This is a genomic window from Bifidobacterium scaligerum (assembly GCF_002802865.1).
Lineage (GTDB): Bacteria > Actinomycetota > Actinomycetes > Actinomycetales > Bifidobacteriaceae > Bifidobacterium > Bifidobacterium scaligerum.
Map to the genome: position 1 here is coordinate 650,613 of NZ_PGLQ01000001.1, position 57,671 is coordinate 708,283.

At 56.7% G+C, this 57,671-nt stretch carries 49 protein-coding genes, 1 tRNA gene and 1 pseudogene; 24 read left to right on the top strand and 27 right to left on the bottom strand.

The features are described from left to right. Positions 1-2 precede the first annotated feature (2 nt). The 13 genes from CUU80_RS02860 to CUU80_RS02920 all read right to left on the bottom strand — a co-directional run bounded on the left by CUU80_RS02860 (position 3) and on the right by CUU80_RS02920 (position 14,767). Positions 3-75: transfer RNA gene (locus tag CUU80_RS02860), tRNA-Asn, on the bottom strand. Positions 76-233: 158 nt separating this feature from the next. Then, on the bottom strand, positions 234-1,277 hold the full coding sequence (tsaD, locus tag CUU80_RS02865) for a tRNA (adenosine(37)-N6)-threonylcarbamoyltransferase complex transferase subunit TsaD (protein ID WP_100495845.1): 1,044 nt from the start codon (positions 1,275-1,277) through the stop codon (positions 234-236). Continuing rightward, entirely contained in the window at positions 1,274-1,894 is a 621-nt protein-coding gene (gene rimI / locus CUU80_RS02870) for a ribosomal protein S18-alanine N-acetyltransferase (RefSeq protein WP_100495846.1), read from the bottom strand. Before rimI ends, tsaD begins: the two co-directional genes overlap by 4 nt. Further along, on the bottom strand, positions 1,894-2,706 hold the full coding sequence (gene tsaB, locus CUU80_RS02875) for a tRNA (adenosine(37)-N6)-threonylcarbamoyltransferase complex dimerization subunit type 1 TsaB (protein WP_100495958.1): 813 nt from the start codon (positions 2,704-2,706) through the stop codon (positions 1,894-1,896). The genes rimI and tsaB overlap by 1 nt, the downstream gene beginning before the upstream one ends. A gap of 72 nt (positions 2,707-2,778) precedes the next feature. Beyond that, positions 2,779-3,342, bottom strand: a complete 564-nt coding sequence (gene tsaE, locus CUU80_RS02880) for a tRNA (adenosine(37)-N6)-threonylcarbamoyltransferase complex ATPase subunit type 1 TsaE (protein WP_100495847.1) — start codon at positions 3,340-3,342, stop codon at positions 2,779-2,781. A 71-nt stretch (positions 3,343-3,413) separates the two neighbouring features. Further along, the gene (gene holA / locus CUU80_RS02885) at positions 3,414-4,385 is read right to left on the bottom strand and encodes a DNA polymerase III subunit delta (RefSeq protein ID WP_100495848.1); all 972 of its coding nucleotides are present in this window, start codon (positions 4,383-4,385) and stop codon (positions 3,414-3,416) included. A gap of 109 nt (positions 4,386-4,494) precedes the next feature. Then, complete coding sequence (locus CUU80_RS02890) at positions 4,495-5,853, bottom strand: metal-dependent hydrolase family protein (protein WP_100495849.1); 1,359 nt, start codon at positions 5,851-5,853, stop codon at positions 4,495-4,497. Positions 5,854-5,995: 142 nt separating this feature from the next. After that, complete coding sequence (locus tag CUU80_RS02895; RefSeq protein WP_243388605.1) at positions 5,996-7,810, bottom strand: ComEC/Rec2 family competence protein; 1,815 nt, start codon at positions 7,808-7,810, stop codon at positions 5,996-5,998. Positions 7,811-7,816: 6 nt separating this feature from the next. Beyond that, the gene (locus CUU80_RS02900) at positions 7,817-8,446 is read right to left on the bottom strand and encodes a ComEA family DNA-binding protein (protein WP_100495851.1); all 630 of its coding nucleotides are present in this window, start codon (positions 8,444-8,446) and stop codon (positions 7,817-7,819) included. Between the two features lie 389 nt (positions 8,447-8,835). After that, a complete protein-coding gene (gene leuS, locus CUU80_RS02905) occupies positions 8,836-11,799 on the bottom strand; it encodes a leucine--tRNA ligase (protein WP_100495852.1) in 2,964 nt (987 codons plus the stop codon). A 41-nt stretch (positions 11,800-11,840) separates the two neighbouring features. Next, on the bottom strand, positions 11,841-12,758 hold the full coding sequence (locus CUU80_RS02910; RefSeq protein ID WP_100495853.1) for a transporter substrate-binding domain-containing protein: 918 nt from the start codon (positions 12,756-12,758) through the stop codon (positions 11,841-11,843). A 9-nt stretch (positions 12,759-12,767) separates the two neighbouring features. Further along, a complete protein-coding gene (locus CUU80_RS02915; RefSeq protein ID WP_100495854.1) occupies positions 12,768-13,718 on the bottom strand; it encodes a magnesium transporter CorA family protein in 951 nt (316 codons plus the stop codon). Between the two features lie 203 nt (positions 13,719-13,921). Further along, complete coding sequence (locus CUU80_RS02920) at positions 13,922-14,767, bottom strand: histidine phosphatase family protein (protein ID WP_100495855.1); 846 nt, start codon at positions 14,765-14,767, stop codon at positions 13,922-13,924. 241 nt (positions 14,768-15,008) lie between these two features. Here CUU80_RS02920 and CUU80_RS02925 point away from each other — a divergent pair, with 241 nt between their 5' ends. After that, positions 15,009-16,331, top strand: a complete 1,323-nt coding sequence (locus CUU80_RS02925; RefSeq protein ID WP_100495856.1) for a THUMP-like domain-containing protein — start codon at positions 15,009-15,011, stop codon at positions 16,329-16,331. 80 nt (positions 16,332-16,411) lie between these two features. Here the strand turns inward: CUU80_RS02925 and CUU80_RS02930 are convergent, their stop codons facing one another. Further along, complete coding sequence (locus tag CUU80_RS02930) at positions 16,412-16,816, bottom strand: pyridoxamine 5'-phosphate oxidase family protein (protein ID WP_100495857.1); 405 nt, start codon at positions 16,814-16,816, stop codon at positions 16,412-16,414. A gap of 274 nt (positions 16,817-17,090) precedes the next feature. Here CUU80_RS02930 and CUU80_RS02935 point away from each other — a divergent pair, with 274 nt between their 5' ends. The 3 genes from CUU80_RS02935 (at position 17,091) to CUU80_RS02945 (ending at position 19,940) form a co-directional block, all read left to right on the top strand. Continuing rightward, entirely contained in the window at positions 17,091-18,026 is a 936-nt protein-coding gene (locus CUU80_RS02935; RefSeq protein ID WP_100495858.1) for a DMT family transporter, read from the top strand. A gap of 135 nt (positions 18,027-18,161) precedes the next feature. Continuing rightward, the gene (locus tag CUU80_RS02940) at positions 18,162-19,259 is read left to right on the top strand and encodes a hypothetical protein (protein WP_100495959.1); all 1,098 of its coding nucleotides are present in this window, start codon (positions 18,162-18,164) and stop codon (positions 19,257-19,259) included. Between the two features lie 141 nt (positions 19,260-19,400). Beyond that, the gene (locus CUU80_RS02945) at positions 19,401-19,940 is read left to right on the top strand and encodes a peptidylprolyl isomerase (RefSeq protein ID WP_100495859.1); all 540 of its coding nucleotides are present in this window, start codon (positions 19,401-19,403) and stop codon (positions 19,938-19,940) included. A 131-nt stretch (positions 19,941-20,071) separates the two neighbouring features. Here CUU80_RS02945 and CUU80_RS02950 read toward each other — a convergent pair whose 3' ends face one another. The 3 genes from CUU80_RS02950 to CUU80_RS02960 form a co-directional block, all read right to left on the bottom strand. Next, on the bottom strand, positions 20,072-22,396 hold the full coding sequence (locus tag CUU80_RS02950) for a RelA/SpoT family protein (protein WP_100495860.1): 2,325 nt from the start codon (positions 22,394-22,396) through the stop codon (positions 20,072-20,074). Between the two features lie 210 nt (positions 22,397-22,606). After that, positions 22,607-23,083, bottom strand: coding sequence for a dUTP diphosphatase (gene dut / locus CUU80_RS02955; RefSeq protein ID WP_100495861.1), 477 nt, complete (start codon positions 23,081-23,083; stop codon positions 22,607-22,609). Continuing rightward, entirely contained in the window at positions 23,083-23,376 is a 294-nt protein-coding gene (locus tag CUU80_RS02960) for a DUF4193 domain-containing protein (RefSeq protein WP_100495862.1), read from the bottom strand. The genes dut and CUU80_RS02960 overlap by 1 nt, the downstream gene beginning before the upstream one ends. Before the next feature lie 467 nt (positions 23,377-23,843). Between CUU80_RS02960 and CUU80_RS02965 the strand changes: the two genes are divergently transcribed. Both CUU80_RS02965 and sepH read left to right on the top strand, forming a co-directional pair. After that, positions 23,844-26,603: a CAP domain-containing protein gene (locus CUU80_RS02965; RefSeq protein WP_100495863.1), complete on the top strand. Its 2,760-nt coding sequence runs from the start codon at positions 23,844-23,846 to the stop codon at positions 26,601-26,603. A gap of 335 nt (positions 26,604-26,938) precedes the next feature. Then, the gene (sepH, locus tag CUU80_RS02970) at positions 26,939-28,078 is read left to right on the top strand and encodes a septation protein SepH (RefSeq protein ID WP_100495864.1); all 1,140 of its coding nucleotides are present in this window, start codon (positions 26,939-26,941) and stop codon (positions 28,076-28,078) included. A gap of 2 nt (positions 28,079-28,080) precedes the next feature. Here sepH and CUU80_RS02975 read toward each other — a convergent pair whose 3' ends face one another. Next, positions 28,081-29,373 carry an alkaline phosphatase family protein gene (locus CUU80_RS02975; RefSeq protein WP_100495865.1) on the bottom strand — a complete coding sequence of 431 codons (1,293 nt, stop codon included), beginning with the start codon at positions 29,371-29,373 and terminating at the stop codon, positions 28,081-28,083. A 237-nt stretch (positions 29,374-29,610) separates the two neighbouring features. Here CUU80_RS02975 and CUU80_RS02980 point away from each other — a divergent pair, with 237 nt between their 5' ends. From CUU80_RS02980 to CUU80_RS03005, 6 genes are all read left to right on the top strand, one after another. Continuing rightward, entirely contained in the window at positions 29,611-32,322 is a 2,712-nt protein-coding gene (locus tag CUU80_RS02980; protein WP_100495866.1) for a DNA gyrase/topoisomerase IV subunit A, read from the top strand. 121 nt (positions 32,323-32,443) lie between these two features. After that, the gene (locus CUU80_RS02985) at positions 32,444-33,070 is read left to right on the top strand and encodes a hypothetical protein (RefSeq protein ID WP_100495867.1); all 627 of its coding nucleotides are present in this window, start codon (positions 32,444-32,446) and stop codon (positions 33,068-33,070) included. After that, complete coding sequence (locus CUU80_RS02990; protein ID WP_100495868.1) at positions 33,057-33,368, top strand: transcriptional regulator; 312 nt, start codon at positions 33,057-33,059, stop codon at positions 33,366-33,368. Before CUU80_RS02985 ends, CUU80_RS02990 begins: the two co-directional genes overlap by 14 nt. A gap of 122 nt (positions 33,369-33,490) precedes the next feature. Then, positions 33,491-34,759, top strand: a complete 1,269-nt coding sequence (locus CUU80_RS10940) for an ATP-binding cassette domain-containing protein (RefSeq protein WP_243388606.1) — start codon at positions 33,491-33,493, stop codon at positions 34,757-34,759. 19 nt (positions 34,760-34,778) lie between these two features. Beyond that, positions 34,779-35,468, top strand: coding sequence for a hypothetical protein (locus tag CUU80_RS03000; protein WP_100495869.1), 690 nt, complete (start codon positions 34,779-34,781; stop codon positions 35,466-35,468). Positions 35,469-35,586: 118 nt separating this feature from the next. Continuing rightward, a complete protein-coding gene (locus CUU80_RS03005; RefSeq protein WP_100495870.1) occupies positions 35,587-36,504 on the top strand; it encodes a response regulator transcription factor in 918 nt (305 codons plus the stop codon). Between the two features lie 93 nt (positions 36,505-36,597). Here CUU80_RS03005 and CUU80_RS03010 read toward each other — a convergent pair whose 3' ends face one another. The 3 genes from CUU80_RS03010 to CUU80_RS03020 all read right to left on the bottom strand — a co-directional run bounded on the left by CUU80_RS03010 (position 36,598) and on the right by CUU80_RS03020 (position 40,051). Next, complete coding sequence (locus CUU80_RS03010) at positions 36,598-37,725, bottom strand: zinc-dependent alcohol dehydrogenase (RefSeq protein ID WP_100495871.1); 1,128 nt, start codon at positions 37,723-37,725, stop codon at positions 36,598-36,600. A gap of 144 nt (positions 37,726-37,869) precedes the next feature. Then, positions 37,870-39,168 carry an ATP-binding protein gene (locus tag CUU80_RS03015; protein ID WP_165775799.1) on the bottom strand — a complete coding sequence of 433 codons (1,299 nt, stop codon included), beginning with the start codon at positions 39,166-39,168 and terminating at the stop codon, positions 37,870-37,872. Positions 39,169-39,436: 268 nt separating this feature from the next. Further along, positions 39,437-40,051, bottom strand: coding sequence for a sugar O-acetyltransferase (locus CUU80_RS03020; protein ID WP_100495873.1), 615 nt, complete (start codon positions 40,049-40,051; stop codon positions 39,437-39,439). A gap of 278 nt (positions 40,052-40,329) precedes the next feature. Here CUU80_RS03020 and CUU80_RS03025 point away from each other — a divergent pair, with 278 nt between their 5' ends. Then, a complete protein-coding gene (locus tag CUU80_RS03025; RefSeq protein WP_165775759.1) occupies positions 40,330-40,638 on the top strand; it encodes a hypothetical protein in 309 nt (102 codons plus the stop codon). Positions 40,639-40,710: 72 nt separating this feature from the next. Further along, a pseudogene (locus tag CUU80_RS03030) lies at positions 40,711-40,905 on the top strand (IS3 family transposase); the annotation flags it as partial. A gap of 109 nt (positions 40,906-41,014) precedes the next feature. On the opposite strand, the gene CUU80_RS03035 reads toward CUU80_RS03030, so the two are convergent. Together CUU80_RS03035 and CUU80_RS03040 are read right to left on the bottom strand one after the other, a co-directional pair. Continuing rightward, positions 41,015-42,034 carry a lipocalin-like domain-containing protein gene (locus CUU80_RS03035; protein ID WP_100495874.1) on the bottom strand — a complete coding sequence of 340 codons (1,020 nt, stop codon included), beginning with the start codon at positions 42,032-42,034 and terminating at the stop codon, positions 41,015-41,017. A gap of 48 nt (positions 42,035-42,082) precedes the next feature. Continuing rightward, the gene (locus CUU80_RS03040; protein WP_165775800.1) at positions 42,083-43,495 is read right to left on the bottom strand and encodes a DHA2 family efflux MFS transporter permease subunit; all 1,413 of its coding nucleotides are present in this window, start codon (positions 43,493-43,495) and stop codon (positions 42,083-42,085) included. Between the two features lie 184 nt (positions 43,496-43,679). Here CUU80_RS03040 and CUU80_RS03045 point away from each other — a divergent pair, with 184 nt between their 5' ends. From CUU80_RS03045 to CUU80_RS03070, 5 genes are all read left to right on the top strand, one after another. Further along, a complete protein-coding gene (locus CUU80_RS03045; protein ID WP_100495876.1) occupies positions 43,680-44,225 on the top strand; it encodes a TetR/AcrR family transcriptional regulator in 546 nt (181 codons plus the stop codon). 67 nt (positions 44,226-44,292) lie between these two features. After that, positions 44,293-45,540 carry a CynX/NimT family MFS transporter gene (locus tag CUU80_RS03050; protein WP_100495877.1) on the top strand — a complete coding sequence of 416 codons (1,248 nt, stop codon included), beginning with the start codon at positions 44,293-44,295 and terminating at the stop codon, positions 45,538-45,540. Continuing rightward, entirely contained in the window at positions 45,537-46,424 is an 888-nt protein-coding gene (locus tag CUU80_RS03055; RefSeq protein WP_100495878.1) for an ABC transporter ATP-binding protein, read from the top strand. Before CUU80_RS03050 ends, CUU80_RS03055 begins: the two co-directional genes overlap by 4 nt. A gap of 915 nt (positions 46,425-47,339) precedes the next feature. Beyond that, entirely contained in the window at positions 47,340-47,792 is a 453-nt protein-coding gene (locus CUU80_RS03065; protein ID WP_100495880.1) for a hypothetical protein, read from the top strand. Between the two features lie 120 nt (positions 47,793-47,912). Then, on the top strand, positions 47,913-48,263 hold the full coding sequence (locus tag CUU80_RS03070; RefSeq protein ID WP_133119390.1) for a hypothetical protein: 351 nt from the start codon (positions 47,913-47,915) through the stop codon (positions 48,261-48,263). A 164-nt stretch (positions 48,264-48,427) separates the two neighbouring features. Here CUU80_RS03070 and CUU80_RS03075 read toward each other — a convergent pair whose 3' ends face one another. Further along, the gene (locus CUU80_RS03075) at positions 48,428-49,489 is read right to left on the bottom strand and encodes a DUF2442 domain-containing protein (RefSeq protein WP_207760068.1); all 1,062 of its coding nucleotides are present in this window, start codon (positions 49,487-49,489) and stop codon (positions 48,428-48,430) included. Between the two features lie 18 nt (positions 49,490-49,507). After that, entirely contained in the window at positions 49,508-50,170 is a 663-nt protein-coding gene (locus CUU80_RS03080; protein ID WP_100495882.1) for a hypothetical protein, read from the bottom strand. 274 nt (positions 50,171-50,444) lie between these two features. Here CUU80_RS03080 and CUU80_RS03085 point away from each other — a divergent pair, with 274 nt between their 5' ends. The 5 genes from CUU80_RS03085 to CUU80_RS03105 all read left to right on the top strand — a co-directional run bounded on the left by CUU80_RS03085 (position 50,445) and on the right by CUU80_RS03105 (position 55,324). Continuing rightward, complete coding sequence (locus CUU80_RS03085) at positions 50,445-52,700, top strand: HsdM family class I SAM-dependent methyltransferase (protein WP_100495883.1); 2,256 nt, start codon at positions 50,445-50,447, stop codon at positions 52,698-52,700. Continuing rightward, the gene (locus CUU80_RS03090) at positions 52,697-53,056 is read left to right on the top strand and encodes a hypothetical protein (RefSeq protein WP_100495884.1); all 360 of its coding nucleotides are present in this window, start codon (positions 52,697-52,699) and stop codon (positions 53,054-53,056) included. Before CUU80_RS03085 ends, CUU80_RS03090 begins: the two co-directional genes overlap by 4 nt. Next, a complete protein-coding gene (locus CUU80_RS03095) occupies positions 53,053-53,724 on the top strand; it encodes a type II toxin-antitoxin system VapC family toxin (RefSeq protein ID WP_100495885.1) in 672 nt (223 codons plus the stop codon). The genes CUU80_RS03090 and CUU80_RS03095 overlap by 4 nt, the downstream gene beginning before the upstream one ends. Continuing rightward, positions 53,721-54,029 carry a pyrophosphohydrolase domain-containing protein gene (locus CUU80_RS03100; RefSeq protein ID WP_100495886.1) on the top strand — a complete coding sequence of 103 codons (309 nt, stop codon included), beginning with the start codon at positions 53,721-53,723 and terminating at the stop codon, positions 54,027-54,029. Before CUU80_RS03095 ends, CUU80_RS03100 begins: the two co-directional genes overlap by 4 nt. Positions 54,030-54,184: 155 nt before the next feature. Then, complete coding sequence (locus CUU80_RS03105; protein WP_100495887.1) at positions 54,185-55,324, top strand: 4-hydroxybutyrate dehydrogenase; 1,140 nt, start codon at positions 54,185-54,187, stop codon at positions 55,322-55,324. A gap of 142 nt (positions 55,325-55,466) precedes the next feature. On the opposite strand, the gene CUU80_RS03110 is transcribed toward CUU80_RS03105, so the two are convergent. Beyond that, positions 55,467-56,594 carry a branched-chain amino acid aminotransferase gene (locus tag CUU80_RS03110; RefSeq protein ID WP_100495888.1) on the bottom strand — a complete coding sequence of 376 codons (1,128 nt, stop codon included), beginning with the start codon at positions 56,592-56,594 and terminating at the stop codon, positions 55,467-55,469. A gap of 351 nt (positions 56,595-56,945) precedes the next feature. Further along, the gene (locus CUU80_RS03115) at positions 56,946-57,569 is read right to left on the bottom strand and encodes a 50S ribosomal protein L25/general stress protein Ctc (RefSeq protein ID WP_100495889.1); all 624 of its coding nucleotides are present in this window, start codon (positions 57,567-57,569) and stop codon (positions 56,946-56,948) included. Positions 57,570-57,671 lie beyond the last annotated feature (102 nt).

Below are 57,671 nucleotides of genomic sequence, written 5' to 3' on the forward strand. Positions count from 1 at the left end.
AGCTCCTGCGACTGGGCTTGAACCAGTGACCGTCCGATTAACAGTCGGATGCTCTGCCAACTGAGCTACGCAGGAATATTTCCTCATGCGCAAGATTCCTCTCGCGCACAAGTCATATATATTACCTATCTCGCAGGAAAAAGCAAATTACGTGTATTCAGGGCATGTCGCGCGAAATTACGCGGTATGGCACGCTTACAACCGGCACCGCCGCAATCCCGCAAAGAACCTCCCTACATACTCACCTTGGTCAGAGGCATAGCCGAATCGATGGCGAAATCGGGAGCGCTGGGTGCCACGCCGACCTCCACGAGGTTCACGCCGAGCATGGCCACCATGGCACCATTGTCCGTGCAGAGTTTGATTTGTGGAATGCGCACCTCCACGCCGTACTTCTCACCATATTCCAAGAGCTTGGCCCTGAGTTGCGAATTGGCGGAGAAGCCACCACCCACGATAAGCGTGTTGGAATCGTATTGTTCGCAGCCGCGCATGGCCTTGCGGGCGAGCACGGTTGCCACGGAGTCGGCCAAGGAGGCACATACATCGTTTACAGGGATTTCGCGACCAGCAGCCTGTTCGCTTTCCACCCAGCGCGCCACGGCGGTCTTGACGCCGGAGAAGCTGAAGTCGTAGGGGTGGGCGGCACCGGCCTTACCCTGAGTCAGGCCTTGGGGCACGCGGATGGCATGCGAATCACCGTGTTGTGCATGGCGATCAATATGAGGGCCACCCGGATAGGGAAAACCGAGCAAACGTGCAACCTTATCGAAACACTCCCCCGCAGCATCATCCAATGTGGTGCCCACTACGTCAATCTTGCGGGGCATATCTTCCACATGCAACAATGACGTATGGCCGCCGGAAACAATCAAAGCCAGTGTGTCTGGCGGGAAAGCGCCGAACTGCAATTGCGTAACCGCGATATGCCCGATTACATGGTTGATACCGTACAGGGGCTTGCCGGATGCCCATGCGAGGGCCTTGGCACCGGAGACGCCCACAGCGAGGCAGCCGGCGAGTCCGGGGCCGGCGGAGACGGCGATGGCATCCACGTCGGCAAGAGTCATATTCGCATCGGCGAGCGCTTTGGAGACGCATGGTACGAATGCCTCGGCATGAGCGCGAGAAGCGATTTCAGGGATCACGCCACCGTATCGCGCGTGTTCCTCCATGGAGGAGGCTACGACGTTGGAGAGTAGCGTACGCCCCTGCACAATTGCCGCCGCGGTTTCATCACAGGTGGATTCGATTCCCAGTACGATTGGTTCGCTCATGATTCCTTACCGTTCTGTTCTGTATGTTCGGCTGTATGTTCGGTCTTGTGCTCGTCTGCACTGTCGTTGTCCGGCCCGGTCTTGTCCGCAACGTCATCCGCGCCAATGTCTGCTCGTTGAAAGCCGATGATGCGTGGTTCAAGATCCAATGCCATAACGTAGGCATCGATACCTTCAGGCTGGTAATAGCGTTTGCGCACGCCGATTCGTTCGAATCCGAGCCCTCGGTACAAAGCGATGGCCGGTTCATTGATTACGCTGACTTCCAGTAGCATGCGTCGTGCGCCTTGGATCTTGGCTCGTTCGATGAGGGTTTCCATCAATGCCCGGGCAATCCCTTGGCGTTGATGGACGCGCCCGACTCCTACATCCATGATTTCGGCATCTTCGCCGTCGTACCAGTAACCGGCGAATCCGCGTATAGAGCCAATGCCAGCGTCAATGGCATCATCAACGCCATCGCCAATAACGTCGAACACGTACGTTCTGTCCGGCCCAGTAAGTTCCTCACGTACAGACGTCTCGCTCCACGCATGGTTGCCGAAAAGTTCGACCTCCAGCGCTCGCATGGCGGCAACGGCTTCCTCGCGGTCGAATTTGTTTACATCGACGATCATCAGGCGTTACGCTCCACACCATCATGACCAAGCACATGCTTAAGCGGGGCCGGCACTTCGGCGTCCGGACGGCGCAGATACAACGGTTCGATCAGAGTGTCCGGCGATTTCTTGTGATTGAGTTCCGCTTCGGCGGCGAAAATGCTGAGTCCCTGTTTCCCCTGGTCAAGCACGGAATCGTCGATGATGTCGCCGACCGATTCGATGCCGCCTAGCTCGGCCGCGTATTTTTGGGCACCGTGACCAATTACGTCGACCACCACGTCGCCTTCGACGGTCGCACGATATGCGCGCACTGCCTGATTGACTCGTTCGACGATGAAGGCCGGGTAGTCAATGTCCATGCCGATCAGCGGCTTGGCGACGTCCGTCTCGTCTGTGCCCTTGTCTGCGACTGGGCTCGGGCAAAGTTCGAAGTACAACTGCTTGCGTCGAGCGTCATTGATGGCGAGCGTGAGCACATGGAAGGTTTGGGGGCTCTCAAGTGCGTCCGCCTTACCACGGCGGATAAGGTTCCACTGCGCCTGCGGTTCAAGCACGTTCTGGCCAAGCAGCTTCGCACCGGTGGCGAACGCCAACGCCTTGGCTGCCACGATACCGGCGCGCAAGCCGGTGAACGGCGCAGGGCCGACGCCCACCACGATCTCATCCAAGTCGGAGGGCTTGAGACCGGCATCGGTCATAGCACGGGCGATGTTGCCTTGCAGCTTTTCCACATGGGTACGCGAATCGGTTTCCACAATGGGTTCATGCCCGGTCACGCCGACCGTGGAACCGAATGAGGTGTCAATCACCAGCGTATGCGTCACCATGCAATCCTCCTGCGTCACATCGGCCATCGGCCGCGAAAAACCCTTACGAGTCTACAACCAACTCTCTAGGAATCAGAGTGCGAACGAATCCCAGCGTTCTCCCACCGGCACGAATGTCACGCTACGTTCGCCATCACCGGTGAGTTCGCCGCTCGCATCCATAATTTGAGCGTCCTTCAGCGGGCGGTCGATGTGAATCTCCAACCGTTCCGGGGCCAATGCTGCAGCCATCTGCTCGCCCCATTCCATGAGTACCACGGTGTGTTCGCCGGGATCCTCCAGTTCCTCGTCCAGTCCTAGCGACTCTAGTTCATCCAACAGCCGACCGACTGCGTCCTGTCCAGGCGCATAGGACACACCACCGAGACGGTAGGCGTCCACGTGCACCAAATGCACGGGGGTGCCGTCTGCGAATCGTCCATCAAGTTCACGAGCAATGGTGAAGGTGGGCGACACGATAGGTTCAGTAATATCAAGTCCTGCACCAAATCCCTGTGCGAACGTAGTCTTGCCCGCGCCGAGCGGCCCGGAGAGCAGCAGCACGTCGCCTCCTCGAACCCGTTGCGCCACCTGACGGCCCAGCTCCTGCATGTTCTCTCCGGTCAGTACCGGCACCGTGATGTTCTTCGCGCCCATTGTCTCTTCTCTCTTTCCCGTTCTTTTCCGTCTTCTTCACATCAAGGATGGCGACGTCTTTCACGTCACCACTAACGACCTTTACGACCGATGTCTTCAATGCACCGTTCCAGCGCATACATCGGATCTCCGCCGTTCGATTTGCTTTGTTCATCCGCCCATGCCAGCATCCGTATGCAATGTGCGAGTCCTGCAGAAGTCCATCCCCCAAGTTGACGCATAGCATTTTTCAGCACCCATGGATTCGTCTTCGCCTCAGCCTGCGAAATGGCTCCTGACCTCACTGCGGACGCCTTGGCTATCGTCCTGAGTTTCATGGCGAGCGCACCAATCAACGCTATTGGATCAGTGCCTTGTTCCACGGCGGCGCGCATCATCACGATGGCTTCGGCGGTGTGTCCTTCTACGGCTTTGTCCGCCACGGCAAAACCGGTGACCTGCGGGTTGGCCGTCAGATACTGGTTTACTCGCTCCAAACCGATCGGATTGTCGTCGAAGTCAAAGCACAGCTGCTCACACATTGCAGCCAGTTCTCCGGTTTTGCCTCCGAGTACGGAAACGAGCTGCTGCGCCGCCATCGGTTCGATGCGACGTCCGCGTTGTTCGAACTGCGCGATGGCAAAGTTGAGCTGCGCATCCGGTTTCTTCAGATCGGGAACGTCTTCCTTGTGAGCGCCGGCCTTGACCAACTGGTCAAGTATGCGCTTGCCTTTTGCGCCACCCTCGTGTTGACAGATCACCACACTGGAGTTGGCTGGATTTTTGATGGCCTCCTTCGTATAGGCCACGACTGCTTCGGCAAGCTTGTCGTCCGCATTCTGCAGGTTGACCAGTTTGACTACAGCCACGTCCGATAGCAAGGATGGGCTTACGGCTTCGTCGAAGGCGTACTGGTCGGCACCGGTGGCGTCCAGTTCGATGAGTTCGGCGTCCGGTCTGGCTTTGAGCGCTTTGGCGCACAGCTCCTTGACGCGTTCATTGTTGAGGTATGCATCTCCCCCGGGCACCACCGTTACCGGTACGTTCGCTGCTGATCTGGCCATGCGTCCATCTCCCCACACAGCTTGGACAAGCTATGTCTGCAATCGCATTGCACGTGGGTGATGACCAAACTGCAAGCAGGAATGCCAGCGTCACATAAGCAACCCTGGGTCAGTCATAGGCTTCATCCAGTAGAGTGTCGATTTCAGGGAAATGCTGGGGGCTGGGCCGCCAGACGGGGTGGCCGGCGGCGACCACCCAAACCGGATGATTCAGTGTGTGCAGGTTCCTGTATGGATCGTCATTGAGTACCACAAAATCAGCGAATTTGCCGACCTTCAACGAACCGGTTATGTCGTCAATGCCGAGCACGCGCGCATTTACTTGCGTGACGGCGTGTATCGCCTCCTGAGGCGTGAATCCAGCGAATCGCACCAACAGTTCCAGCTCACGCCATGTGGCATATTGCGGCACGAAGGTCATGCCTGTGTCGGTTCCGACACCGATGACCAGACCGGCTTCATGAGCTTGTTTGGCACCGGCCACCATGCCTTCCACCACGGCTTTGGAGTTTTCCAGTTGGATATCCGTAATACCGGTTATGTCTTGTTCGATCATCGTAAGCGGCAATCCGGCGGATAATGTCGGCACCAGCGCGCAATAGCCACGCAGAGCATTCGGATTATGACGGAACAACGCAATCAGCTCATCGTCCAGTATGCTGCCATGTTCGATGGTGTCTACGCCGGCGCTCAGCGCACGACGTACGCCTTCCGGACTTTGCGCGTGCGCGGCTACGATGATGCCGTGCGAGTGTGCTTCGTCGCAAATGGCGCGCATCTGTTCCACGCTCATTTGTGGACTGCCGGCCTCGCCTATCTTCTGTGCATCGGTCACGCCGCCGGTTGCCGCAATCTTGATCACGTTCACACCGTGTGCGATATTGGCTGCCGCTGTTGCACGCGCCTCCTGCGGCGTGGCGCTAGTCAAAGCTATCAACGGTGCGCCATGGCCTTCCGGGATCGCCAGCAACGGCCCGGAAGACAGAATACGAGGTCCTGGCATCTCCCCCGCCTTGATGCGATCTCTCAGAGCTGTCACCTCATAGCCCACGTCGCCGAGCGTACGAATCGTGGTGACGCCGGATTCCAGTAACGTCATGGCATTGGTTTTGACCAACGTATCCAGATAAGGCTTGCCGAGCGGCGAATGCACGAACTTGGAAACCATGCGCTGTCCTTGAGGCGTGGCGAGACGCGGATTAAGTGGTTTACCTTGCGCAAACAGGTGTGTATGAAGATTAATCAGGCCTGGCATTACGGTTTTTCCGGTACCGTCAAGATAGTGGTATTCCTCGGGAATGCTGGTTTCGATACTGGGCGCGATTTGTTCGATGCGTCCGTTCGCCCCCACTAGAATGGTCATGTTGTTGCGCACGCTACCGGCCGCGTCTGCCATGACGACATGCACATGCGACAGGGCGAACGGTTCGACGATCGGATTGTACTGATATTTGCGCGAGAACTTCATGACCTGCTCCTTTGACTGGCCGACTGTCACGCTCCACTGTAGCGTCCGATGTGAAAGACTCGCGGCCGTCACGACTCACTCCCGTAAGTTCTGCACGATGCCTTCAACGGGCAGGAGCGATACAAACGCAGGAAGTATCGGCTCAACGACCGTCCGTGTCTGGATTGAGCAGCCGACGCGTCTCCCGCCACCAAAGCATCATGCGAAGACGACGGGTTGAACCGAAATGCCGGCCAGGCAAATCCGCATCAGCATCTTCCTGACCGCACCGCCGGACGACACGAACCGTGAATACAGCGAGCGCCGCGAGGCCGCCTTCCGCCGCCAGCATCAGTACGGCTCCGCTCACTCCGTCCGGCCAAGGCAGCACAGCCCAATCGCTGGCTCCGATCAGCATCGCCACTTGTTCCATGATGAGCGTACCCAACGATGCGATCCATGCGAATAGGCCCGCCAACCATGGTGCACACCATGCGCAGAATAGTGCCATGAGCCCGGTTAAGGTGGCGAAGCCTACGAATGGCGAAACCAGCAGGTTTGCAGGTATGGACAGTAACGGCAACTCGGGTTCCATCAGTATCTGAATAGGCAGTGTGAAAATCTGTGCTCCCATGGTCATTGCCGTCATCTGTGCAATCGGCTTCGGCAGCAGTCGGTGAAACGCGTCACTCAAAGGCTTGGCGAATAGCACAATGCCGATTACCGCGGCCGAGGAAAGCGCGAATCCGTAGCTTCGTGACATGTCGGGGTTGACTATGAGAACGATGATCACCGTCCAGCTGAGGGCGCTTACCGATTGCGAGCGTCGCCCTATGCCATATGCCGCAATACCCAGCAATCCCATGATGAGGGCTCGGGTAACCGAATCACCCGGAAACATCAACAATGCGAGCAACACGTATGAGCATGCCATCAGCATGGCACTGACGCTTCGTGTGAGCAGCAATCTCATACACGTCCTGCGTACCATATCGGCAAGCAGTACGAAATGTCCGCCGGAGACTGCCATGAGATGCATAATGCCGGAGCGTTGGAATCGTTCTTCCAATGTACTGGAGTAAGTCTCATTGATGGCATTCGTGTGACTCGTCGTCGGCATGTTAGACGAGGTTTCATATGCCGGAGCGTCTGCCACGCCTACGTAATCCTGCCCGAGCACACCCATGGTAAGACCGGGGACCAATATTCGGCCTTGATCGGAAAGTCGTTCGGTAGCATGGAAGAACGACTGCTGCATATGTTCTATTGTTGCGCGATACCATGGCGGTTCTTCGACTTGTGCAACCGCCGAGCCGTCTTCCACCAACAGCCATAACGGCATGCGACCGTATTCGGACTCCTGCAAGGTTCCGCTCAAATGGTAGACCGCTCCCCTATGGATTATCGAACAGTGTTGCGCTGGCATATAGACACGCGCTTGGGCGGAAGATCGCTGCATTGTTGGCTTGACCTGTTCACTGCGGGCGGAGGGAATGGCCGTGTCCGTACTGATGCCGTTGAGCCTCACATCCGCTTGGCAAGCGTATTCACGCCGGTCGGAGGCTACCATCGGCGCAATAACGGTGGCTCGTACTTGTGTAAGAGTGCCATGGTTCCTGGCCCATACCGAAGCCGAATCACGCCATGCCACGCTATCCGCCGCAATGGCGGTAATGCCGCCGATACACGCCACAGCAAGACATACCGCCACTGTGCCCATCCAGCGTGTTCTCAATCGCATTGCCATTATCAGCACTACTGACAAGATGATGGCAATCGCCGTCATCACATGTGTCAATGCGGTGGCGGAAGTAGATATCGCATTGTTTATCGCAGTCTTCGCGGTCTCGGGCTGAGCCGCTGTGCTCCACTCGTCGAAAGCAAGATGGGCGGAAAGACTCGCAGACCATAAAGTCAACGCCACCGGCAGAAGCCGCCAGTCACGGCTTCCCTGTTCGCGTAGCATCCAATCCATCATTCCTCCTCAGCGCACTGTTACCTGTCCGCGAATTTTCTCCAGTGTTTTGGATCCGATACCTTTCACATCAAGGAGCTGATCCACGGAGCCGAATCGTCCGATGGCCTTACGATGTTCCAAAATGCGTTCTGCGGTAACCGGACCGATGCCTTTGATAGTCTGCAATTGTTCGGATGTGGCGGTGTTGAGATCGATACGTCCATCCTGCTGTGCCGGGGTTGCATCCTCGTCTAATGTCTGGCCTGTTTGGTCGGCGTCACCGTTTTGCACATCGTCGTGTCGTTCGGCTGCCACCGAATTGTCGTCACCATCATCGTTGTTATCGCTGCTGTCGTTGCCATCATCGTTTTCACCGGAAGCCTGTACCGTATTGCCGTCGGATGACAGAACGGAAAGGTTCATCGCCTGTTGCGCCAGAAGTGTCAGACTTACGCCAAGCGAAGCGACCAGCAGCAGTATCACCACCAGCGCATGATTGATGGCGAATGTGAGCCGCGGCTTATCCCTGTTACGCCGTGCTGTTTCGTCCACAGTATCGGCTGGCCGCACGCCGATCAGTGCGGAAAGCGATTGTCGGCCAGAAAACGCCGATTTCGCATCCTGTTCTGGCCGAATGGATCGTTGTGGATCAATCATCCTTGATGATTGCTTTCGGGAAGGCAATGGTACGCGGTGTGCGCTATGCGCACTGATGCGTATGGAGCCGTCCTCCATCGAATGACGATGAGGTTTTGAGCCGGGCGGAGCGGTCTGGTTCTCGTTTCGATGAGTTTGCATACGACCTGACAGTGCGTCGAGTCGTGCCGCTGCATGCGTCACGCGGACGGATTGAGTCGAACGGCCGCCGGTGAAGAGATGAAAAACGCCCATACACTCCAAATTGAGGGGTGTATGGGCGTTTTGTCTAGCCGGAATGAGGTATGTGGTTCCAGCTTATGAACTTATCCACACTGATGCGTGTCAGTGTTGAGCTGGCCCGTATCAGTCATCTCGATGCCGGAATGCAGCTCAGGTTTGGCCGAAGCTTATTCAGCCGGCACGATGGAAACGATCTTCGGTGCCTTGACGATCACCTTGCGCGGCTCCTTGCCGCCAAGACGTTCGGCTACGGCTTCCAGAGCCATCTTCTCCAATTCGGCCGGGTCAATATCGACTGGTACTTCAAGCTTGGCACGGACCTTGCCCTTGATCTGCACTACGGCGGTCACGGTATCGTGGCCCACGTAGCGCTCGTCGGCCACCGGCCAATCGGCTGCGGACAGGGATTCGTTATGGCCGAGCTTGGACCACATCTCCTCGCAGATATGCGGGGCGATCGGGGCGAGCATGAGGATCAACGGCTCTACAGCGGCACGCGGCACAGCCTTCAGCGAGGTCAGGTGGTTGTTGAGCACGATGAGCTTGGCGATGGCGGTATTCGGGCGCATGCCCTCCATTTCTTCGGTCACCTCGGCGATCGTGTTGTTGAGGAGCTTCAGGGTCTTCTCATCCGGAGCATCCTCGGTCACATGCGCCTCGCCAGTGGTCTCGTCGATCACGTTACGCCACAGACGCTGCAGGAAGCGCATGCCACCCACCACGTTGCGCGTGTTCCACGGACGGGACTCGTCCAGCGGGCCCATGCTCATTTCGTACAGACGGAACGTGTCAGCACCGTAGTTCTCGTACATATAGTCCGGGGTCACAATGTTCTTGAGGGATTTGCCCATCTTGCCGAATTCACGGTTGGCGTGTTCGCCGTTCCAGGTGAACGTCGGCTCGCCGGAGGCATCGGCCGGGCCTTCCACAACCTCATCGGCCGGCACGTACTGGCCGCGATCGTCGGTGTACGCGTAGGCCTGAATCATGCCTTGGTTGAACAGCTTGTGGAACGGCTCGGCAGAGTCCACATAGCCCAGATCGAAGAGGATCTTGTGCCAGAAGCGAGAGTAGAGCAGGTGCAGCACGGCATGCTCCACGCCGCCGATATACAGGTCCACACCACCTTCGTCACCGGAGTACTTGTTGTGGTTCGGACCCATCCAGTAGTCGAATTCATCCTTTTCGACCATGTGGGCCGTGTCGGTCGGATCGATGTAACGCATGTAGTACCAGCAGGAACCGGCCCAGTTCGGCATGGTGTTGGTGTCACGGTAGTAGGTCTTCGGACCGTCGCCCAAGTCGAGCGTGACCTTGACCCAGTCCTCGTTGCGGCTCAGTGGAGCCTCCGGGTTGGATTCGGCGTCCATCGGGTCGAAAGTACGCGGCTCGTAGTCCGGCACATCCGGCAGGTTGATCGGTAGCGCGGAGTCCGGCAGCAGGTGCGGGGTGCCGTCCTCACCGTAGACGATCGGGAAAGGTTCGCCCCAGTAACGCTGACGGGAGAACAGCCAGTCACGCAGACGGTAGGACACGGTGCCCTTGCCGACACCTGCGGATTCAAGCCACGCGTTCACCTTGGCAATGGCATCGTCCACCCGCAGACCGTTGAGGTTCAGAACATCACCTTTGGCCTTGGTGGCATCCACAGCGGAATTGATCACGATGCCGTCATGAGAGACGAACGGTGCCTTGCCCTCATAGTTGTCCAGCGAATCGCCGGATTCCGGCAACGGCTGGACGGTGTAGATGACCGGCAGACCGAACTTGACAGCGAAATCGTAATCACGCTGATCGCCGCCCGGCACGGCCATGATGGCGCCGGTGCCGTAATCCATGAGCACATAGTCGGCGGTGAACAGCGGCAGCTTCACACCAGTGATCGGGTTGATGGCATACAGGCCGGTGAACAAGCCGGTCTTCTCACCGGCTTCATCCACACGATCCTTCGCGGTCTTGGATTCAGCGGCGATACGGTAAGCCTTCATGCCTTCGGCCGGAGTGGCGTAGCCGCCCTTCCAGTCTTCCGGCACGTCAGCCGGCCATTCCGCAGGTACGTACTGGAGCAAATCATGTTCCGGGGAGACCACAGCGAACGTGGTGCCAAACAGGGTGTCGGGACGGGTGGTGTAGATTTCCATGTCCTTGACGCCGTCGGTGGTGGGCACCTCGAAGTGCACGGATGCGCCATGGGACTCACCAATCCAGTTGCGTTGCATGATCTTGACCTTTTCGGGCCAGTTGATGCCGTTCAGATCCTCGATGAGGCGGTGGCCGTACTTAGTGATGCGCATCGACCACTGACGAAGTTCACGCTGGAAGACCGGGAAGTTACCACGCTCGGACTTGCCTTCGGCGGTGACCTCTTCGTTGGCCAACACGGTGCCCAGGCCCGGGCACCAGTTGACCGGGGACTTGGAGATGTAGGCCAGACGGAAGTCGTTCAGGATGTCCTGCTGCTCGGCTTCGGTCAAATCACCCCAAGCCTTGCCATCGTGTTCGTGGCCGGGAATGGCTTTCTCGCCGGATTCGAATTTGGCGACGAGCTCGCTGATCGGGCGTGCGGAGCCCTTGGTACCGGACGGGTTGATGGCCTCATCGTCATACCAAGATTCGTAGATACGCGAGAAGATCCACTGAGTCCAACGCACGTAGCCAGGGTCGATGGTGGCGAAGGTACGGCGGTTGTCAAAGCTCAGGCCCATGCGGTGCAGCTGACGGGACATGTTGGCGATATTCGCCTCGGTGGTCACGCGCGGATGCTGGCCGGTCTGCACGGCGTATTGCTCCGCAGGCAGGCCGAAAGCGTCATAGCCCATGGCGTGCAGCACGTTTTCACCCTTCATACGGTGATAGCGGCTCACCACATCGGAAGCCAGGTAGCCGAGCGGATGGCCGACGTGCAGGCCTTTGCCGGACGGGTAGGGGAACATATCCATGGCGAAATAGGCGGTACGACCTTCGGCGTTGCGACCGTTACCGTCTTTCAGATCACCATTGACGTTGGCCGCCCAGAAGGTGCCATGCTCGTCCCAGTACTGCTGCCATTTGTTTTCGATATCCTGCGCCAGTGCGGCGTTGTAGCGGAAGCTGGGCTCTTCGGTTTGCGTGCTCTTCTCGTTGTCACTCATAAACAAGCAAAGTAGCCGCGCAACTGGACACGCTATTGCCGTCACTCGGTGGTCGAGTCAGCATCCGAGACGATGGCCTGAGGATTGTCGCCTGTCGTTGTTTCAAGTCCGGTGTTGTGACGGAGCTCATCCTGTGCCGCCGTCAGACCACCATCGTGAACCATGTTCTGCAACGCTTCGGCTATTTCCTCGGCAAGTTGCGAATCGCCTTTCCCTACCGCGATGCCGTATCGCACAGCACCCCGATCTTCGAGCACCGTCATATACTGCGGCCCGTTAGCCGATCTCAGGCCGGACAGCACAGCAGAATCGGCAACGATGGCATCCGCCGAGCCCACCTGCAATGCCGTGACGCATTGCGCGTAGCTGCTTCGGGGCTGCACAGTCGCTTCGGGATGGTTGGCATGAAACAACGCAACGGTTTCATCGCCCTTTACTGCGCATATAATGCGATCAGAGAGGTCGCGGCCAACAGCTGATAAGTCACCGCTCACATCATCATCGCCCCCGATGAACTTGTCACGGTCATCGACGCGGACCAGCAATCCCACCCCTGTCTGCAGGTATGGTCCCGCGAAGTCGACTTGGCTCATAGACTCATCGGTTACCGGCCAAGATGCCACGACCATGTCCACCTGGCCATCATCCAGCATGGCGAATCGGGTTTCCGGACGTACCTGCTTGAAGATGATCTGCTTGTTCGCATACCCGAGTTTGGCAGCCACATATTTGGCGACCGTCACATCGAAACCTTCGTATTCGCCATCGTGCCATGCGCCGATTGCCGGTTCATCGGCCGCCACGCCAATGGCGATGGTGGGGCCCTCTGGCGCGCCGGACACCGTACTGACCTGCACATGGCCGCAGCCGACGAGCGCCGGAGCATAGACCAGTATCGCCGTCACCGCAGCGGCTAGACGGATACGCAGGCGGCTTGCACGACGAAAACACTTAGGCATCGGCGTGCATCACTTGAACATACGCGAACGGGTGAGGAACCATGTCACAGCCACCGAAAGCGCTATGGAAATAAGGATGATCGCCAAGAATCCCCATGATTTATCGCTCAGAGGCATACCGAGCATGCCTTCCTGGAAATTCATGCCGTACATGGAGAAGATCAGTGTGGGAATCGAAAGCGTGATGGAGATGATGGTGAAGATGCGCATCACGTTGTTCAGGTTGTTGGACACGATCGAAGCGAACGCATCGGTCATGTTCGCAAGAACGCCGCTGTAGATGTTGGCCATCTCAATAGCCTGCTTGTTTTCGGTGATGACGTCATCGAGCAGGTCTTCATCGTCTGGGTATTTCTTGATGCGCTGCAGCGTGGTGAGTTTTTCCATCACGATTTCGTTTGATTTCAGTGATGTGGTGAAATACACCAATGTTTTGGACAGTTCCATGAGCATTACGATCTCACGATTCTGCATCGAGTGGCGCAGCTTCAATTCGAGCTTGTCGCTCTCCCGATCGATGATGCGCAGGTAACGCAAGTACATGGTGGCGTTGCGATAGAGGACCTGCAGGATGAATCGTGAGCGCATATACGTGTTGAATCCACGAATCGTACCTTCCATGAAGGGGTGGAGCACGGGCGTGTCTTGCATGCAGACGGTGATGATGAGGTTTTCAGTCAGGATGATCGACAACGGGATGGTCTCGTACCAGTCGCGCCCACCGCGCTCCTCCACGGTGGGGATATCCACGATGATCATCGTATAATCATCCTCGACGTCCACACGTGAACGTTCCTCGTCATCCAACGGGGCACGCAGATCTGCCAGGTCGATGCCGGTCTGGGAGGCGACGGTGGCGAGCTCCACATCGGTGGGTTCGCTGAGACATAGCCATGCGCCGTTTTCCGGTTTTTCGATCTGCTCCACTTGGCCGTTGATCGAGCTGAAGATTCTCAGCATGATGTTTTCACCCGCCTTTCGCGCTTTCCAGTGTTCTATCGCTGTACGGTCTAAAACCGAAATTAGTCTAGACCCACCGGGCGAACTTATGGCGAAACCGACATCTTCAAACGGCTCGCCCACGTAGTTTTACGGGAATTGCACGGGCGTTCTCACCATGATTTCAAGACCATTTCAAAGCCCATGAAATCCATGGCCACAGATCACCAGACGATAGGTTGCCAATCCGGTATTGACGGACCACGAAGCTCGGCGGGACCGTTCTCCCAGTCTGCATTGTTCGCGATGGGAGGCGCCGTGTTGTATTCCTGCAGTTCGAACAGGGGCTCGTCGACGTCACGGCCATTGACGGTGTGACGCACTTTGAGCCGGCACCAGCAGGCGTTGCGCATGCCTCCGAGTGCGTTCATGCCATCTGGGTTCAAGTCAAGCAGTCTCGTAATAGTGGCGGTAATCCATGAACCATGACCGACCAACATCATCGTTGTGGGCGTCGTGCCCGCATAGCGAGGATCCTCAATCAACTCCCGGACCGCTTTGGCACCACGTTGCCCCACATGGGCCCGACTTTCCACACCGTAACGGGTCTCTCCCCCGGTGTGCTGCTTCCATGAAGCGTAGGCCGCCGCGTCTATGGACTTGATTTCTTCCCGGGTCAATCCTTCCCATTGGCCGAAACTCCGTTCACGCAACCGTTCGTCCAGAATGACGTCAAGGCCAAGCAGATCAGCGAATGCATGCGCTGTCTGCTGCGCACGGAAGAGATCGGAGGAAATGACCACCATGCGACGTGCGGCCGCCGGAGCTTCACGGTATTGGCCAAGATCAGTGCGTTCGGCCGCGCTCGCCGGTGGCTGCGCGATCAGTTCGGGATGCGCGGCGCATGCACTGACTTTCGCCCAATAGAACTGACTGGCGAGCGCATATCCGCTTTGGTCGGCCTGCCATTGGCCGACGATGTCCAGCGGCACGTCGATCTGGCCTTGCAGCCGGTGCGCGAGATTGTATGCCGTGCGCCCGTGACGCAACATCACCACTTCATCGATCATGTGGTCTCCTTACCCGTTATTCTTTCATCTCATCACAACCCTTGGAGACCAAATCGTTTGTATGTGCGCGCGATTGACCACCACCCCGCGAACATACAAACGGTTTTCCCGGTTCGAACCTTTGTATGTGCGCGCGCCCTTCGTTCGTCACGCGAACATACAAACGGTTCCCTCGGCGATCCGGCTGCCGTTCAACGTCGGCGTTGCCGCGTGACGGTCCTGCTCCTCTACAATGGCGTACGTGGAGATTAACGAACAGACGTGGACGTTTATTGCCGAGCATCGCCATGACGATGTGCGTGAGCTGGCATTGCATGCCAAGCCTGATGCTGCCGTTGATGTGCCATTTGCTTTGGAGCAGATTTCCGGATGGCAGCGGGCTTGTGTAAAGCTTCCTAACTGGGCCGCGCGTGATAGGTTGATCTACCCGCCCCAGGTGCCGATGGAGCAGTGCTCCTCCCAGTTCACGGCACGCTACAAAGCACAATTGGCAAGCCGACTGATGGAAGAGATCAGACATGCGCCCATCGGCATGGATGCGCCCGGGACGCCCATTGAGGCCCAAATCACCGGTGCCGAGACAAATCCCGATTGGTCAAATAGTTTTGGCGATCTATCGCCCACCACTCTCGTCGATCTAACCGGCGGTTTCGGTGTGGATTGCTCCTATATGGCACCTGTGTTTGATAACGCCGTTTATGTGGAACGCCAGTCGAACCTATGCGAAATCGCACGGCATAATCTCCCGTTGCTCGGTCTCGGTTCGACGCGGATCGTCAACAAAGATTCCATCGAAGTGTTGAATCGCATCGATTCCGCTTCGATGTTTTTCCTTGATCCGGCCCGCCGCGATAGTCATGGTTCGCGTACGTATGCGATAGCCGACTGCACTCCGGATGTATTGGCATTGAAAAGTCAGCTTCTCGCCAAAGCGCCTTTGGTTATGGTCAAACTCTCCCCTATGTTGGATTGGCATAAGACCGTGGCCGATTTTGCCGGTTCGGTGCATGAGGTGCACATCGTATCCGTCGGCAACGAATGCAAGGATCTGCTACTGGTGCTGAAACGTGGCATTTGCAATAAGCCTCGCGTCGTATGCGTCAATGACGATCAAGCATTGGAGTATCGTGCAATGAACGACGAAACCATTGACGTCGGTAGCCGAGGACAGCATGAACAAGAAACCATCGCCGATGTTCCGAAAGCCAGCTATCTTTATGAGCCTAACGCCTCGATCATGAAAGCAGGATGCTTCGATGTTATCGAACAGCGTTTTCCGGTTTCCATGATTGCGCCAAACAGTCATCTGTTCGTTGGCAGACAACGTGTTGATGATTTCCCCGGCCGATCGTTCGCTATCACCGCAGTGGGAAGTTTGAATAAAAAAGAGTTGAAACATACGATTTCAGGGCTTACTCATGCCAATATCGCCGTGCGCAACTTCCCGATGTCCGTTGCCGCGTTACGAAAAAAGCTGAAACTCAAAGATGGCGGCGACGCCTATCTGTTCGCCACCACCGATGCGTATGGACACCATATCATCATCGCCACGAGAAAGGCCTGAAACCACATAAAAAAAGCCGCTCCGCCAAGTGCGGCGAAGCGGCTTCACAGATTACAGCTGCATGTAGAGCTGCGAAACAATCAATCCTTGACGATGGTCTTACCGGCGTTCGGGCCAGAGGCCAGATTCTGAATCTCGGTGACTTCGAGTACTGGAATCACGGCCGGCTTCTTGGTGCCCTTCTCCTCAGCTACCTTGACCTGCGCCTCGTAGATGTCGTCATCGGTGTGCAAGGTCACAGTGCCACGGAAGCGGTAGCCCTGCTTCTTCTCCAGATTGGCGAAGGCAACGACCAGCGGGGACCCGTTCTTCAGGTTCTCGTAAGTCTGGCCTGCGGTACGCTCGTGGTAGGCGATGTGGGTGTCGTCCAGTACGAACAGGGACATCTTCGGACCGAGATCCAACTCGCCGTCCTGGGAAATGGTGGAGACAAAGCCGAGGTTGTTGGCCACGAATTCCTTGATTTCAGGGGTAATGACTGCCATGGCAAGTCCTTTCTTGACAAATTGATACCTATATAAGATTAGCGAATATGCGCTCCATCCGCCCGCATGTTCGCTGTGAGTAACCTCACCTTATGCTCTTGTCTCCGTTGCTTTGGCCGGCATTATCCGGCATATATCTCATGCATCACCCTTTCACAGCAAAAAACACCACTTCCGCCGATGACAGACACTCGCCACCTCCTTGTCTTCAATTTTGGCCGGCCGTACCCGTAATCTATGTGCGGAACGACAAGGAGCAAGGCCGGGGTGCATTATGGGTATGGTCGAACGTTTCAGTAAGCTGCGCAGCCGCTGGTCCCGTTCATTCCCCCCGAATCTGGCACGTCTTATGCTGCTCGCATGTGCTGCATTGTGGGGAGGGAGCTATCTTCTAGCAAAATTTGCCATGGAGGCGATTGCGCCCCAATGGCTGATGACCCTGCGCATGACCGGTGCCTGCCTATGCATGCTGGCATTGTTTCATAAGCACATCGTGCCGTATCTGACGCCGAAAATCATTATTCCGGCATTGGTGGTGGGACTCACCTACTGGGGCACGATGGTTACGCAAACCATCGGCCTGCAGACTATCGAACCGGGACGCAGCGCGTTCCTGACTGCCGCCTACTGTGTATTGACGCCGTTCGCCACGTGGATCGTCTCGAAAACACGACCTAAGATCATCAATCTGGTGGCGGGCGTGATCTGTTTGATCGGCGTGGGTTTCGTGTCGCTCAAACCCGGCGGGTCCTTGTCGTTGAGCATAGGCGACTGGCTGACCATCGCCACCGCAATCATCTTCTCATTCAATCTGACGTGCCTTGGCGTATATACCAAACGTTTTGATCCGATAGCCGTAACGTTTGTGCAGTTTGCCGTTGCGGGCGTGCTGTTTCTGGTCGGCGCGGTGTTCACCGAGCCGGCACCGAATGCCGGCTGGCTGGCCCCCTCGGTGATCGCCAGCGTACTGTACCTGTTCCTCGGCGCCACGATGAGTGCGCAGATCATGCAGAATATCGGCTTGGCCCATGTACCGGCCTCACAAGCCTCGATCATCATGTGCACGGAAAGTCTGTTTGCCGTGTCCTTCTCCGCCTTGTTCTGGGGCGAACGCATCATATGGAGTTCGTTGGTGGGCTTCGCACTGATTTTCGCAGCTGTGCTCATGTCGGTGATCAGACCGTCCAAGCATTCGTTGCATCGTAACTGAGCGACGGTTGCCGAGTGACCAGGCAACCGACCGTTACTGCCCGGTTGTGAAGATTTTGAAGGTCTCGTGTAAGCATTCCGTTATATTCATCGAGCCTTCAGGAACCTTGGAGCCCAACCGTATAGGTTCGTGGGTGTGAAGAAGTTTTTCCAAGGTCTTTCCCTTTCCTCGATCGTGGCAGGCACCCTTGCGGCTGTCACCTCGTTTCTGCTGGCAGCGCATATCGGCATTGCCGGTTCGGTAATCGGCGCGGCAGCCAGCTACATCATCTCCTCTGTGGCCACGAATATCTACAAGAACGTGATCACTGCCTCTACCGAGAAATTCCAGTCGGTTTCAAATGATGACGAGCATGACAGCAGTGACGATGAGGATGCGAGCCCGACGCCGACGGACCGGCCACGCGAGGAGCATGATTCCGTCAGCTCCGCCGATGCCGGTAACACTCACGAAGAAGGACGACAAGTCACTTCCTCATCAGATACAGCGGAATCCGACGACATTGACGCACGCGCCGCGTTGGCCGTCGAATCGTTGTCTGTACGGAAGCCTCGCGAAATAGTGTCCAATCGAACGCAGGGACACACGTATTCGGTCAACGAGCTCCGCAAGAAACGCAAGCCGCGCAACACGACGCGTACAGCCGTCATTGTGACCCTGGTGTCTGGCTTGCTCGCCGTTGCTCTAACCGCGGGCATCATTATGCTGGTCACCCGCGGCCAGGGCACGGATCACGTCGTACGCGACTGGAGTACTCCGACCGTCACCACGCCAACGCAAACGGATACCGACACGCAAACCGTTACGCCCAATTCCTCCAGCGACGATCTGAACCAGAGCGGCAACAGCGCGTCGCAGGATTCCACATCTGGCAACACCGGGAGCACCGGCTCGGACTCTTCGACATCATCCGACACCAATACTTCCAATGATTCAAGTACATCTACAGGCAACAGCGATTCCAGCGGTACGACGGACACGAACTCAGGCACCAACAGCGGCAGCACGTCAAACAAAACCGAAAGCTCCTCGGGCTCATCGGATTCGTCCTCTGACAGCAGCACGGACTCGGAAACCAACAGTTCCACCTCCGGCGGCACCGGCAGCACCGGCGGTTCAAACTCTTCCGGTTCGTCCAGTTCAACCGGCTCTTCCAATGGTTCGAGTTCAAGCTCCGGGACCTCGTCCAATACCGGTGAGGCAAGCGGCACTGGTGTTACGACCATTCATTAACGGATTAGCGATTTACCGTCATATCTTCTGCCGCATGCCGCGATAGTCAATGGATATCGATATCGTCCTGTGTCCGCTACGACACCGGTTGCCAATCCCGGCGGCCAGCTTTGACATGGGGCAATGAGAGACTGGGACACTATGAGCACTATTACTATGAACACCTCTGAAGGTAGCATCACCATCAACCTGTTCGACGACAAGGCTCCGAACACCGTCGCCAATTTCCTTGGCCTCGCCACCGGAGAGAAAGAGTGGGCGGATCCGTACACCGGCCAGCCTTCCCACGGCAAGTTCTACAACGGCCTGACCTTCCATCGCATCATCAAGGACTTCATGATTCAAGGCGGTTGCCCGCTCGGCACCGGCACCGGCGGTCCGGGCTATGAGTTCGATGATGAGATCGACCCGAGCCTGAAGTTTGATCGCCCGTACCTGCTGGCCATGGCCAATGCCGGTCTGCGTCGCGGGCGTGATGGTCAGATTCACGGCACCAATGGCTCCCAGTTCTTCATCACGACCGTGCCGACCCCGTGGCTGGATGGCCACCACACCATTTTCGGCGAGGTCGCGGATGATGCCTCCAAGAAGGTAGTGGACGCCTTGGAAGCGGTCGCCACCGATCCGATGGATCGTCCGCTTGAACCGGCTGTGATTCTGTCCATCGATGTGGCCGAGTAATCGAAGCTCGATAGAAGAACATATCCGGCCGTCAATCAAAGAAGGAGAGCCGCTTGACTGCATCTATGATTTGCAGTCAAGCGGCTCTCCTGTTGTTTTGTCTATTACCTCTTCTTGCAGAAAGGCAGAGCTTACTTCATCTTGCGCAGACGCGGCTCAGCGGATTCCTTGGCACCGGTGATGCGGTAAACGTCAAAGACTCCTTCGATTTTGCGAACGGCAGCCAGCAATGTATTGAGGTGCTGTGGATCAGCCATTTCGAAGCTGAACTGGCTGGTAGCCACACGATCGGAACCGGTGGCAATCGTACCGGAGATGATGTTCACTCCATGATCGGAAAGCACACGCGTCACGTCGGACAACAGATTGCGGCGATCCAACGCCTCGACCTGAATCTTGACCATGAACAGACCCTTGGTGCTGGTCCACTCGACCTCAACAACACGCTCGGGCTGTTTGCTTTTCAGCTCGATCATGTTCTGGCAGTCGGTGCGATGCACGGACACGCCCTGATTGCGGGTGATGAAGCCGATGATCTTGTCTCCCGGTACCGGCATGCAGCAGCGGGCGAGTTTGATCCACACATCTCCCACGCCTTTGACGGACACGCCAGTCGAGCTACTGGAGGTCTTACGTTCCACCGGTTTGAGCGGCAGAACCTCCTGCTCCACCTCTTCATCCACCTCGTCGGCACCGGCATCCTTGACCAGATGCGAAATGACGTTCTGCGTGGAAACCTGACCGTCGCCGATGGCGGCGAACACCGCATCCGCGTTCGGGAAATTCAGATCGTCGGCCACACCGACCAAAGCTTCGGGAGTGAGCAACGCATTGATGGGCAGATTCCGCTTGCGCATGGCGCGCGTCAGCTCGTCACGACCTTCCTCAATGGCTTCGGTACGACGCTCCTTAGAGAACCACTGGCGAATCTTATTACGAGCTTTCGGGCTTTTCACGAAGCTCAACCAGTCGCGCGAGGGACCGGCGGTGTCCGACTTCGAGGTCAGGATCTCCACTGTGTCGCCATTGTCGAGCATGGTATCCAACGGCACTAATCGACCATTGACACGCGCGCCCATCGTACGATGGCCGACTTCGGTGTGTACGGCATATGCGAAATCCACCGGTGTGGCTCTTGCCGGAAGAGACACGATCTTGCCTTTCGGCGTGAACACGTAGACTTCGGCGGACCCCAAATCCTCTTTCAACGAACCGAGGAATTCATTGGAATCCGGGGTTTCGCTGGTCCAGTCGGCCAGTTGCTGAATCCACTTGAGATTGTCAGCCTCGGAAAGCTCCTGATGACCGGCGTCACGCTTGCGATCAGCCTTGTCGGGAGAAGAGAGCGCACGTCCGGCCTGGCCATTCTCCTTATATTTCCAATGCGCAGCAATGCCGAACTCGGCACGACGATGCATGTCCCACGTACGAATTTGGATTTCGACCGGCTTACCGCCAGGTCCCACCACCGTAGTGTGCAACGACTGGTACATGTTGAGCTTGGGCATGGCGATGTAATCTTTGAATCGGCCCGGCACCGGATTCCATCGCGCATGGACGGCACCAAGTGCCGCATAGCAGTCCTGAATGGAATCGACGATGATGCGCACGCCCACCAAATCGTAGATGTTCGCGAAATCATGACCGCGCACGATCATCTTCTGGTAAATGGAAAAATAGTCCTTCGGACGTCCGGTCACATACGCGCTGATATGTTGCTCGTCGAGATCCTCATTGATTTCGGCCAGAATCTGCTTGAGATACACGTCACGTTGACCGGCACGACGTGCCACCAACACTACAATTTCATTGTAGATTTTCGGATATAGGACTTTGAAGCTCAGCTCTTCCAGCTCGGTTTTAATGGCATTCATACCAAGCCGGTTGGCCAATGGCGCATATACATCGAGGGTTTCACGCGCCTTCTTCTGCGCAGATGAGGTTTTCACATAACGCCAAGTACGAGCGTTGTGCACGCGATCAGCCAGCTTAACCACCAAAGTGCGCACGTCCCGGCTCATGGCCACGACCAGTTTACGGATGGTCTCCGCCTGAGCGGAATCCCCTACTTCCAGCTGACTGAGCTTAGTCACGCCATCGACCAGACCGGCCACCGTGTCCCCGAATTCGGCACGGCACTGCTCAAGCGTGTAATCGGTATCCTCCACCGTATCGTGCAACAAGCCAGCCGCCACTACTACCGGCCCCATACCCAAATCGGCAAGTATCTGAGAGACGGCCAGCGGATGAATGATGTACGGCTCACCTGATTTGCGACGTTGCGTGGAATGTTGAATCACTGCACGACGATAGGCGCGGTCAAGAATGGATAGATCCTCATCGGGGTGATGAACCTGACACACCTTCTTAATTGGCTCCAGTGGATTGAGCGGATCAGCACTGATCTCACAACCCAGCTTACGGGCGGCGTACTGCTCGCCATCAATCTCCGACATACCAGACACCTCCCTCGTCTTGCAAACATTGTAACCGCGATACGCAGTCACTTGAACTCATGCCCGCTTCTTTTCGAACACCGAGCTTATGTCCGACACTCGGCACAATTCATACACGACATACACGATTCCTGAACCGATAACCGACCGCAGATAGCCGATGGTCTGCACCATGCAAGCCATGGTGCAGACCATCGAGAATACAAACAGTCAGGATGCCACGCCGGTCGAGCCGAAGCCGCGTTCGGCACGGTCGGAGCCCGGCAGAATCTCAGCCGGCACGAATCGCGCCTCGACATACCGCTGAATCACAAGCTGAGCAATACGATCGCCCGGATGGAAAACAACAGTATGTTCGGGATCGAGATTAATCAGCGGTACCTTGATCTCGCCACGGTAGCCCGCATCGACGGTTCCCGGCGCGTTGAGCACAGTGACCCCCTGTTTAACCGCCAAACCGGAACGCGGATGAACCAACGCCACATAGCCCGCCGGCAGAGCGATGGCCACACCGGTAGGGACCAAGGCCCGTTCAAACGGTTTCAGCGTCACATCGACAGTGGTGATCAGGTCGGCACCGGCATCACCGGCATGCGCATAATGCAACTGCGCCGGGTGCTCCGGGTCCAAAGACTTGACCAGAACTTCAGTGGATTCGGGCTCGTTGTAGGTTTCGTCGAACGCCATCAGGCGGCGCACTCCTCACACACCGGCTGGCCATCCTCGTCTGTATAGGCGAGCTGGCTACGGTGCTTGACCAAGAAACACTGCGAGCAGACGAACTCGTCACCCTGCATCGGAATGACGGTCACCGAAGAGTCTTCGTTGCTCAGATCTGCACCCGGCAGCTCATAATCCTCGGCAATGGCGTTCTCATCGTCATCGATGTCGCTCGAGGAGTTCTGCGTGGACTTCCCCAGCGCCTGCAGCGATTCCTCGTCCTCGTCCTTGTTGCGGGGGGAATCATAATCCTGAGCCATTATGGTCCTTTCGTCGTATGCCCTCTACGGTCGGCGTCATTGCATTGCGCCGTACTCGCCCATAGGGTACACGATTCGAAAAAAAACGCATTACACCAGCATTGCTCCGTAAGTTCAAAAGACCTAAAATAGGCGGAATTTCAACGTTTTCTAGCGGTACGACGAATTGTATATCGGCGCGTCGCGTCGCGGTATGGAACCTGTGTCAGTGGCTCTTCGAATCATGCCCCTTTATATCTCGATCTGCAATGCACGCCATGGTCATCAAACCGCAATGCTACTCATCTTGATCTTTGCATTTCATATGATGGCTGACTGGCAGTGAGATTTACTGTCTATCTCTAATATTCATAAATACGCCTGTCGTCAATGAAGACGGTTCAACTCAGGGTAGCTCCCGTTTTCGGAAACGACATGCACGATTCCGGTATGAAACCGGCAATCGAGGGTTGAGGGAGGTTCATCTCATGTCATCGAAGAAGAAGACGATGGCCGTCACGGCGGCCGTGCTGGCAGGCGCCACGCTGCTCGCGCCGAACACGGCCATGGCGGCGGATACAGCCACGGACACGGGACAGGCCGCGGCGGACGCGGTCGCGAAGGCCAACGAGTCCGCCGCCCAAGCCAGACGGTCCGCGCTTGAGGCCGCGAACCAGGGCGTGACGGACGCGCAGGCGAACGCCACCCAGGCGGGCGTCCAGTTGGATCAGGCGCAGGCCAGCCTCCAGTCGGCGGAGGCGAATCGCGCCCAGGCGCAGGACACGCTCGACCAGGCGACGGCGGGCCAGCAGACGGCCCAGACGGCCCTCGACCAGGCGGCCGATGACGCGGCGAACGCGGCCGCCGGGATCAGCCAGGCGCAGCAGGACATGACCGCCGCCGCGGAGCGCATCGACAAGGCCACGCAGGTGCTTGAGGACGCGCAGCAGGCGCAGTCTCAGGCGCAGGCGGACCGTGACGCGGCGCAGGCGGCGAAGACCCAATCCGAACAGGCTGTGGCAGACGCGCAGGCGAAGACGGACGCGGCCGCCACGGCCAAGTCCCAGGCGCAGACGGACATCGACAGGGCGGATGCGGACGCACGGGACGCGCAAGCGGACATCGACAAGGCGGACAAGGCGGATCCGGACGCGGCGAAGACCGTGTGGGACCAGGCCCGGGCGGACGCGGACGTGAAGCAGTCGGCGGCGGACGCGGCGAAACAGGACGCGGACGCGGCCGCCCAGGCACTGTCCCAAGCCCAGGATGCGCAATCCGAGGCGCAGACGGCGAAAGAGCAGGCGGACGCGCTGGTGCAGCGTCTTCAGGACGCGCAGGACGCGGATCTGAGTGAACTGCGCGCCGCGTTGCAGGCCGCGAAGCAGGCCTCCCAGTCGGCGGACGCGGCGGTCCGCGCCGCCCAGTCGGCCAAGGATCAGGCCGACGCCGCGAAGACGGCCGGCCAGGCGGACGCGGCGGCGAAGGCCCGGACGGCGGCGGACGCGCAGGCGAAGGCGGACGCGGCGAAACAGGTCGCGAACACGGCCGCCAGCCAATTGGCGAAGGGTTCGCTCGGCTTCTTCGAGTCGAAGGGGGCGAGCGGGGCGGCGAAGACGCTGCAGGACGAGCTCAAGGACCCGGAGAACAGGGACTGGCTGACGCTCAACGGCTCGGGTTCGGCGACCACGTTGGACAACATGCTCGCCGCGTTGGACCTGCTGGATCAGGGCAACCGGATCCGGGCGAGCCTGGGTCTGCCGGAGTGGACGGTGGACGACGAGCAGACCGCTCTCGCCCAATTGGCGTCCGACTACAACCGGTACATGGTCAACGAGATGGGCACGATCGTGCACACGTACTATTCGGGAGGGCAGAACCTGTCCGCGGGCATGCCGAATCCGTGGGCGGGCTGGTACGACCAGGAGAAGGCCGTGTGGGACGCGGCCGTCGCCAGGGATCCGTCGCTCGAACAATACAAGTACAACGGCGGCCTATACTACGTGAACCCGACGCTCTACAATCAGGTCGGCCACTATCTGAACATCATCAACCCGAACATGACCGCGTCCGGTTTCGCGCACACGACCGGCGCGCACAAGGGCGACGGTACGGTCAACGCGCACAACTTCGCGTATTCGTCGGACACGGCCGTGTCCGTCGCCGAATACCGCCGGCAGATCAAGGATTACAGGTCGGGATTGGAGAACGCGCCCGCCGCCTACCAGGCCGCGTTGACGCAGGCGCGCCGGGCGGCGCAGGACGCGCGGACCGCGGCCGACGCGTTGGCGTCCCTCGAACAGACGGCCCAGCGCACGGCCGCCGCGTTGCAGACGGCCCGGCTGGACGCGGCCGCGAAGGCGGAATCATTGCGCCGAGCACAGCAGGCGTACGATGACGCGGTCGCCGCCCTGGACGGGAAGAACACCGCCCTGTCGGATGCGAAGGCGGACGCGGCCGCCAAGCAGACGGCGTTGGACGAGGCGAACACGGCCGTGGCGGACGCCCGACGGACGGCCCAGACCAAGTCGGACGCGTACGAGAGCGCACGATCGGCGGCGGAGTCGGCCCAGGCGAACGCCGGCCAGGCGAAGGCGGCGTACGATCAGGCTGTCGCGGACAAGGCCGGTCTTCAGGCCGCGCAGAACCGTCTGGCCGCCGCCCAATCGGCGAAGACCCAGGCCGAGTCCCGTCTCGCGCAGACGGAACAGGCACGACGCGAGGCGCAATCCGAACTGGATGCGGCCAGGACGGCGGACATGCAGGCGGATGTCACGCTCACGGCCAAGCAGACGGCGTTGGACGAGGCGGATACGGCCGTGGCGGACGCCGAGAACGCGTTGACGGCCGCGGAGTCGGATCTGGCGGACGCGCAGTCCCGTCTGGACTGGTATACGAACGCGCCGCAACGATTGCAGGACGCGGAGAACGCGTTGACGGCTGCGAACACGAGGCTTGCGGCCGCCCGCACCGCGTTGGATGAGGCGGACGCGGCGGTCACGGATGCGCAGGCCCGCTACGATTCGGCGTCTGCGGCGAAGATCCAGGCCGACGCGGCGTTGGCGGCGGCCAAACGCGTGCAGGCCGCCGAACAGGCCAGGAAGGATGCGCAGGATACGTTGACAAGGCGAACCGTGAGCTCGCCGCCAAGCAGGCGCAGGCCGAGCAGGCCCGGCGGGCGCTTGCCGTGGCCGGCGACGCGGTGGCCGACGGGCTGGCCTCGACGGGTTCGGATGCGATGCTTCCGTTGACGGTGATGGCGATCATGGCCGTGGCGGGCGCGGGTTGCGTGTTCGTCCGCTCGCGTCACGCACGCCATGTGGACGGCTGGGACAACACCATCGGCTGAACCATGAACTTGCAGGCATGAACCTGTAAGGAGAAGAGGACCGGCACGGGAATCATCGAGTCTTCGTTGACTCGCGATTCTATGCCGGTCCTCGGTTTGTTCACGGTCGGCCACGGGAAGCCCTGATATCCGAACGGCTTTTGGCGGCGCGATACACAATTTGCAATACTGGTAAAGTTCGACACGTGGGGCATACTGGGAAGAAGTAATGTCCGTGTAGCGGAAAGTGGTGTGCATATGCCTGGGGATCGGCTTGAAAAGGCCCGTTTCGAGCGCGTCAGCAAGGAGGGGGACCTCGTCTTCTCCTTTGGCGGCCATGAACTGGTCATCAGCGTGGACGACACGCTTGAACGAGCGATTCTCGAAGCCAAACAGGTGCGCAGCGAAACACAGGATATTAATCAGGTTCATCAGCAGTCCACACTGCCGATCTCCCAAATCCAAGCGTTGATTCGAGCCGGGGCCTCCCCCGCCAGAGTGGCCGAGAAATACCACATCAGCGAAACATTGGTTCGTCGTTTCTCGGCTGCGGTGGAAACCGAGAAACAATACGCGATCGAACAGTTCCTCACCGTGGCCGCGCCAAAAGACAGCAAAGTGCGCACTATCAGCGAACTGGTGGAACGCACGCTGGCCTCGGCAGGAATCGGCATGGAATCAGTAACATGGAAATCCACTCGTCGAGGTCTTGAACCCTGGCGCATCGTGGCTATCTTCACTTCGGCAGGTCGTGAAATCCATGCGGAGTGGACATGGAATATGCACGATAACGCCGTGATGAGTCTCAATAATGCCGCCCGCATGCTTCTAGGAGAACAGCATGCGGCTTCCGGCAGCGGTGCAGGCAAACCGTCATTGCCCGAATTACCCGGTGATTCTGTGCGTTCGGCGCGCATCGAACGCACAGTATCCGCATGGGCAATGCCTACGCCATCCGCTTCAGCTTCGCGGTCAGGTGATTCACCGGCGATTATATCCACCGGTTCGATGCCGCCAATCGATATCTCTTCCTCTGGATCAATTCCGCCTATTGGGACTACAACATCATCGGCAGCCAGCCTGACTTCATCGTACGGTTCTTCCGCCGTCGCGCCCGACCATGCAGGTGAAACTGCTGCCGCTGCCAACTCCTCCGGTGTCCCCTCAGCAGGATCGGAGAACACCGACCAAGCAGCGGGCGTCCCTGCTGTTGCTCCTTCTGACGCTATCTCTGATAAAACAGTACGCCAAGGTCCCAATGCACAATTGGTCGCCACAGAACAGGATCGGGTGCATGAGGATTCCAAACCAGCTCAGGATACGCCTGCCAAACCGGCCAGACGTAGGTCCGGACGATCGGCGGTTCCCAGCTGGGATGAGATCCTATTTGGCGACTGATTTCACGCCATATCAATCAAACAAGGAATATCCATCTCCAGCATGGTCTGTGAACCATGCACGCTGGGCAGATGCGTGGCCTTGTCGCTCTGCGTACGCGAGTCAACCAATGTAACGGCATCAGCGGCCTGCACTATCACATCACCCAGCATCGGTTTGACGCGGTCGGCCACCGGTCCGAAAAGCCCGTCGGCAATCGCCTGCTCCCGAGTCCTTACCAAGGCGATGTCACCAAGTCTGTGATGCCAACGCGCAGCGATGTCAGATGGATCAGTATCCTGCTCGGCATACAGCATCAATGATCGAGGCTCACCGCCCACCAGTCCCACACCTTGCTGCAATTGCGGCTCTTCGGCGATATCAATGCGCTGGCTCGGATCGGTCTGCACCATGCCATGATCGGCGACGATTACGATCAACGTCCCGGTTGGAGCACTGCGACGCAAAAGAGCAAGCTGCGCGTCGATATGCTCGAACGCGGCCACCCAATGCTCGGAATTCCAGCCATAATTATGCCCCACCTTATCGGCGTCACGAACATACAGGTACGTCAGCCCCGGTTCGCGCGCGGCCCGTGCGGCGGCGAGCACTCTGTCGCGCGGAGTCACGTTGGCTTGATAATCGGTACCACGCAAGGCGGCCTCGGTCAGCGGAGAGCCGGCAAACTTGGGTAGGCCCGAACTTGTGACGCGCACACCGCAAGCAGCCAAAGACTCGAATACGGTCCGTTCCCGTTGCAGTTCATGCGGGTCAATCATCGCAGGTACGGGAATATGAGGATTGGCCGGCTTCGGAGCGAGTGCATCCTTGAACTGAATGAGCTGAATAAGCGTATGGCGTTCCGGTTCGAGCTGTGTGTATCCGGCCATGGCGGTGAGTCCCGGGCAGGTACCAGTACCAAATGCGGCCATGGCCGCCACGGTCGTACTGGGCGCGCAAGTGGAAATAGGTCTTTGATTGACGCGGTCGTTCATCAGGGACCGCAGGTACGGAGCGTGCCCAAGACGCATGGCAAGATTCCAGTAGCCGAGTCCGTCCACCAGCACTATGATCGCGGATTTGACATCCGGAAAACCAAGAGCATCCTGACATGCTTTGGGATCGGCATGGACCTTGGTGGCGATTGGATGTCCGATTGCGCTTGACAGCGCCGGCAACACTGCCGACAGGTGCAATGCCCCTCCACGACCGCCATGCTTACCTGCAGAAGTCCCGTTTGCGCAAACGGCATCTCCATAGGCTGCAGTGGGGACCAAGCGCAGCAGTTCATCCATATCCGGCGTTTCGACAGTCATAGGCTTTATGGTAACCCCATCGCCCCCACAGCGAATGGTTCTCAATAAGAAACGTGTAGGGAAAACTCACAAAACAATCCATTTGCGCAGCATCACAATTCGCTATATTCCACTATTCCGGCCGTTTTTCCTGAGTAATTCGCCAGATAGAATCCTCGCGCCAAACTGATTGAGCATGATTCACGGCGGGGAGTGCAACGGCACTGCTAATATGGGGCAAGTTTGAAAGGGAGTTCCATGGCATCACACCGCAAACCGTCCGTGCAATCCTATGACCCGCGTACCGTCAAGGAGCATATCGTTGAGACGCCGCTCAATGAGGAAATGAGCAAGTCATTCCTTGAGTACGCGTATTCAGTGATTTATGCGCGCGCGTTGCCGGATGCGCGCGACGGCATGAAGCCGGTGCAGCGCCGTATCGTCTATCAGATGGGTCAGATGAATCTGAACCCCGATCGCCCGTATATGAAGTCCGCCCGTGTGGTGGGCGAAGTGATGGGTAAACTGCACCCGCACGGCGATTCCGCGATCTACGAGGCCATGGTGCGCTTGGCTCAGCCGTTCGCAATGCGCCTGCCGCTGGTGGATGGCCACGGTAATTTCGGCTCGCTTGACGACGGCCCGGCAGCCTCCCGTTACACCGAAGCTCGTCTTGCCCCGGCCGCGCTCGGCATGAACGCCGATATCGACGAGGACACGGTTGATTTCACACCGAACTACGACAACAAGCTCAAGGAACCGACCGTTCTTCCGGCGGCGATTCCGAACCTGCTGGTCAATGGTGGCTCGGGTATTGCAGTGGGCATGGCCACGAACCTCGCCACGCATAATCTTGGCGAGGTGGTGAATGCCGCCAAGTTTCTGATGGCTCATCCGGAGGCCACGCTTGAACAGCTGATGCGCTATGTACCGGGCCCGGATTGGCCGACCGGCGGCACGATTCTTGGCCGTGACGGTATCCGTGAAGCCTACGAGACCGGCCGTGGCACGCTGACTACGCGCGCCACCACGCATGTGGAGCATGTGACCGCCCGCAAGCAGGCGATCGTAGTGACCGAGCTGCCGTACATGGTGGGCCCGGAAAAGGTAATCGAGCGTATTTCCGACGGTGTAAAGAACCGCAAGCTGGAAGGCATTTCCGGTGCGTTCGATCTGTCCGACCGCCATAACGGTACCCGTTTGGTGATTGAGATCAAAACCGGTTTCGATCCTCATGCCGTATTGGTGCAGTTGTTCAAACACACGCCGTTGCAGGACAACTTCGCCATGAACAATGTGGCACTGGTGAACGGTCGTCCACATGCGATGGGCTTGAAGGAGATGCTGCAGGTCTGGATTGATCACCGTCGTGTGGTGATCCGCCGCCGGTCCGAATACCGCAAGAAGAAGGCTCAGGAGCGTCTGCACTTGGTCGAGGGCCTACTGTTGGCCATGCTGGACATCGATGAGGTGATTCAGGTGATCCGCACTTCAGATGATGCGGATGCCGCAAAGACCCGTTTGATGGCCGTGTTTGATTTGGATGATGTGCAGGCCCAGTACATCCTGGATTTGCGCTTGCGCCGTCTGACCAAGATGAACCGCATCGAGCTGGAAGCCGAACGCGATGATCTGAAGAAAAGCATCGAGGAGCTCACCCGTATTCTTGCTTCCGCTGAGGCATTGGATCAGGTGGTGACCGACGAGATGGATCAGGCCGTGGCCAAGTGGGGCTCCCCACGCCGCACGGTGCTGCTCGACGTTGATCCGGACGGCACGCTGACCCCGGTGGCCGCACATGGTTCCGGCACGTCCGAGCTCGCCAAATCCGCTCTGGAGGCGGCCAAGTCCGCCGCCACGATCTCCTCCGCCGCAGCCGATGTGGCCGCCGCCACCAAGGCCGCGAAGAAAAGCGGCGAGGAGAATGTTCTAGCCGGCGCATTGAAGATTGAGGATGAGCCGTGTGTGGTGATGATGAGCGCCACCGGCCTGATCGCCCGTACCACGCCGAGCGCATTGGATGTGTACCATGCACGTTCCGCGTCCGATAAGCGCCAGCCGAACGATCAGATCACCACAATTTTCCCGACCTCCACGCAGGCGACGTTTGCGCTGATCACCTCTGCAGGCCGTTTGGTATTGGCCCATGTGGTCGATTTGCCGGCACTGCCCGCTTCCGAAACGTTGACGTTGACCGGTGGCGTACAGGCCGACGAACTGATTGGCATGACCGAATCCACCGATCCGATTCCAGGAGAACACGTGGTCACCGCCATCGCCATGGAACAGCCGAAAAGCAACGATAATGGCGATGCCGATGCTGCAAAGTCCGCACCGCTCCCCTCACTGGCCATTGGCACACGCAACGGCGTAGTCAAGCGCTGGAACCGCGAGGCACCCACCACGATGGACTCCTGGCCTGTCATCGATCTGAAGGAAGGCGACGAAGTGGTGTTCGCTGCCACCGCCGAGGACGACGACCGTCTGGTGTTCATCTCTTCCGATTCCTCGTTGCTGACCTTTGAGGCGAAGAATGTGCGTCCACAGGGCCGCACCGCAGGCGGTATGGCCGGCATCAAGCTGGCTGCCGGCGCGCATGTGATGGCGTTCAACGTGGTGCCGGCCGGCAAGGTGGCATGGACGTACGAGGAAGGCGAAAACGGGTTGAGCTCGGCCTCCGGTGCCGTGGTGCTTACCGTGGCCGGCGACGAGGACGCTTTGCCCGGTACCGAAAACGGTGCCGCCAAGGTAACGCCGCTCGAAATGTATCCGACCAAGGGCCGCGCCACGGGCGGCGTACGCTCGCAACGCTTCTTAAAGGGTCAGAACACGCTGATTCTGGCATGGGTGGGCCTCTACCCGCTCAATGCGGCCACATCATCCGGAACCGCGGTGGAGCTGCCAAAGCCGGATATGCGTCGCGATGGCTCCGGCGTGGATCTCGCCGCCCCCATCGCCTTCATCGGCTGAGTGTCGGCACTCCCCCCAACACGCACAAACCTCTTTCCACTATGGAAAGTGATACTATTTTCCACAACGGAAAGAGGTTTGGCTATTCGGCTATACAGCAATCCGCGCGAAGGGGGCCGTCATGGCAAATACGCAGCAGAAGCAACAGACACAACAACTGTCTGAACACAAACCGGTCAACGGCCAGCAGCAGGCACTTGCTGCATTCGACGCCTTGCAGACGCTCGACGCCGATCGCGCGAAAATCGCAACCGGCTATGCAGCTCTCCGCACATCCAACATCGTGTGGATAGCCATCGTATTCGGACTGCTCACATTCACGTATTGGTTGATCCCTCAGGCATGGTTCAACCGGTTCAGCCTACCGTGGAATCCCATATGGCTTGTGGCTGCTCTGTTTGCGATAAGCTTGCTGCTTCTCGCTGCAGCCATCATGCTCAATAGCCGACGTCAAGGCATCGCTCCGCAATGGCTGGCACCGAAACCGGCGATACAGAGCCGCCGCTATACGATTGCGGTCGCCGTGCATTTCTTCGTTAATTTCATTCCACCGATTTTGGCGCTTGCCGTAGGATTCACCACCACCGCATGGTGGTCAGCCGTGGCAGTCACATTGGTTGGCGCGGTTATCAATGGCGCCATGGAAGCGTGGGAATGTGACGAAATCGTCCGCGCATTACAGCAGCGCACCGCTCCAGATCCATCCGCCTTTGACTCTTTAGCGGAGGCGCATCATGACATCGGATAATCCGCAGCCGATATTCAACGAAGTCATCCACGCTCCAATTCGATTGCGCATCTGCGGTCTGCTCGACACGTATGGCACCATGCGATTCGATGTGCTGCGCGATACGCTCGAAATCAGCGACGCCACGTGTTCCAAAAACCTCAAAACACTGGCCGAGCATGATTACATTCAGCTTGATAAGAAAGCCGGCGAAGGCGGTAAAGCCTACAAAGTCACCTGGGTCAAGCTCACTCGTGAGGGTAAGCAGGCGTTTCAATCCCATGTAGCCGCTCTGCGACAAATCGTCGCCGGGCAGTAGCAGTTCCTGACCTTCCTGAGCCAGCGCAAGCCATCCCCAAAACCGCTACCATGCGCATGGCCTGGCGCAAGCTTACCCAAAAACATCCACGCGCCACCCAGCACACTTAATCCGAGGCATCTATGCAAGCCATCTTCTACAAGGATTTCCAACAGCTCCGTCATAACACCGCGATGTTGGCCATCGCCATCACCGCCATTGCCATGCCAATGCTCTGCATCGCTGTGATTCCCATAATCGGCATGAATGGCAATACAGCGAACGCCCTGTACCAGTTCGCCATCATCACATTGGGCATATGCCTGGCACCTACGCTTTCCATCGATGCCATCCGCAGCGACCTCGCCAATGGCACCATTCTCACCGTGCGAGCCTGCAGCCGTCCGCTGCGCCAATATGTCATCGCGCAACTGGTGTGGGCGCTCATCCCCATCACCATTGCGAGCGCAATACTCACCGCATTCGCCTATGCCGTTGCTCCGACGCTGCGCTCGGCAATTCTTACTCCGCAAGGTATCGCAACAGCATGCGCGCCAACGCTCATCGCATTCGCGCTCTATCTCTGGTCCATTTGCATCAAAGGAAAGGCTTTACTCATGACCAGCTCCACCCTCGCACCTAACAACGACACTATCGGCACCGATCAAGTGCCGACCATCCGTATCACGGATATGACGTTCGGCTATAAACGCAGCAAACCAGTGCTGGAGCATATCAATCTCGACGTGCCGGTCGGCCAATCGCTGGGCATTCTGGGATACAACGGCGTGGGCAAAACCACCCTGTTCGGCATCATCACCGGCTTGCTGTGCCCGCAGCACGGTTCCGCGGCAATCAACAGCAATGTATTCCATTCGATGCGCGAAGTGTTTCAACTGAGCGATTCCGGCAACCTCTCTCCTACGATGACCATCCGCGAAAATCTCAAGTTCCGTTCGATGCTTTACGCCGCACACGAGAACCCGCATCCTCTCGACATGCAGCATCTCAACGAACTGCCGATGGTACAGGCGTTTGAATTGGGCGAGCATCTCGACAAGAAGGTCAAGGATCTTTCCAGCGGCCTGAGGAAACGCGCAGGCATCGTGGCTGGCATGCTGTTCAGCCCGAAGCTGATTCTGCTGGATGAGCCAACCAATGCCGTGGACCCGATCACCCGGCAGTTGCTGGTCGATTTGATGAAACAACTTAAGGCGAAGGGACGCACGATACTGACCATCACGCATGATTTGGAATACTGCTGGGAGGTTACCGACCGCATCATCATCCTCGATAACAAGCACCTCGTCAAAGATTGCGATATCAGCGATTTCCCAACCATCGACGCATTCAAACAGGCCGCCACACTTGGCCGCGAACGTAGCAATGTGAACTTTGGCATCAGTAAATAGTCATCAAAGGAGTCTTTTTATGAAAGCAATGCTTTGGAAAGATTGGATTCTTCTACGCAGGAACCCGTTATATTTGGCATTCGGCATCGGTCTTTGGCTGTTCATTCCGGTGATGCTCGCTATGCTCTCCGTGAGCGCTCCTGCGGACCCCACCACTATAGATGGATTATCCATGGTGCAGACGTTCGCACCATGGTATGGGTTCCTGGGCAGCGAATTGGCGATATGCACGCTGATGGCCAATCCCAATACGATGGATATGTCGGCTTCGGTGGAAGTTGACGGCACTCTGGAGTCTTGGCGTGCCTCCGGCCGTTCGATGCTGCAGTATTGCATAGCCAAAAGTCTGTTGCCCATTCTTATCGCCGAAGTCATGTCGATGAGCATTTTCGGTTATCTGGCGTGGGGCGGATTGGTTCACTGGAATAACAATGCAATCCTCGAAATCGTGTGCATTATTCTTACCCCAGCTGTGATTGCTTTCGCCGGCGAGCAGATCCTGCTTGCCTCGCATGCGGCCTCAGTTGGCTCATTCTCGGTAATCTCACTGGTTTCCTCCGCGCCAATGCTGGTATTCATAATCGTCATGCTGATGACGTCCGCCACTTGGGCACTGATCGCACTGGTTGCATTCGGCATCCTTGCCATCGCGCTCAGCATTATCTCCGCACACCGCCGTTACCCTACGACGTTGCGGCCCATTCTGTAATCACACTCCTGTGACCAGCCACATTGCGGCCTAGACTAGGCGAAGGGTTCTGGATAGTACCGACATCCGGAACCTCTGCCATACCTCGGCCTACACTGGGCGACATAGGAGGTGCCTTATGAAGTTACTGGTCGCCGCTTCGAATGAGCCACTCGCCCGCGCCATTCGCGGCACGTTGCTGGGCGCGCAGCATGAGGTCGACCAGACCGGCACCCGGGAAGCGACATTGCACGCGATTATCGCAGCACAGCAAGGACAGGTTGTAGCCAAGGATGAAGTCGATGCCAAAGCATCGGGCGACAATCAAACTCAGACTGCACAAACTGGCGCTCCGGCACAAACCACTGCCTTAACGCAGTCCCAAACCGCAAATGATGCCGATGCAGCACCCGTAATCCCTTATGATGCGATTGTGCTCGACGAGGATCTGGTCGAACCGCCGCACAATGTTTTTGTTGCGGAGTTGCGTAATACTGACCCCTCATTGAAGATTCTGTTGCTTGCCACCACCCCGTTGAGCCGCGCGACCGGCGAGGGTAATCGTTGGCGAGCACTGCCGCATGAATACGCGCCCATCGAGCCGAATCAATCAGCTGAACCAGCGGCATCATTCGAATCCAATGAGTCCGGCGAAACCAGCGAAACCAAAGCACAGGCAAACGCCAACCAACCGGATGCCGTACTGCGCAAGCCGTTCTCCGATACCGAGCTGCTGTCATATATCAGCGCGCTCGCCGCCGACTCTCCCACTATGATCATCCGCGGCAATCTCACGTTGGACACCACCCATCGCCGGGCCTACTATGCGTCTACACATAGTCCAATCACACTCTCCCGCTTGGAATACAGTCTGCTGGAGGCATTGGTCAAAGCCGATGGCAAGTTCGTGAACACCAAGGAACTTGTAGGCCTTGTGGGCGGTCCGTATTTCGAACAGCAAGGTCTGCTGCGTAACGCATTGTATACGTTGGATAAGAAGCTCACGCGCGCGGGTCTCATCATGACCCAGCGCGGCTCCAATTACCGCATTCGGTAGCGCTCGCAAACGACTATTCGTAACCGAAAAAAAGTTGCTTACGAACAACTTATTCGTAAGCAACTTATTTCATGAGGAAAACAGACTACCGCCTCACAGTTCGGGCACGACCTCAATCTTGAGGCCTTGCATGCTGAGCGCGTATTCCATCGCTTCGTTGATCTGGTCAAGCGGGAATACGTTGGTCACCAAGTCCATGACTGGCAGACCACGGTCCTTGGCTTCCTTGAGGAACTCCTGCGCCTCCAGCCAGTCGCCGGCCTGGTAGGTCCAGGAGCCGGTGAGCTTGATTTCCTTCTGGCACACGTCCAGATGCGGGTTGTAGGTGGCGTCACCGGTGTTGGTGAAGAAGCCGACCTCGCAGTAGGAGCCGCCACGGCGAATGTACTTGAACAGGGCTGCGGCCGCTGCGGGCGAACCGGTGCACTGGAAGCCCATTTCCGCACCGAGGCCTTCGGTCACTTCACGCACGGCGTCGGCCGCGGCATCCACGGAATCATAGTCGGAGAAGTTCACGGTGGCGGTGGCACCAAGCTTCTTGGCCATCTGAAGTCGGGCTTCCTTGGCGTCCACGGCTACGATGTTGCGGATGCCGTAGGTCTTGAGCAAGGCGACCAGCAGTAGACCGATCGGACCGCAGCCTTGGACCAGCACATGGGAGCCATGCTTGAAATCGTAGATCTTCTTGGCTTCCTCCACAGCGTGCACAATCACGGCGGCCGGTTCGATCAGAATGCGCAGGTCACGGTCCGGCATGTCGTTCACATTGAAGATCACCGCACCCGGATTGCACTTCATGTAGTCGGAATACCAGCCGTTGAAGAAGTGGTCCTCGCCAGGCATGAGTCCGTGGATTTCGCCGTTTTCACACAGGTGAATCATGTCGGCGCGGCGCTTGCAGATGGCGCAGTGACCGCATGGGCGCAGACCGGTGACGATCTTGTCGCCCACTTTGAGCGGCTTGCCGGAGTAATCCGTGGTGACGTTCTTGCCGAGCTTCACGACTTCGCCGGTGGCTTCGTGGCCGAGCACGATGGGAGCGAATCCGAACGGGTCGGCACGGTATTCGGATTGATCGGTGCCGCAGATGCCGCAGCCTTCAACGCGGACGAGTACCTCGTCATCGTTGATTTGCGGCAGTGGGAGCGTGCGCACGTCGATGTGCTTGGGCTCCGTCAATACAGCAACACGGCCTTCTGCGGGAATGGTTGGTTCGGACATTGTCATAACTCCTTTGTGATGAGGGAATGCCTTCACTTGGCTATATTAGTCCGATTGCCCCGCAGAACACCGCATCAACACTTGCGCAACACGTTTCTCGCTTTCTCGGTTCCTTTCCATATGCGCCTACTAAGATGCGGCACACTATCGATTCAGCGCCGAGACAGCATATACGGGAAGATAATCCACTTGTCCAACGGTTTTCACGTTTGATTCTGCGAGCACTATGCCTCGCTTCATACCGTAGTTCTCGGTGGCGAGCGCCTTATTCAAAGCGCTGTGCCGCGTGTAGGTCTTGCCTGATTTCACCTCAATCGGCATCACTGTGCCTCTCGGATGTTCGACAACGAAATCAAGCTCTCCGATCATGTTGTTCTTGAAATAATACAAGTCGAAGCCGTGCGCCTTCAGCTCCTGCGCCACCACGTTTTCATACAACGATCCGTAGTTGATATCGGTACGATCATTGATAAGGTCACGAACCACGTCCATGCCGCACATGCAGGTCAACAGACCTATGTCACTGAGAAACAGTTTGAATAGATTCGAACGTTCCGCCAGCATCAACGGGTAACGCGGTTCGTCTACGTTGTATACCGGTAACGCAACTCCTGCATCTACCAGCCAAAGGAACTCCTCCTGATAGCGCACATATCGCGCCCCAGATCCCACGCTCGTTACCTTGAATCGTTTGTTCTGTTGATTGAGCTCGCTGGGAATCAGATCATAGATTCTGCGAACGATCCGAGATTGTCTGATGCTTTCCGTGTATTGCGAGATATCTTCCCGATAGCGGGAGATGATGTTCTGTTGATATACGCGCAACGACTGCACGTTATGTTCATTTACGAAGTTCGCGACGGCTGCTGGCATCCCACCGACAATGAGATATTCATGAAATAGTGCAGTCAGTCGCCGATGCACAGCATCGTTGATTTCGCGTTTTTCTTCAATCGCCTCATGCACTTCTGCAAAAACATTGGACGGCACACCATTCGCCCAACAATATTCCTCGAAATCCAACGGATACATGGTAATCGAATCAAGATATCCCACCGGCACGGATCGAACACTCTTTAGTTCCACTCCCAGCAACGAACCAGACAGCACGAAGTCATAGTCATCAAACTGGTCCACCAAGAATTTGATCTTGGTCGCTACTTCCTTGCACTGCTGTATTTCATCGAGAAAGACTAGCGTCTCGCCTTTGACGAGCTCATCATCCGCATACGCCGAAATGGCAAGGAACAGGTCTCTGGCATTATGTGCAGCATTAACGGCGTCTCTCGCATCCTCATTGTCGATGAAATTCAGTTCGACGACATGCTGATAATTGGCCCTGCCGAATTCTCGGACAAGATGCGTTTTACCGACCTGCCGTGCACCGTCCACCAGCATGGCCCGCTTAGCGTGATGTTCTTTCCAGAACAACAATTGCGACATGGCTTTTCTTCTTAACATGACACCCGCCTCAATTTGAGTATGCACATTACAGAGTAGTTCTGATACCAGCTAAAGAACATTATAGAATGTGTTTGTGCTTATGAATTGCACATTATAGGCATAATCAACATCATGAATGTGCACATTATAGAAACAATTGATGCATTCATAATCAATCAATCACATTCCGGCATATGTCGTAACGGAGACTACAGATGAGCGTAAGAACGCAAAAAGACTGATATCACGCTCGCACCAACATGTCTGACTACATTCCTTCCGGAATGCGCTTATCGCGCCAATAATATTCCTGATCATGCTCGTTGATTTCACGCAGCACTCGGCACGGGCTGCCGATCGCCACCGAGTTGGCAGGAATGTCTTTGGTCACCAGACTGCACGCACCGATGACGGAATTGTCTCCGATGGTGACGCCCGGCAGCACGGTGACGTTCGCTCCGATCCACACGTTGCGCCCAATATGAATCGGCTCCGAGAACTGTGCCAGCTTTTCGCGCAGGTCAGGGCGAATCGGGTGGCCGGTGGTGACGAGCGTGACGTTCGGACCAATCATTGTATGGTCGCCGACGAAGATCTCGCCATCGTCCACGAGCGTCAGATTGAAGTTCACGTACACGAAACTGCCCAAATGGGTCGAGCAACCCCAGTTGGCGTGAAACGGCGGCTCAATCCAAGTACGCTCCCCCATCTCGGCGAAGTATTCATGCAACAGCTGATTTCTTTCCGGCGAGGTAGCTGGCAATTCATTGGTTTTACGCAGCATATCCCGCTGCTCCTGCTGAGCGGCATCCATCAGTTCACTGTTCCACAAATACACCTCGCGTGAGTGCAGCACATCCAAGACTTCCTGCGGCACGTTCATACGATTGCCCCCCCTGCTTCATTGCGATTATTGAGTCTATATCCGAATCCTCTATGGCTCGGATTTCTCTTCATGATAGCCGAGTGGCACACGCAACATCTTCAGACTGCGCCATCGGGTCAATTCGAACAAATATCCACATAGATATAGAACATATGTTCCATACCTATGGAAACGACTGACTGTACGGAAGTTGAGGTGGACGGCATGGCTTGGAGATTAATCACGTACGCATGCGGACATCAAGAATGCATCAATGTGGACGCCCATACGTAATCGTGGAGCAGCACGTACGCAAGGCGGAGCAATCACCATGCGCGGCATGCATCGGCAATGCCAGCCGGCAGGACAACAGAATGGATGGTTTCTGCGCATTATGGGGCAGCAAAACGCAATGCGGCCGAGCCGAACCGATTCGTCGGCGAGCGCTCAACCAAGTGGATGTTCTTGCCGCCCACACCCGCTTCGAGAACCGCGACGCCTTCGCCGAACTACACAAACAGGTGCTCCACCGCGACGCGGCCGACTGGCGGATCGAACACAAAAACGATGCCATCAGCATCCTCGCACAGGATATTGAACTGTAGAGTTATGAGAAGCATATCCCCGCCGACTACGTGGGCCTGACCAGTCTCAGCGTGAGCATCCTGCTCGGCGTCATCGGCAACGCCGTCACCGAGCAGGTGTTCGGCCATCTCAAGGACGAGTTCTACACCGGCCGCGAGTTCACTTCCTTCGAGGAATTCAAGGCCGGATTGGACGCATACATCGTCCACTGGAACACCAAACGAAGGCAGGAACGACTTGAGGGACACACCCCGGAGGAATTCCGGAGCATGTCCCTCACAGCCTGATCAGGTACCCTGAATAAACCACGTCCAACTTTCGGGGCGCAGTTCATTCTTCGGCGGGTTGGCGGAATTGGACCGATGCCGGTATTTTTCGGAAAATAGGCCGGTGTTGTTAGTTCCATCCTCCGACGAGTTCGAGGCAGCAGTGGCCCGTTACCGAGTGTCCTCGGTAGGTGCCGACCACTTGGCTTGCGCCTTCGTATTTGCGCCCTGAGGGGTTCGGCGAAGCGATTTCCTGTTCGTCCATGATGGATGTGACGGTGAGTCTCGCTTCCCATTCAGGGATGGAGATGGTCCATCCGGTTGGGTATTTCATGCCGGTCACAGGACTTTCCCACACGTTGAAGGAGTCGCCGACCATCGGATCCACGCCGGCGGAAGATTGGGTGCCGTCCTCATGCAGGACGCTGGCCCAACAATGTTCGCTGCCCGTGGCCAGTTCGGTTACACCCCATAGGCTGATCACGTCGGGATCGTTATCGAAGCAGAGGTTCATCCACAGCCATTTGCAGTTGTAGCCGTCCTTGAGGCTTCTGCCTTTGGGCATGCCGGCGAACTGACGGTCCATCCATACCATTCCCTCCACCTCGTGGCGCTGGCCGTCGAGAGTGATGACGCCTTTGGCAGCCATGTGCGGGAACGAGTATTGGTAGTTGGCCACTCCGGCGATCTGGAAGTAGCCGGTACCGAGACTGTAGAGTGGATATCCGGTGCCGTGCAGGTCGAGGTAGATGGATCCGTCCGGCATGGCCGATGCGATGCGCATGTTGTCGAGGTCGCCTTCGATGACGTCCTTGTCGGTGTGGATGTGCAGTCCCTGGCCTGCGACCTGTCCTTGCCTGACCTTGTAAAAGCGGTCTTCGTGACGGTAGATGCGTCCGGTCTCATCGGTGATGGACAGCACGCTGTTGATCATGCGCACCGGCAGGTATTTGGAGAACTGCAGGACGCTGACGTGGTACATGAAGTCAAGGGTGTGGCCGCCCGTCTCGAAATGACCGACCCAGAACCATGAGTTGCCGACTTTGTCGGTGCGTATGAATGTGTCTTGGATGGGATCCACCAGCGGTTCGGTGCCGTGGTGGAAGGTACGGATGTTGTGGGTCAGCGAGTTGTTCGTGGTGTTCATCATGTCTCGTTTCGTTTTGGTTCCGTGTCTGTTGATGCGTTGTCGGTTCGGTCACTGTCCGACGAGAGTCCGTTTCGTCGTGCCTCGGTGCGTTCGAGTCGCCAGAAGCGCTGTGACGAGGGCGGCCGCGAGGATGACCGCGATGGCGGCGAATGCCAGCGTCGAGCCGAGTATGGATTGCGCGTGTCCGGTGGCGGTGGGCGCGAGGGTGGTGGACAGCGCGGAGATGGATACGATGAGGGCTGTGCCCATCGAGGAGGCGATCTGTCCGACGGTGTTGGTCACGCTTTGCGCGTGCCCGATGTTTTCGTTGTCGAGTGCGTTGATGCCCCAGGTGTTCACCGGGGTCATGGCGAACATGAGTCCCGCGTAGAGCACGGTATAGGCGCATGCCGTGAGGATGACCGAGGCGTCCGCGCCGAGCAGAGCCATGAGCACGCCGCCGATGGTCATGACCGTCAGGCCGGGCAGGGCGACCTTGCGGATGCCGTATTTGTCGAACATGCGGCCTGAGACGATACCGCAGCATGCGCCGATGAGGGCGCCGGGAAGCATGGCGAGCCCGCTGGCGGTGGCGGATGCGCCGAGCACGGTCTGGATGAACATCGGCACCATGACGTTGCAACCCATGAGGGCCGCCTGCATGCATGCCACGATGATCACCGAATGCGCGTAGGTGCGGTTGGCGAGGATTCCGACGCGCAGCATCGGTTCCTTTGTCTTGAGCTGTCGGCGCACGAACACGGCCACGAGCAGCACGCCGACGACGATCAGCGAGACGGTGAGCATCATGTTGCTGGTGGACGTGAACGTGGACAGCCCGTACAACAGGCATGCCAGACCGACCGAGGAGAACAGCACGGAGACAAGGTCGAACGCACCCGGTTGGAAGCCGTCGAAGTTACGCAGGTAGACGGCGGCCAACGCGATGACGATCAGCGAGACTGCCGCCATGATGACGAACAGCGTGCGCCAGCCGAACGAGTCGATGATCACGCCGGAGACGGACGGGCCGAGCGCCGGGGCGAAACCGACGACGAGTCCTGTGATGCCCATTGCCGTACCGCGGCTTTCCTTGGGGAACACGAGCAGGATCACCGCGGTGACCATCGGCATGATCGCGCCGGTGCACAGGGCCTGCAGCACCCGGCCGACCATGAGCAGGGGGAAGGTCGACGCGAATGCGGCGACGAGACTGCCGGCCGCGAACAATGATATGCATCCAATGAACAGTCTGCGGGTGGAGAAGCGCCCCATGAGGAACGCTGCGAGCGGGATGACCATCGCCTCGACCAGAGAATAGCCGCTGGACAGCCACTGAACGGTGGTGGAATCCACCCCGAGGTCCTTCATGATGGACGGCAGCGCCGGCGTGACCACCGACATGTTGAGCACGGCCAGCAATGTGCCCATGAGCAGCACGATGACCATGATCCATTGTTTTCTGTTGATGCCAAGTTTCACAATAACACTCCGATAAACAATAGTCATTGATTATTCAACGAGCATCAATTATTATCGAAACGCAACGGATGACAACCACTGATATGCGACATTTCTCGCTTATTCGACGATTCGCCTGAATCGTCGAATAACACGCGGCTTATGGACGGAGCAGGAATGACGCTACCAGCAGGACGAAAGGAGCATGGTGACCGATCTGCGCATCGTCAAAACCCGCAAGGCAATCCGCGAGGCGTTTCTACGCCTACGGGCATCAGGAGTTCCGGTCTCGAAGGTCAAGGTCAAGGACATCTGCGACCTTGCGCTCGTCAACCCGAGCACGTTCTACAAGCATTACCTCGACGTATACGACCTCAACGACAAGCTTGAGGACGAGACCATCGACGCGATGCTGGAGCATTACCCCGACAAGGACAAGATCCTGTCCGATCCACCCGCATTCCTCAATGGCTGGAGACCGGCCATCGACAGCCAGATCGACGATCTGCGCGTCCTGTTCGCAGGCCGCCCTGAAGCCATGTTCCGCAAAATCGAATCGATGCTCGTCGAACGTTACTCCGCCCGAGCAGTGAACGAGCGCGAGCGCATCGCCGCCGTCTTCTCCATCGCCGGGGCCCTCCACTCGCTTGGCCTGCTCAAGCTGGAAGGCGGACAAAGCGACGACGAGATCATCGCGGCGGTCGTCGAAAACCTCAACGCCATCGCCGCTCGGATCCCCGACGGACGATAACGAACATCCCCTATACGAATCAACGGCATCATCACACGGATACTCTTTAATCATCTAGTCAATCATCATGGAACAGATAACAGAACATCATCCCATCCCATCGTCGGCATCGCGATTCGCCGCATCGATACTGACCGCGCTGGTCTTCGTTGTCGCACTGAATCTGCGAGCTCCGCTCACATCCGTCGGCCCGCTGCTGCCACGGATAGGGGCGTCCGAACATCTCAACGCGACGATGCAGGGCCTGCTCGGCTCGTTGCCCATCCTCGCGTTCGCCGTCGTCTCCCCGATGGTGCACCGGGCCGCCGAACGCCTCGGCATCGAACGCACCGTGCTGGCCGCAATGGCGTTCCTGACGCTCGGCATCGTGATCCGTTCGGCATGTGGCACCATCGGATTGTGGGTCGGCACGCTCGTCATCGGTTGCTCGATCGCGGTGGGCAACGTTCTGGTGCCGGCCATAGTCAAACGCGATTACCCCGGTCACACATCACTTGCCACCGGCATATACTCCGCATGCATGACCGGTATGGCCGCGTTCGCCTCGGCTGTGACATTGCCCCTGTCCGATGCAATCGGGTGGCGGGGCACGCTCGGCATCTGGGCCATTCCCGCCGGAATCGTCACGCTGCTGTGGTTATGGCGTTCACGGGCGAATGCGCAAAGGACGAACCCGGCTGCGAAGACCGCCGCCGATGCGCAGCCCCGCAGCCGACAGAGTACGGCATCGGAGACCCGACTCCGCGTCTCCATGTGGAAAAGGCCGGAGGCATGGGCCGTCACCCTGTTCATGGGGCTGCAATCTGTGAACTATTACGTGTGCGTCACCTGGCTGCCCACCATCGAGGTCTCCTTCGGCGTGCCCGCCGACCGGACCGGCTGGCATCTGGCGGTCTTCCAGCTCGTCGGTATCGTCATGGGACTGCTCATCCCCGTACTGTTGAAGGGCGACAGCCAGGTCGCCGCCGTTGTCGTCGCCAGCGTGCCATTGGCCATCGGTGCGCTCGGACTGGCATTCGCACCGCAGCTCGATCTGCTGTGGATCATCGTCGCCAGCATCGGCTCGGGATGCTCTCTGGTCGTGGCACTCTCATTGATCGGATTGAAGACCTCGACCACCGAGGAGACGACGCAACTGTCGGGCATGGCTCAATGCGTCGGATACCTGCTCGCCGCAGTCGGTCCCACATTGGCCGGAACGATCTACGACATCACCTCGGGATGGCGGACGGTGCTCATCATGCTGGCCATACTAGCCGTCGCGCAGACCGCCATCGGCATCATCATCGGACGGAATAAGGAAGCGGGGCGATGACCATACTCGGCGAAACACCCTACGACGCAATGGTACTAGCCAGGTCGGTGGGCTACTATCGCAATCGGCGGCTGATCCTTGCCGGCGTAAACCTCACCATTGCCACCGGCGGACGATGGGTGCTGTTCGGGCCGAACGGAGTGGGAAAATCCACACTGCTGGAAATGATCGCGATGCGCGCCTACCCCAACGTCGGCGAACTGCGCGTCTTCGGGGACCGAACAGTCGCGGGCTCGGACCCGGAGCGCCGTCGCACCCGCGTGGCCATCGTCTCGGCAGCGTTCGGGCACAACATCGGGTCGGGAATGAACCCGCTCACGGTCGTCGCCTCGGGGATTCCACGAGGAACGAAGGATTCGGCTGACGAGGCATACGAGAAGGCGTACGCAATGATGCGCCGGCTCGGCATCGCATATCTGGCCGGCAAACAGTGGCGCAACCTGTCCGAAGGCGAACGCACGAGGGTGATGATCTCCCGCGCGCTCGTCTCGCCGGCGGATCTCCTAATCTTCGATGAACCGACCACCGGCCTTGATCTGGGTGGCCGCGAAACGGTATTGCGAGAACTGTCGGCGCTGGCCTCGCGAAGAGACGAGCGCACGATGCTGCTCGTCACGCATCAGGTGGAAGACATCCCCGCCGGATTCGACCATATCGCGATGATGGGCCGAATGATGGAACACGAGTGCATGACATACCTCGACACGCATCCGCGCATCTACGCCACACTTGACGGCAACACGACACCGGGAACCATCACATTCACCGGGCCACTTGACGAAGGACTTACCGACGAACGTCTCGAATCGATATTCGGCGTCCCGCTACACGTAGAGCGAACCGGGCAGCGATGGAGAGCCTCGCACCGGCTGCGTTTCGCATGAGCGGTCCGAATGAACGCCTCGTCGTCGGTTCCAGTGCTCCTCAGTCATTATGCCGCATCCGACTGGGGAGCACTGGAACCGACGCGGACACAACCGGGACACAGCGACCGCGGAAAACAACGAAATCAGCAGCAATCAGCGAAATCTCACGAAAGTCGTCAAAACGGCGTCATTGCAACGAAAACGCACCTAATGAAGTCCTCGGAAACCAGCGAAGCAACCCTTCAAACCAGCAAGGGTCACTCAGCCATCTAGTACAAGTAGCTTACTCAGGACATCTGACGCATAGTCACATCATTCATTGAGGCCCAGCGAAAACTGGATGCGTTTTATTCCGTCAATTATGTTGGATAGCTGTAATCGACTGTAGAATCTCAACAGATTGGAGTCATTTCAATGACCTACATTGAAGATTTACCTGCATATGCTTCGAGCCGAAGTGGTAGCGAGACGCAATGGTGCCAGTCTTCCCGATCTCATTAACGCTTTTTGTCGAATACGTTGCCGAGGCCAGGCAAAGCGAGATTGAAGCTGCAGGTAAAACACTGCATCCGCTCTCTACGGATTCCGCTCTACGCACCGATACTGACTTTGATGCTTTCGAACGTCAAATACTTGACGACGACAAGAACTAACTTCGTTACTCTTATAACAAATTCACACGCCATTGCTCTCCAAATACTAGCTGCTCCTGCATCATGCATTAAGTCAGCACACCATGCCCGCTCGTGAAAATATGCATTTGAGTGAGCAATGACTGCCGAAGAAACAAATATATATATTCTGTAATAGAGCTATACTCAACGGACGAAATTGACGCCGCGCTCTCCAATGTTGTAATCTGGTGCGGTTCTCCCAAGTCAGCTGACTTGAGCGGGCCATTGATGACCTGTACACATCACCGGGAGGACGCTGATGAACGATAAGACCGCACCATTCAAACTTGTATGTCTGATTTGTGGCAAATCGATTAGTCTTCTTGACGCTGATTTATTCGACGAAGATTCGAACGATAAAAGCTTCTTGCCTAATGGCGCGATGGAGCTATGCTCATACGGACATTACGGCACTACATTCTTCGACCCTTGCGATGGAACGCAGGTTGCCGCTCTCATCTGCGATGAGTGCATGGAGGAACGCAGCAGCCGACTTCTCTATATCAACAAACAACGTCAGCTCAAACCATTCGACATCGCAATGAAAGAACTTGAGGAACGATGGAAGGCCGAGAAAGCTGAACGCGAAGCAAATCCCGTTGTCCCTCAATTTCTCCCTGAGGAGCGGCAAGTGGATGAGGATGGCTACCCGATTATCAACGAGGAGTCTTTCCGCACAATGCTCCCGGAAAAACCATCAACGAACAATTAACCGACAACCTCCCACCAACATAATCGGCACCATCCAAATACGACAGGAACAATCATGACTAACGGATTCACCGCACCTTTCTACTAAGCGACTATTGCCTAGTTCGAAAGGAACATCACCATGTCTCGAACATGGAAAGACCGGCCATACCGAATCATGGAGGCCGAAGCCAAGCGCGCGGGATATACGCACAACACATACTGGCTACTCCCCTATAGCGTATCGCGAGAACCTGTACCTGATGTAACGTCATATGCTTATGCCACCAGCTGCAACGCGCACATTCCCGCACGCCGTATACGAGACTATCGATGGATTGAGGATGATTGGATTCCCGATTACGGAGCCAGCCACCGCGTTCGCAAAGCACTCAACGCCGCACCCATCGCAGCCAACAACGGCTACGATATGCGCGACTGGGACGATCCCATCGCATATCAGAGACGACGACGCTGGATTATCGGAGAATGATCGATAATGTGTGCTGTGCTCGCAACAACTCGTTCGCGAGCGCAGCACACTCCTACCAATGCAGCAAAAGAACATAACTAAAGATAAGAGGCTGATATGTTTTCCGATTTTGTGAAAACATATCAGCTCCAGTCTTTTAAGACTCCGATAGAGTTCGATTGCCGCTAGTTACTCGTTCCGCCACTTTCCTCACAATCATCAATGTCGATGGTGAATGTCTTTCCGAGCGCGGTGCAGTAGTCAGCCAGATAGTCGAGCAGACTAGCCCGGCTAGAACCATCTTCAGCCTTCCACAGCTCCGAGGCGGAGATGCCAGTACGTTTTGACATCTCTTCCAAGTTGATGCCAGCTTGTTCACGCATGGCAACCATGAGCTTACAAATCTGCTGTTGTTTCTCAAGATTACGGCTTGCCAAGGAATCCGACTCTCTGCCAGACTGAGCAAAGTCTTTTCTCAACTGTTCAATCTCAGTCTTCGAATCCTCCGCTTTCTTCTTTCGCTCTTCCTGATCCATGCGTTCAAGCTCATCCGAAGAGGGCATCGGACCAGGAAGCAACGGAGCTCCAGGTTCAAGCATCCATTCAGCGCGGTCTGCTTCTTCGCCCCACTTGTCCTCTAGCTTGTCCGTAACAGGGAAGCCTTTATCTGTTACAAATACAATCGGAGAGCCATCAGGGCCTTTATCGCCCACTTTCGGCCAATCCTCTGGATACGTCCAATGTTCGATCACAGACTCACAATCCGTCCAAATACGTTCCGGCGCGATGTCGATATCCCCCGGCCAGCATGCTGTGCAGCCAGCCACATGCACCTTATTGAAGAAATCCACATCCTTTAATTTGGCAAAAGCGGGCCAATCCAGATATGGATTCATGTCGAATACACCGTGACGCCCGTCATTGAATCGCACTTCGATCCAATAGTCTTCCAACGGGAGCGCTTCGACTACTTCAGGAGTTCCGCCTGACCAAATCTCACTAGTGTCAATTACCCTATGTGCATATTTGTCATAGCACCGCACACCGGAGCGCTTCGGGGGTTTCGGATCCAACCTTTCAGAAGGGTTTTCAGACGCCTGCACATAATCACGACTATGCTTCGCAAGATAATGCATATACTCACGTAGCTTGCTTTCCAAAGTCGCGCTCTCCATGAGCATTGCTTTATTGGCCCGATACCAAGTCATCACACCGACCGGTACTTGAACAATCACGTTATCCGCCATAGTTGCACCTCAATTACACTAATCCCATAAATCGTAAATGTTGTCGGCAATCCAATGCCAGACGCGCTGTGCTTCAACACGGATACGTTTAGCGATCTCCTCGGCTTCTTTCATGCCGAAGACCCGGCAATATTCGCGGTAACGTGAATCCGCTCCATACGGAAGCCATTTATCCGCTAACGCAAGCACATTGGACGCGTACTCTAAATCCTCACGCCATGCACAGTAAGCGATTCCAAGCTCTCGCACCGACAAGCGTTCTTTGTAAAATCGCGGCTTATCCATCCGCTCCAAGAGTGCCCATCCCGGTTCAGAATCCAGCCATCGTTCCAAATCCGCATCATCGCGTTGTATCAGCCATCGAGATTTATCGTCATACCCCTGAGGCCTGCTCATGCATCGTTTTCCCATTGCGGCAAGCATTTTCGACATGCGCAGACTTTCCTTACGGCCCAAACCCCAGACGTCTTCGTCGGTAAACCCATCGGTTCTCAGCTGTTGAATCCGATACCATTCCACGCGAGCATCACTGTACCGTTTCATTATGGGGTCAACAACAATTCCAAACGCATCAGTCGCCTTCCACAGCGCTTTCCCGATGGGTCTCGGAATAGCTCGCAGCATCTTCGTCAGCTCACCATTACCGTTATTGTTGTTCCTGTTGTTTCGGCTATTGGCCATAGGCGGCTCCTCTCTGAACTTGCAATACTGCGATTAATAAGCATACTGCGACTTAAAACATTAGTTCGAGGCCGACGCGGCAATACACCGCGCCGACCTTCTTTCTACCCTAAGGAGAGCTTTGCCATGCTCACCAATTCCGAATACTATCACACATCAAACCTATATGTGAACCACATTCACATTTGATTTTTTGGAATTTCAGTTATACACTCACAATATAACCTGTGAATAGGGTCACACCAAGTATAACAACATGGGAGTCACAGTGGATATGGAACACGACAAGCCTGCGAAGTGGTCATTCACCGAGAACACGCTCTCCTCCGCCGATATTGCCCGTATGGCCGGCGTACGCCCATCCGCAGTATCGAACTGGCGCAATCGAGAAAACAAGAACTTTCCAAAACCCGTGGACTCCAAAGACGGCCGTCCCCTCTTCGACTATGACGAGGTGGCAGCATGGCTCACCAGCAATAACATCGCGTTCGAAGACACTCGTATGGAACAGGCCGCGTGGTCGTTCTTTGACCGTTGGCGCAACCAAGCCGACCCCATGGCAATGATGTCGCTGCTCCTGTGGTCGCTTTGCGCTCGTAGTGCAGCCAACAGCCTCCACTGCGAGGTCGAATGGCAAGCATTCCTTTCCAAGGTCGACGCCGAGCAATCATATACGGATGCATGCCAGCAACTGGTCAACGTCTTGCTCAACGCATACGACGGCAACTCCACCGCAGCAGCCCGCCTCGCCCTAACGCCACCGTCCGAAATCGAACAGCTGCAACCGGATGAACTAGCTGAACTGCTTCACTTCGCAAACAATCTCTTCGCCCTCGGCACCGACAAAATGAATCAACTCGTATCGATAGTGCTTGAACGCACCATCATCAGCCAAGGACGTATGAGCGGTGAATTCGGATGCCCGAAATCACGCGTATCGGTTTTGCTAGCCAAACTTGCCGCTGCGCACATTAACAAACACGAGTCCGGCAAACAATCCATCATCGCGTACGATCCCGCATGCGGCATCCTTGAAAGTCTGCTTCAATTGGGCAGCATCATAGACAAAGACATCAACACACAGCAGCCTGCAGTCGGAGATAATCAACAAAGCAATAGCGAGCGCACCATCAAATTCCATTGCGCCGATATCAACGTTCGCACATCGACCATTGCCGCACGCCGGTTCCTTCTTGCCGATCTCACAGGCGTTTCGCTTGATATCCATACGCAAGATTGCCTTGTGCAGGATTCTTCTCCTTACACGCGAGCAGATGTCGTTGTATTGGAGACACCGTTCGCCCTGAGATGGGAGCCGAATGACACGGATCTGCGTTGGCGATATGGTATGCCCACGAAAAACGATTCAGCTTTGGCATGGGTGCAGGATGCGCTCGCACATCTTTCCGACGTCGGACGCGCATTTGTCGTAACCTCTGGAGGCCCATTGTTCAGGGCAGGTTCCGAAACCGATGTGCGGCGTGCTCTAGTTGCCGCAGGATGCGTGGAGGCAATCATCGCTTTGCCCTCCAACTTGTATGTCAATACGTCGATCCCTACGTTCCTCTGGGTGTTGACCCCTCCAAACAAAACCCGCGATACGGTGAGCATGGTCAGCATGACTGTAGAAAGTGATGCATATGGCGTGCAGGATAAGCCAATCGAATGGATGGAGCAGACACTGAAATGGTTCGCGCATGGTTCTTTGCTTCCCACGCGTCCTCTTATAGCTCAAACCGTTCGCTCGATTGAATTGTTAGGCGATCCGCAGGTCAATTTGTTGCCATCGCAATGGCTCGACGCAGACAAACAGACCCCGGACGAAATCGAACTTACCTATACGCAGCAGCAGGATGCTCTGACACCTATGAACGTTCTGGCGTCCAAGGCTTTTGAGACTTTGCAGCAGTTTGACGCACAGGGTTTGGATTGCCGTGGTATTACCACTGTCCGCTTGGGAAGCATCGCCACGATAAGGCAAGGGGACTATAAGCCAGAGCGCAAGTCAGGGTATGCGTTGCACGAACAAGTTACGCCGGAAGATGTGGTCACTCCAGACGATGTGAGCGCTCATCAACTGCGAGAGTTGGATTCAACGCAGGAATCTAAAGAAGGCAACAGAATCACCGTAAAGAATGATATTCTGCTGATTTCCGGCGAACTTGCCAAAGCTGTGGTGGATGAATCTGGCGGACGCCGCGTGCATAAAAATGTGCACATCGTCAGATTGATGGATGAGCAGCGCTGGAACCCACAATACGTGGCAATCATGGCAGAAGGTACTTGGAGCCGCGATCGGCAGACACCTTCCATATTTGTTAAAGGCATTCGACCGGCTCAATTGCAGATTCCTGCACTGCCTTTGGATCAACAGAATCGTGTAGTCGCCTATGCGCACGCTGTGGAAACACTGCGGCAGAGCGTGGAACTATACCGTACTCAACTTGATACGGTAACTAGCGCCATTCGACACGGTGCAGCTATCGGCATGAATGCCCGCAAACAGTCAAAAAGCGACCAGGAACAATGAAGCGTTCACTACTGTGCGTATATGCGTTCTCGTTACCGGTAATCATGGGCTTTGCCATCGACACATATATCAATGCCGTTCGCAGCAGCAGCAAGACCGTTCATCGCGACGAGACTCAAACCTCAAATTTGAGCTCTTCTCCCCTAATCAGTCTCGATGAGGCTATCGAAATGACTGGCTTACAGAGCGAAACTATTCAGACTGGCTTAAAGGAACGAAACGTTCCTCTCATTATGCATGGCAACCAAAAGTTCTATCCGCAAGAAGAAGTGCTGCTTCTGCAGAAACAGCTTCGGTACAACAAACTTGAGGCACTGGATGAGCTTGACGAATTGTTGGAAAGGTGGGGATTGTGATTGACTACGGCAGGCATGGCGGCTGCATACGTCGAGTTTTGCTCGATACCAATATTCTCGTCAACTCCACTGCACGCAAATGGATTTACGCCTTCTACCGCGAAGACGCTCCATTCGAACCTTATACCAGTCGTCAGCTTGTCGGCGAAACCAGCATAGTGTTAGCGCGAATACGTAGAGAAAAGTACAGCAAAAACAGGCAATGGAAAATCCCGGAAAAGGAGAACAACGTACTCCCAATATTGCTCAAAAACATTGCGGAACTTACTCCACGTACAGATCGTCGGCTTACTCGCGATAGTTTCATAGGTTCCGACCGCGGCGACATGTTCCTACATTCGATAATGGTATGCAACGAATGCAGCTGCCTAGTGACCAACGACAGGAAACTCTATGGATGGCTCAGTGATGCGCAACGAGCAGAATTGGGGTATGAGGTCATGACCGCAGACATGTTTCTATGCTCTCTAGCCGAAGATGGTTCGACATTGCTAAAGACTCTCAACTATCAGTTCGAACAGTATGCTTCTACCAACGCAACGCCGTATTCGCGCATGGTATCAGACCTCAAGCGCGCGCAATGTCCAACGTTCGCCAAGCTCATAGATGGCATGGCGCAACCACCCCACGCTCAAACCAACACAACAATAAAGGAGCATCAATCATGACCAGCAACGCACGAATTCTACATATCGGCAATGTGGAGCCATTCCGCAAAGATTTGTTGCATCAAGACAAGCCTCAGGCACTCAAAGTTCTTGAAGAAGCCGCCGAAGTGGTGGAAGCCTTCAAAGACTGGAACAAGCACGGTCAAACATCTGAGCAACGTCATGATTTGATTGACGAATGCGCCGATGTAATTCAGGCAACGACTAATCTCATGGCCGCCATGAACTTCACTGACGATGAAATCAGTCAAGCCATTAAAGATTGCTACGCACGAAATGCCGCGCGAGGCCGCATGACACTGTAAGAATCGGAAAACAACATCATCCGCCGGCCCTTTTCCTTGTCTTCCTCATCATCTCTTCTTCTGTAATCACGGCCACAAGCAACATCGCGGACATGAATCGGGATTAGCATCGGGCGCAATAATCGAACATTATCAACGCAATGGAGGATCACACCATGAAGATGCTCACTGTCGGACCAAAAGACATCTACCAGTTTGCCACGGTCAAAGAGTTCACGAAAGAATTCAAGCTCGGCGCGAATGATCTGGTGGTCAGCATCGGCATGATTTATGACGCATTCCTGAAGCCGTATCTCAACGGCGCGAACGTGCTGCTGGTGGACAAGTACGGCAATCAGGAGCCGACCGATGTAATGATCGACGCCATCATCCAGGATGCCGGCCAGTTTAGCTACAACCGTATCGTTGCCATCGGCGGCGGTGCGGTGATGGATATGTCAAAGATTGTGGCTGTGGCCGGCGGTGCCAGTATCGATGATGTGATTGACCATCTGCCGGACTTTAAGCGCAAGGTTGGACTGGTTCTCGTGCCCACTACCTGCGGCACCGGCAGCGAAGTCACCGAAATCGCGGCCATCAATCGCACACGTCTCGGCTGCAAGGCGGGCATCGCAGGCCCGGAGATGTTCGCCGATCATGCCGTGCTCATCCCTGAACTGCTCTACGGTCTACCGGACCATGTGTTCATGACCAGCTCCTTGGACGCGCTCGTGCATTCGGTCGAGTCCACGCTCTCCCCCAACGCCACACCATATACGCGCCTGTTCGGCTACGAAGCCATGAAGATGATCGTCAACGGATATAAGGCGATCGTCGCCGCGGGACCGGCCGGCAGCAGCGAGCGTCGCGCCAAGCGCAATGAACTGATGAATGATTTTCTTATCGCTTCCGATTACGCTGGCATCAGCTTCGACACCGGCGGGTGCGCTGCCGTGCACGCGTTGAGCTATCAGTTGGGAGGCAAGTATCATGTGCCGCATGGCGAATCGAACTATGCGATGTTCACCGGTGTGCTGCGCAACTACATGGAAATCAAATCCGATGGTGAGATCGCGAAGCTGAACGCCGTGCTCGCCGAGCTGCTCGACTGCGATGTGACGAACGTGTATGACGAACTCGAAACGCTGATCAACCAGTTGCTGCCGAAGAAGGCGCTGCACGAATACGGTGTGACGCGCGAGGATCTGCCGGAGTTCACGGAACGCGTGATGACCACGCAGGCGCGACTGATGCGTAACAATTTCGTACCGCTCGACACCGCCCGCGTGCGCAAGATTTTCGAAGAGTTGTACTAAAAAGCCTAGCAACAGTAATAGTTCACGGAGGGGCTCCCGAAAATACTCTGCTGTTTATCTGCGGAAGCCCCCAAAAGCGATGAGGCTCCTGCGAACACCGAAGTCCACAGGAGCCCCACTCAACCATTAATGAGAATGGTTATCAACACACCTTCCACATCCAATTGTGCGGATCCTCGATCTCGCCCAGCTGAATGCCAAGCAACTGGTTGCGCAGAGCCACGGTCAGCTCACCAGAGCCACCGTCAGCAACGGTGACGTCGAACTTCTCGGACTTGAAGCGCCCGATCGGGGTGATGATGGCGGCGGTACCGCAGGCGAACACCTCGGTAACCTCACCGGACTTGATGTCTTCAAGCAGCTGGTCCAGAGCGATCATGGTCTCGACCACATCATGGCCATCGTCTTGCAGCAGCTGGATGAGGGAACGACGAGTGACACCAGGCAGAATGTTGCCGGTCAAGGACGGGGTCTCCACGTGGCCGTCCTTGTGTACGACCATCATGTTCATGCCGCCGAGCTCTTCGAGGTAGGTCTTGGTGGCAGCATCCACGAAGCAGACCTGCTCGCAACCATTTTCGATGCCGGTGTACTCGCCGAGCAACGAAGCCGCATAGTTGCCACCGCACTTGGCGAAACCGGTGCCGCCAGGGCCGGTGCGGAACCACTTGTCTTCAACCCAGATGCTCACGGGCTTCACACCACCCGGGAAGTACGGGCCGGAAGGAGAAGCGATCACGCAATAATCCACTTCCTGCGGGGCACGCACACCAAGGAACGGCTCAGAAGCGAACATGAACGGACGCATATACAGCGTGTACTCACGACGAGACGGAACCCAGTTGGCATCACGCTTGACCAGCGCAGCCACAGAGCCGAGGAAGTCATCAATCGGCAACTCCGGCAGGTACAGACGCTTGGCGGAGTTCTGGAAACGCTCGGCGTTTGCGTCCGGGCGGAACAGCCAAGTGGAACCATCGGCATGACGATATGCCTTCAGACCTTCGAAGCATTCCTGTGCGTAGTGCAGCACGGAAGCACCCGGATCCATCTTCAGCGGAGCGTACGGCTCAACGCGACGATCAGACCAACCTTCACCCTTGGTCCAGGTCATGTGGGTCATGTTATCGGAGAACACCTGACCGAAAGCCGGCTTATCGATGAGAGACTGACGCTTCTCATCAGAGGCAGGGTTGTCGTTAGGCAGTACGGTGAACGGTTCGGTGAGCTTATCGAGCGCCGCCGGATCGTGATGCGTGTTTTCAGTCATTGCTAACTACTTCTTCTTGACTTTGGCGGGACAAACCGCCGATGGGGTTATGCTTGTGCGCTTGTGGCGCAGGCTCTGTTGGATACTTTTGCACACTGTTGCCTGACGAGTGCAGGAGCGTTCACATGGTGAAAACCGGTACGCCGCGTCTGCGATATCTCGCGCACAGTACCATTGCTCGGATTCAATTCCGCAAACAAATTCCACGACAATTGCGGCAAAGCGTCGTAATCAAGGAAGCCCGCGCCATTCATACAGGCGCGGGCTTCCTACAACTATCTTGCACGCTACGCGCATAATGCACGTATGCAAATCAGCTGCAATACGTCAACTTAATGTTGACGATTGAACTCACTTGGCGTCGGCAGCCGGAGCAGCATCAGCAGCGGCAGCGTCAGCAGCCGGAGCAGCAGCCTCGGTGGACTCGGCGGCATCTTCCGGCACCTCGACGGTGACGACGGACTCTTCCGGATCCTCAACGTCCAGCTCAACACCCTCGGGCAGGACAACGTCCTTGGCGAAGACCTTGGTACCATCGGTCAGGCCGTCGACGTTCACGACGATCTTCTCGGGCAGGTTGGCCACATCGGCGCGGACCTTGAGCTCCTGAATGTCCACGAAGGCCACAGCAGCGCCCTTCGGGGTACCCTCGACGAACACCGGCACCTCGACGTCGATCTTCTCGCCGGCCTTGACCTCAAGGAAGTCAATGTGCTCGATGATGCGCTTGACCGGGTTCTTCTGCACGTCCTTGACGACAGCCATCTTGGTCTCGCCGCCGAAGGCGATGGTGAACAGAGCGTTGGTGTGACGCAGAGCCAGAGTGGTCTCGCGCATCGGCAGGCTCACGAAAGCGGGCTCCTCGCCACCGGCGTAGATGGTGGCCGGGATCTTCTTGGCAACGCGCAGACGACGGGCAACGCCCTTGCCGAACTCGGTACGGGCTTCACCCTCAAGCTTGATGTTGGTAGCCATAACAGGCACTCCTTGTATTTTTCCGGTGTTACTTATCGTTTTGTCTGTTTGACGCCACGACGCGCCGCAGAACACACCCAAGGAGGTGAAATTTTACGCCGA

What these genes read in the sequence shown, in the direction of transcription:
- tsaD (WP_100495845.1), bottom strand. Translation starts at nt 1,277, where the DNA reads ATGAGCGAACCAATCGTACTGGGAATCGAATCCACCTGTGATGAAACC.
- rimI (WP_100495846.1), bottom strand. Translation starts at nt 1,894, where the DNA reads ATGATCGTCGATGTAAACAAATTCGACCGCGAGGAAGCCGTTGCCGCC.
- tsaB (WP_100495958.1), bottom strand. Translation starts at nt 2,706, where the DNA reads ATGGTGACGCATACGCTGGTGATTGACACCTCATTCGGTTCCACGGTC.
- tsaE (WP_100495847.1), bottom strand. Translation starts at nt 3,342, where the DNA reads ATGGGCGCGAAGAACATCACGGTGCCGGTACTGACCGGAGAGAACATG.
- holA (WP_100495848.1), bottom strand. Translation starts at nt 4,385, where the DNA reads ATGGCCAGATCAGCAGCGAACGTACCGGTAACGGTGGTGCCCGGGGGA.
- CUU80_RS02890 (WP_100495849.1), bottom strand. Translation starts at nt 5,853, where the DNA reads ATGAAGTTCTCGCGCAAATATCAGTACAATCCGATCGTCGAACCGTTC.
- CUU80_RS02895 (WP_243388605.1), bottom strand. Translation starts at nt 7,810, where the DNA reads ATGATGGATTGGATGCTACGCGAACAGGGAAGCCGTGACTGGCGGCTT.
- CUU80_RS02900 (WP_100495851.1), bottom strand. Translation starts at nt 8,446, where the DNA reads ATGATTGATCCACAACGATCCATTCGGCCAGAACAGGATGCGAAATCG.
- leuS (WP_100495852.1), bottom strand. Translation starts at nt 11,799, where the DNA reads ATGAGTGACAACGAGAAGAGCACGCAAACCGAAGAGCCCAGCTTCCGC.
- CUU80_RS02910 (WP_100495853.1), bottom strand. Translation starts at nt 12,758, where the DNA reads ATGCCTAAGTGTTTTCGTCGTGCAAGCCGCCTGCGTATCCGTCTAGCC.
- CUU80_RS02915 (WP_100495854.1), bottom strand. Translation starts at nt 13,718, where the DNA reads ATGCTGAGAATCTTCAGCTCGATCAACGGCCAAGTGGAGCAGATCGAA.
- CUU80_RS02920 (WP_100495855.1), bottom strand. Translation starts at nt 14,767, where the DNA reads ATGATCGATGAAGTGGTGATGTTGCGTCACGGGCGCACGGCATACAAT.
- CUU80_RS02930 (WP_100495857.1), bottom strand. Translation starts at nt 16,816, where the DNA reads ATGGCAGTCATTACCCCTGAAATCAAGGAATTCGTGGCCAACAACCTC.
- CUU80_RS02935 (WP_100495858.1), top strand. Translation starts at nt 17,091, where the DNA reads ATGGGTATGGTCGAACGTTTCAGTAAGCTGCGCAGCCGCTGGTCCCGT.
- CUU80_RS02945 (WP_100495859.1), top strand. Translation starts at nt 19,401, where the DNA reads ATGAGCACTATTACTATGAACACCTCTGAAGGTAGCATCACCATCAAC.
- CUU80_RS02950 (WP_100495860.1), bottom strand. Translation starts at nt 22,396, where the DNA reads ATGTCGGAGATTGATGGCGAGCAGTACGCCGCCCGTAAGCTGGGTTGT.
- dut (WP_100495861.1), bottom strand. Translation starts at nt 23,083, where the DNA reads ATGGCGTTCGACGAAACCTACAACGAGCCCGAATCCACTGAAGTTCTG.
- CUU80_RS02960 (WP_100495862.1), bottom strand. Translation starts at nt 23,376, where the DNA reads ATGGCTCAGGATTATGATTCCCCCCGCAACAAGGACGAGGACGAGGAA.
- CUU80_RS02965 (WP_100495863.1), top strand. Translation starts at nt 23,844, where the DNA reads ATGTCATCGAAGAAGAAGACGATGGCCGTCACGGCGGCCGTGCTGGCA.
- sepH (WP_100495864.1), top strand. Translation starts at nt 26,939, where the DNA reads ATGCCTGGGGATCGGCTTGAAAAGGCCCGTTTCGAGCGCGTCAGCAAG.
- CUU80_RS02975 (WP_100495865.1), bottom strand. Translation starts at nt 29,373, where the DNA reads ATGACTGTCGAAACGCCGGATATGGATGAACTGCTGCGCTTGGTCCCC.
- CUU80_RS02980 (WP_100495866.1), top strand. Translation starts at nt 29,611, where the DNA reads ATGGCATCACACCGCAAACCGTCCGTGCAATCCTATGACCCGCGTACC.
- CUU80_RS02985 (WP_100495867.1), top strand. Translation starts at nt 32,444, where the DNA reads ATGGCAAATACGCAGCAGAAGCAACAGACACAACAACTGTCTGAACAC.
- CUU80_RS02990 (WP_100495868.1), top strand. Translation starts at nt 33,057, where the DNA reads ATGACATCGGATAATCCGCAGCCGATATTCAACGAAGTCATCCACGCT.
- CUU80_RS10940 (WP_243388606.1), top strand. Translation starts at nt 33,491, where the DNA reads ATGCAAGCCATCTTCTACAAGGATTTCCAACAGCTCCGTCATAACACC.
- CUU80_RS03000 (WP_100495869.1), top strand. Translation starts at nt 34,779, where the DNA reads ATGAAAGCAATGCTTTGGAAAGATTGGATTCTTCTACGCAGGAACCCG.
- CUU80_RS03005 (WP_100495870.1), top strand. Translation starts at nt 35,587, where the DNA reads ATGAAGTTACTGGTCGCCGCTTCGAATGAGCCACTCGCCCGCGCCATT.
- CUU80_RS03010 (WP_100495871.1), bottom strand. Translation starts at nt 37,725, where the DNA reads ATGTCCGAACCAACCATTCCCGCAGAAGGCCGTGTTGCTGTATTGACG.
- CUU80_RS03015 (WP_165775799.1), bottom strand. Translation starts at nt 39,168, where the DNA reads ATGTCGCAATTGTTGTTCTGGAAAGAACATCACGCTAAGCGGGCCATG.
- CUU80_RS03020 (WP_100495873.1), bottom strand. Translation starts at nt 40,051, where the DNA reads ATGAACGTGCCGCAGGAAGTCTTGGATGTGCTGCACTCACGCGAGGTG.
- CUU80_RS03035 (WP_100495874.1), bottom strand. Translation starts at nt 42,034, where the DNA reads ATGATGAACACCACGAACAACTCGCTGACCCACAACATCCGTACCTTC.
- CUU80_RS03045 (WP_100495876.1), top strand. Translation starts at nt 43,680, where the DNA reads ATGGTGACCGATCTGCGCATCGTCAAAACCCGCAAGGCAATCCGCGAG.
- CUU80_RS03050 (WP_100495877.1), top strand. Translation starts at nt 44,293, where the DNA reads ATGGAACAGATAACAGAACATCATCCCATCCCATCGTCGGCATCGCGA.
- CUU80_RS03055 (WP_100495878.1), top strand. Translation starts at nt 45,537, where the DNA reads ATGACCATACTCGGCGAAACACCCTACGACGCAATGGTACTAGCCAGG.
- CUU80_RS03065 (WP_100495880.1), top strand. Translation starts at nt 47,340, where the DNA reads ATGAACGATAAGACCGCACCATTCAAACTTGTATGTCTGATTTGTGGC.
- CUU80_RS03070 (WP_133119390.1), top strand. Translation starts at nt 47,913, where the DNA reads ATGTCTCGAACATGGAAAGACCGGCCATACCGAATCATGGAGGCCGAA.
- CUU80_RS03075 (WP_207760068.1), bottom strand. Translation starts at nt 49,489, where the DNA reads ATGGCGGATAACGTGATTGTTCAAGTACCGGTCGGTGTGATGACTTGG.
- CUU80_RS03080 (WP_100495882.1), bottom strand. Translation starts at nt 50,170, where the DNA reads ATGGCCAATAGCCGAAACAACAGGAACAACAATAACGGTAATGGTGAG.
- CUU80_RS03085 (WP_100495883.1), top strand. Translation starts at nt 50,445, where the DNA reads ATGGAACACGACAAGCCTGCGAAGTGGTCATTCACCGAGAACACGCTC.
- CUU80_RS03090 (WP_100495884.1), top strand. Translation starts at nt 52,697, where the DNA reads ATGAAGCGTTCACTACTGTGCGTATATGCGTTCTCGTTACCGGTAATC.
- CUU80_RS03100 (WP_100495886.1), top strand. Translation starts at nt 53,721, where the DNA reads ATGACCAGCAACGCACGAATTCTACATATCGGCAATGTGGAGCCATTC.
- CUU80_RS03105 (WP_100495887.1), top strand. Translation starts at nt 54,185, where the DNA reads ATGAAGATGCTCACTGTCGGACCAAAAGACATCTACCAGTTTGCCACG.
- CUU80_RS03110 (WP_100495888.1), bottom strand. Translation starts at nt 56,594, where the DNA reads ATGACTGAAAACACGCATCACGATCCGGCGGCGCTCGATAAGCTCACC.
- CUU80_RS03115 (WP_100495889.1), bottom strand. Translation starts at nt 57,569, where the DNA reads ATGGCTACCAACATCAAGCTTGAGGGTGAAGCCCGTACCGAGTTCGGC.